Source organism: Dactylosporangium sp. NPDC049742 (genome assembly GCF_040674675.1).
In the GTDB taxonomy this organism is placed as follows: domain Bacteria; phylum Actinomycetota; class Actinomycetes; order Mycobacteriales; family Micromonosporaceae; genus Dactylosporangium; species Dactylosporangium maewongense.
Genome location: NZ_JBFANF010000021.1, coordinates 115,343 through 173,013, shown reverse-complemented (window position 1 = coordinate 173,013; position 57,671 = coordinate 115,343). Strand labels below are relative to the sequence as shown.

General features: G+C 71.0%; 43 protein-coding genes and 3 CRISPR repeat arrays (1 of these 46 cut by a window edge). Of the genes, 22 read left to right on the top strand and 21 right to left on the bottom strand.

What is annotated here, in order from left to right:
- Positions 1 to 156: 156 nt before the first annotated feature.
- Complete coding sequence (locus tag AB0J72_RS25545) at positions 157 to 1,788, bottom strand: prenyltransferase/squalene oxidase repeat-containing protein (protein WP_363402747.1); 1,632 nt, start codon at positions 1,786 to 1,788, stop codon at positions 157 to 159.
- The gene (locus AB0J72_RS25540) at positions 1,785 to 3,164 is read right to left on the bottom strand and encodes a cytochrome P450 (protein WP_363402745.1); all 1,380 of its coding nucleotides are present in this window, start codon (positions 3,162 to 3,164) and stop codon (positions 1,785 to 1,787) included. Before AB0J72_RS25540 ends, AB0J72_RS25545 begins: the two co-directional genes overlap by 4 nt.
- Before the next feature lie 266 nt (positions 3,165 to 3,430).
- Between AB0J72_RS25540 and AB0J72_RS25535 the strand changes: the two genes are divergently transcribed.
- Positions 3,431 to 4,624 carry a hypothetical protein gene (locus tag AB0J72_RS25535; protein WP_363402743.1) on the top strand — a complete coding sequence of 398 codons (1,194 nt, stop codon included), beginning with the start codon at positions 3,431 to 3,433 and terminating at the stop codon, positions 4,622 to 4,624.
- A gap of 67 nt (positions 4,625 to 4,691) precedes the next feature.
- Here the strand turns inward: AB0J72_RS25535 and AB0J72_RS25530 are convergent, their stop codons facing one another.
- The 6 genes from AB0J72_RS25530 to AB0J72_RS25505 form a co-directional block, all read right to left on the bottom strand.
- Positions 4,692 to 6,344 carry a lectin gene (locus AB0J72_RS25530; protein WP_363402741.1) on the bottom strand — a complete coding sequence of 551 codons (1,653 nt, stop codon included), beginning with the start codon at positions 6,342 to 6,344 and terminating at the stop codon, positions 4,692 to 4,694.
- Positions 6,345 to 6,554: 210 nt separating this feature from the next.
- Positions 6,555 to 9,083, bottom strand: a complete 2,529-nt coding sequence (locus AB0J72_RS25525; RefSeq protein ID WP_363402739.1) for a glycoside hydrolase family 2 TIM barrel-domain containing protein — start codon at positions 9,081 to 9,083, stop codon at positions 6,555 to 6,557.
- Positions 9,080 to 9,916 (bottom strand): carbohydrate ABC transporter permease, encoded by an 837-nt coding sequence (locus AB0J72_RS25520; RefSeq protein WP_363402737.1) that lies wholly within the window; start codon positions 9,914 to 9,916, stop codon positions 9,080 to 9,082. Before AB0J72_RS25520 ends, AB0J72_RS25525 begins: the two co-directional genes overlap by 4 nt.
- Complete coding sequence (locus tag AB0J72_RS25515; RefSeq protein ID WP_363402735.1) at positions 9,913 to 10,863, bottom strand: sugar ABC transporter permease; 951 nt, start codon at positions 10,861 to 10,863, stop codon at positions 9,913 to 9,915. The genes AB0J72_RS25520 and AB0J72_RS25515 overlap by 4 nt, the downstream gene beginning before the upstream one ends.
- 105 nt (positions 10,864 to 10,968) lie before the next feature.
- The gene (locus AB0J72_RS25510) at positions 10,969 to 12,255 is read right to left on the bottom strand and encodes an extracellular solute-binding protein (RefSeq protein ID WP_363402733.1); all 1,287 of its coding nucleotides are present in this window, start codon (positions 12,253 to 12,255) and stop codon (positions 10,969 to 10,971) included.
- A 211-nt stretch (positions 12,256 to 12,466) separates the two neighbouring features.
- Entirely contained in the window at positions 12,467 to 13,330 is an 864-nt protein-coding gene (locus AB0J72_RS25505) for a LacI family DNA-binding transcriptional regulator (protein ID WP_363402731.1), read from the bottom strand.
- A gap of 139 nt (positions 13,331 to 13,469) precedes the next feature.
- Between AB0J72_RS25505 and AB0J72_RS25500 the strand changes: the two genes are divergently transcribed.
- The 4 genes from AB0J72_RS25500 to AB0J72_RS25485 all read left to right on the top strand — a co-directional run bounded on the left by AB0J72_RS25500 (position 13,470) and on the right by AB0J72_RS25485 (position 21,023).
- Positions 13,470 to 14,645, top strand: coding sequence for an ROK family transcriptional regulator (locus AB0J72_RS25500; protein ID WP_363402729.1), 1,176 nt, complete (start codon positions 13,470 to 13,472; stop codon positions 14,643 to 14,645).
- Positions 14,646 to 14,911: 266 nt separating this feature from the next.
- Positions 14,912 to 17,395 carry a discoidin domain-containing protein gene (locus tag AB0J72_RS25495; protein ID WP_363402727.1) on the top strand — a complete coding sequence of 828 codons (2,484 nt, stop codon included), beginning with the start codon at positions 14,912 to 14,914 and terminating at the stop codon, positions 17,393 to 17,395.
- Positions 17,392 to 17,751 (top strand): hypothetical protein, encoded by a 360-nt coding sequence (locus AB0J72_RS25490; protein WP_363402725.1) that lies wholly within the window; start codon positions 17,392 to 17,394, stop codon positions 17,749 to 17,751. The genes AB0J72_RS25495 and AB0J72_RS25490 overlap by 4 nt, the downstream gene beginning before the upstream one ends.
- Positions 17,748 to 21,023, top strand: coding sequence for a discoidin domain-containing protein (locus AB0J72_RS25485; RefSeq protein WP_363402723.1), 3,276 nt, complete (start codon positions 17,748 to 17,750; stop codon positions 21,021 to 21,023). Before AB0J72_RS25490 ends, AB0J72_RS25485 begins: the two co-directional genes overlap by 4 nt.
- A 115-nt stretch (positions 21,024 to 21,138) precedes the next feature.
- Here AB0J72_RS25485 and AB0J72_RS25480 read toward each other — a convergent pair whose 3' ends face one another.
- The gene (locus tag AB0J72_RS25480; RefSeq protein WP_363402721.1) at positions 21,139 to 21,504 is read right to left on the bottom strand and encodes an ester cyclase; all 366 of its coding nucleotides are present in this window, start codon (positions 21,502 to 21,504) and stop codon (positions 21,139 to 21,141) included.
- A gap of 87 nt (positions 21,505 to 21,591) precedes the next feature.
- On the opposite strand from AB0J72_RS25480, the gene AB0J72_RS25475 reads away from it, so the two are divergent.
- Positions 21,592 to 22,212: a TetR family transcriptional regulator gene (locus AB0J72_RS25475; RefSeq protein WP_363402719.1), complete on the top strand. Its 621-nt coding sequence runs from the start codon at positions 21,592 to 21,594 to the stop codon at positions 22,210 to 22,212.
- Here AB0J72_RS25475 and AB0J72_RS25470 read toward each other — a convergent pair.
- Positions 22,195 to 23,154, bottom strand: a complete 960-nt coding sequence (locus tag AB0J72_RS25470) for a LysR family transcriptional regulator (protein ID WP_363402717.1) — start codon at positions 23,152 to 23,154, stop codon at positions 22,195 to 22,197. The genes AB0J72_RS25475 and AB0J72_RS25470 overlap by 18 nt on opposite strands.
- Before the next feature lie 139 nt (positions 23,155 to 23,293).
- Here AB0J72_RS25470 and AB0J72_RS25465 point away from each other — a divergent pair, with 139 nt between their 5' ends.
- Entirely contained in the window at positions 23,294 to 24,571 is a 1,278-nt protein-coding gene (locus AB0J72_RS25465; protein WP_363402757.1) for an MFS transporter, read from the top strand.
- Here the strand turns inward: AB0J72_RS25465 and AB0J72_RS25460 are convergent.
- The 7 genes from AB0J72_RS25460 to AB0J72_RS25430 all read right to left on the bottom strand — a co-directional run bounded on the left by AB0J72_RS25460 (position 24,543) and on the right by AB0J72_RS25430 (position 29,949).
- The gene (locus tag AB0J72_RS25460) at positions 24,543 to 24,917 is read right to left on the bottom strand and encodes a hypothetical protein (protein ID WP_363402715.1); all 375 of its coding nucleotides are present in this window, start codon (positions 24,915 to 24,917) and stop codon (positions 24,543 to 24,545) included. The genes AB0J72_RS25465 and AB0J72_RS25460 overlap by 29 nt on opposite strands.
- A 115-nt stretch (positions 24,918 to 25,032) precedes the next feature.
- Positions 25,033 to 25,680, bottom strand: a complete 648-nt coding sequence (locus AB0J72_RS25455) for a hypothetical protein (RefSeq protein WP_363402713.1) — start codon at positions 25,678 to 25,680, stop codon at positions 25,033 to 25,035.
- A 7-nt stretch (positions 25,681 to 25,687) separates the two neighbouring features.
- The gene (locus tag AB0J72_RS25450) at positions 25,688 to 26,887 is read right to left on the bottom strand and encodes an NUDIX domain-containing protein (protein WP_363402711.1); all 1,200 of its coding nucleotides are present in this window, start codon (positions 26,885 to 26,887) and stop codon (positions 25,688 to 25,690) included.
- Entirely contained in the window at positions 26,884 to 27,435 is a 552-nt protein-coding gene (locus AB0J72_RS25445) for a hypothetical protein (protein ID WP_363402709.1), read from the bottom strand. Before AB0J72_RS25445 ends, AB0J72_RS25450 begins: the two co-directional genes overlap by 4 nt.
- Positions 27,432 to 28,364, bottom strand: coding sequence for a hypothetical protein (locus tag AB0J72_RS25440; RefSeq protein ID WP_363402707.1), 933 nt, complete (start codon positions 28,362 to 28,364; stop codon positions 27,432 to 27,434). The genes AB0J72_RS25445 and AB0J72_RS25440 overlap by 4 nt, the downstream gene beginning before the upstream one ends.
- Positions 28,361 to 29,158: a class I SAM-dependent methyltransferase gene (locus AB0J72_RS25435; protein ID WP_363402705.1), complete on the bottom strand. Its 798-nt coding sequence runs from the start codon at positions 29,156 to 29,158 to the stop codon at positions 28,361 to 28,363. The genes AB0J72_RS25440 and AB0J72_RS25435 overlap by 4 nt, the downstream gene beginning before the upstream one ends.
- 371 nt (positions 29,159 to 29,529) lie before the next feature.
- On the bottom strand, positions 29,530 to 29,949 hold the full coding sequence (locus AB0J72_RS25430) for a hypothetical protein (protein WP_363402703.1): 420 nt from the start codon (positions 29,947 to 29,949) through the stop codon (positions 29,530 to 29,532).
- A 182-nt stretch (positions 29,950 to 30,131) separates the two neighbouring features.
- Between AB0J72_RS25430 and AB0J72_RS25425 the strand changes: the two genes are divergently transcribed.
- Entirely contained in the window at positions 30,132 to 31,286 is a 1,155-nt protein-coding gene (locus AB0J72_RS25425; RefSeq protein WP_363402701.1) for a helix-turn-helix transcriptional regulator, read from the top strand.
- A 7-nt stretch (positions 31,287 to 31,293) separates the two neighbouring features.
- On the top strand, positions 31,294 to 31,860 hold the full coding sequence (locus tag AB0J72_RS25420) for an HD domain-containing protein (RefSeq protein WP_363402755.1): 567 nt from the start codon (positions 31,294 to 31,296) through the stop codon (positions 31,858 to 31,860).
- Positions 31,861 to 32,322: 462 nt separating this feature from the next.
- A CRISPR array of direct repeats spans positions 32,323 to 35,639; the repeat unit is 28 nt; unit sequence GGACCACCCCCGCGTGCGCGGGGAGCAC.
- A gap of 272 nt (positions 35,640 to 35,911) precedes the next feature.
- Here AB0J72_RS25420 and AB0J72_RS25415 read toward each other — a convergent pair.
- Entirely contained in the window at positions 35,912 to 37,975 is a 2,064-nt protein-coding gene (locus tag AB0J72_RS25415) for an N-6 DNA methylase (protein ID WP_363402699.1), read from the bottom strand.
- Positions 37,976 to 38,068: 93 nt separating this feature from the next.
- Between AB0J72_RS25415 and AB0J72_RS25410 the strand changes: the two genes are divergently transcribed.
- Together AB0J72_RS25410 and AB0J72_RS25405 are read left to right on the top strand one after the other, a co-directional pair.
- Complete coding sequence (locus AB0J72_RS25410; RefSeq protein WP_363402697.1) at positions 38,069 to 38,251, top strand: hypothetical protein; 183 nt, start codon at positions 38,069 to 38,071, stop codon at positions 38,249 to 38,251.
- 79 nt (positions 38,252 to 38,330) lie between these two features.
- Positions 38,331 to 38,957, top strand: coding sequence for a hypothetical protein (locus AB0J72_RS25405; protein ID WP_363402695.1), 627 nt, complete (start codon positions 38,331 to 38,333; stop codon positions 38,955 to 38,957).
- On the opposite strand, the gene AB0J72_RS25400 is transcribed toward AB0J72_RS25405, so the two are convergent.
- On the bottom strand, positions 38,939 to 40,153 hold the full coding sequence (locus AB0J72_RS25400; RefSeq protein ID WP_363402753.1) for a serine/threonine-protein kinase: 1,215 nt from the start codon (positions 40,151 to 40,153) through the stop codon (positions 38,939 to 38,941). The genes AB0J72_RS25405 and AB0J72_RS25400 overlap by 19 nt on opposite strands.
- Before the next feature lie 241 nt (positions 40,154 to 40,394).
- On the opposite strand from AB0J72_RS25400, the gene AB0J72_RS25395 reads away from it, so the two are divergent.
- From AB0J72_RS25395 to ribD, 11 genes are all read left to right on the top strand, one after another.
- On the top strand, positions 40,395 to 42,545 hold the full coding sequence (locus tag AB0J72_RS25395; RefSeq protein WP_363402693.1) for a UvrD-helicase domain-containing protein: 2,151 nt from the start codon (positions 40,395 to 40,397) through the stop codon (positions 42,543 to 42,545).
- Positions 42,542 to 45,379 (top strand): CRISPR-associated helicase Cas3', encoded by a 2,838-nt coding sequence (gene cas3, locus AB0J72_RS25390; protein ID WP_363402691.1) that lies wholly within the window; start codon positions 42,542 to 42,544, stop codon positions 45,377 to 45,379. The genes AB0J72_RS25395 and cas3 overlap by 4 nt, the downstream gene beginning before the upstream one ends.
- A gap of 29 nt (positions 45,380 to 45,408) precedes the next feature.
- The gene (gene casA, locus AB0J72_RS25385; protein WP_363402689.1) at positions 45,409 to 47,067 is read left to right on the top strand and encodes a type I-E CRISPR-associated protein Cse1/CasA; all 1,659 of its coding nucleotides are present in this window, start codon (positions 45,409 to 45,411) and stop codon (positions 47,065 to 47,067) included.
- The gene (gene casB, locus AB0J72_RS25380; RefSeq protein ID WP_363402687.1) at positions 47,064 to 47,738 is read left to right on the top strand and encodes a type I-E CRISPR-associated protein Cse2/CasB; all 675 of its coding nucleotides are present in this window, start codon (positions 47,064 to 47,066) and stop codon (positions 47,736 to 47,738) included. Before casA ends, casB begins: the two co-directional genes overlap by 4 nt.
- Positions 47,735 to 48,859, top strand: a complete 1,125-nt coding sequence (gene cas7e / locus AB0J72_RS25375) for a type I-E CRISPR-associated protein Cas7/Cse4/CasC (protein ID WP_363402685.1) — start codon at positions 47,735 to 47,737, stop codon at positions 48,857 to 48,859. Before casB ends, cas7e begins: the two co-directional genes overlap by 4 nt.
- Complete coding sequence (gene cas5e, locus AB0J72_RS25370; protein ID WP_363402683.1) at positions 48,856 to 49,551, top strand: type I-E CRISPR-associated protein Cas5/CasD; 696 nt, start codon at positions 48,856 to 48,858, stop codon at positions 49,549 to 49,551. Before cas7e ends, cas5e begins: the two co-directional genes overlap by 4 nt.
- A 2-nt stretch (positions 49,552 to 49,553) precedes the next feature.
- Complete coding sequence (gene cas6e / locus AB0J72_RS25365; protein ID WP_363402681.1) at positions 49,554 to 50,219, top strand: type I-E CRISPR-associated protein Cas6/Cse3/CasE; 666 nt, start codon at positions 49,554 to 49,556, stop codon at positions 50,217 to 50,219.
- Between the two features lie 4 nt (positions 50,220 to 50,223).
- Positions 50,224 to 51,177 carry a type I-E CRISPR-associated endonuclease Cas1e gene (gene cas1e / locus AB0J72_RS25360; protein ID WP_363402679.1) on the top strand — a complete coding sequence of 318 codons (954 nt, stop codon included), beginning with the start codon at positions 50,224 to 50,226 and terminating at the stop codon, positions 51,175 to 51,177.
- Positions 51,177 to 51,587: a type I-E CRISPR-associated endoribonuclease Cas2e gene (cas2e, locus tag AB0J72_RS25355; protein WP_363402677.1), complete on the top strand. Its 411-nt coding sequence runs from the start codon at positions 51,177 to 51,179 to the stop codon at positions 51,585 to 51,587. The genes cas1e and cas2e overlap by 1 nt, the downstream gene beginning before the upstream one ends.
- Before the next feature lie 9 nt (positions 51,588 to 51,596).
- A CRISPR array of direct repeats spans positions 51,597 to 53,536; the repeat unit is 28 nt; unit sequence GTGCTCCCCGCGCACGCGGGGATGGTCC.
- Positions 53,537 to 53,779: 243 nt separating this feature from the next.
- Entirely contained in the window at positions 53,780 to 54,934 is a 1,155-nt protein-coding gene (locus tag AB0J72_RS25350) for a hypothetical protein (RefSeq protein ID WP_363402675.1), read from the top strand.
- Positions 54,934 to 55,803, top strand: coding sequence for a bifunctional diaminohydroxyphosphoribosylaminopyrimidine deaminase/5-amino-6-(5-phosphoribosylamino)uracil reductase RibD (gene ribD / locus AB0J72_RS25345; RefSeq protein ID WP_363402673.1), 870 nt, complete (start codon positions 54,934 to 54,936; stop codon positions 55,801 to 55,803). The genes AB0J72_RS25350 and ribD overlap by 1 nt, the downstream gene beginning before the upstream one ends.
- Here the strand turns inward: ribD and AB0J72_RS25340 are convergent.
- Both AB0J72_RS25340 and AB0J72_RS25335 read right to left on the bottom strand, forming a co-directional pair.
- Positions 55,739 to 56,215, bottom strand: a complete 477-nt coding sequence (locus tag AB0J72_RS25340; protein WP_363402671.1) for a hypothetical protein — start codon at positions 56,213 to 56,215, stop codon at positions 55,739 to 55,741. The genes ribD and AB0J72_RS25340 overlap by 65 nt on opposite strands.
- On the bottom strand, positions 56,212 to 56,565 hold the full coding sequence (locus tag AB0J72_RS25335) for a hypothetical protein (RefSeq protein WP_363402669.1): 354 nt from the start codon (positions 56,563 to 56,565) through the stop codon (positions 56,212 to 56,214). Before AB0J72_RS25335 ends, AB0J72_RS25340 begins: the two co-directional genes overlap by 4 nt.
- Positions 56,566 to 56,897: 332 nt before the next feature.
- A CRISPR array of direct repeats spans positions 56,898 to 57,671; the repeat unit is 28 nt; unit sequence GTGCTCCCCGCGTACGCGGGGATGGTCC (it continues 1,879 nt past the right edge of the window).

Sequence of the window (57,671 nt, the reverse complement as noted above, 5' to 3'; positions counted from 1 at the left end):
CGGATTGACCTGGGATAAACCCTGATCACGCGATGCGCTGTTGATGTTGGACATGCAGTGGTGTGGTCACCGTCATTCGACAACGGGCACCGTAGCAGCCGTGCGATCGGCCGCTCAAGTTGCCTGGTGACAGGTGTGCGGACTTCGGCGCCGGCGCTAATCCGTGGCGGCGGGCGACGAAATTCCGTAACGCATTGCATTGTCCGATCCGGCCAGCCGGAATGCCGCGAGAACGGCGGCCCGCACAATGCGCGGCGGCACGTAGAGATCCTTGTCGTGCCACAGCGGCGGGTCCGGCTGCCCGGATGTCGCGGCGAGGTGGGCCAGCCCGTCGGCCGCGGCGGCGTGCGCACCGGGCTCGTCCAGCGCGGCGGTGAGCAGCAGGGTCTGCACCGCGTACGCCGTCTCCTCCGCGGTGCCTTGCCAGCGCCCCCAGGACCGGTCGGCCGCCTGGGTCGCGACGATCCAGCGCACCGCCCTGCGGATCGTGGCGGCCGGCTCGCCGCCGCCCAGGCGGCCGTGGCGGTGCAGGGCCGTCACGACGCAGAACGTCGCGTAGTACGGCGACGCGTGCCACTTGTCCATCCAACTGCCGTCGGGCAGTTGCTGCGCGCACAGCCACGCGGTGAGCTTGGCGACGACCGCACGGTCCCGCGCGCCCGCCCAGGCGTGCGCGGCGACGTGGTGGCCGAACAGCTCCAGCACGTGCGCGTTCGTGGTCGTCGACGGGGTCCGCTCGCCGAGCCAGGTGCTGAAGTGGGTGTCGACCTCGAACGGCCACAGGCAGTCGACCGGCTGCGCCGCGCCGAGCTGCGCCAGCGTCAGCAGGGTGACCGAGGTGGTGTCGGCGTCCAGCGGCAGGCCCTCACCGCCGGCGAGCCCGCCCGGGCCGAGCGGCGCGGCCAGGGCGGCGGCGACCCGGTCGGGGTGCCCGACCGGGAACCCGGCGCCGATCAGCAGGCTGAGCACCCAGGCCCGCTCGAACGGCGCGATCGGGACGACGCTGGGCACCGGCCCGCCGTGCCGGCGGGTGACCGCCTCCAGGTAGCGCAACGTCGGCGAGGTCGGGCCGGCCGGATGCCCGGCCAGCCACGCGGCGGTGGCGGCGGGCGACGCGCCGACCCCGCCGATCGGCGCGGGCCGCACCGGCTGGTTCGCGGTGAGCGGGCCGACGACCTCGAGGGAGTGCAGGAGCTTGTCCGGCACCGGCGCGCCCGCGTCCAGCATCGCGCGGATGCCCCGCAGCGGCCGGTCGTCCATGCCGGCCGGTGCCGCCAGCCGGACGCCGGCGAACCTGTCCAGGCCCGGCACCGGCCGGTCGGCGAGGGCGTCGAGGTGCGCGTTCACGAGGTCGACCAGGGCCGGCACGATCAGCTCGACCGCGGGCGTGTCCGGCACGTCCGCGACGCGCAGCGGCGCCGGGCCGGCCAGCCAGTCGACGAGCCGGTCGAGGCCCTGCCCGGCGGGCTCCGCGGCCGACGGGTCGCCGTCGCGGGCGGTGGCCAGCAGCGCCTCGGTCGCGCTGAGGGTCGGCGCGAGGGCGTACCCGCCCGGCTGCCCCCAGCCGCCGTCGGGGCGCTGGGTGGCGCGCAGGAACGCGACCCGGGCGGCGTGGTCGACCAGCCACGGCGCGATCGACACCAGCCGGCCGGTCTCGTACACGGACGGGGAGATGCGCCCCCACCGCGTGGCGGCGACCTCGTCCACGAGCGCGGCCGCGGCGGCCTCGACCGCGGGTCCGGCCGGCGTCGAGCCGGGGGCCGGCGCGGCGCCGGCCACGCCGCTCACCGCTCCCGCCGGGTGATCGTCATCGCCAGCCGCCGGCTGGGCCGCAGGGTCACCGCGGCCCTCGGATGGACCGGTCCGTCGTCGCGCAGCCGCGGCCGGAACCGGCTGAGCATCGCCGCCACCACCAGCTGCGCCTCGACCATGAACAGCTGGCTGCCGAGGCACTGGTGCGGGCCGCCCGCGAACGGCAGGTACGCGAACCGGTGCCGGCCGGGCCGCTCCGGACCGAACCGTTCGGGATCGAACACGTCCGGCCGCTCCCACAGCGACGGCATGCGGTGGGTCAGGTACGGGCTCATCACCACGGTGCTGCCGGCCGGGATCCGCACCCCGCCGACCACGTCGGAGGACAGCGCGGTGCGCGGCAGGAACCAGCCCGACGGGTACAGCCGCAGCACCTCCTGCACGACCATGCGGGTGTACCGCAGCCGCGGCAGGTGCTCGGCACCCGGACGCTCGTCGCCGACCACGTCCTCGACCTCGGCGCGCAGCCGCTCCGCGACGGCGGGGTTGGCGTCCAGCGCCACCCACAGCCAGGTGAGGGCCATCGCGGTCGTCTCGGTGCCGGCGACGTACATGCCGACGACGTCGTCGCGGATGCGCCGGTCGTCCAGCGGCTGCCCGTCGCCGTCCCGGGTCTGGCAGAGCAGCGCCACGACGTCGTCGGCGTCGGGTTGCCGGCGCCGCTGCGCCACCAGCGGGTACATGACCTCGTCGACGGCGCGCACCGCCCGCCGGAACGCGCGGTCGCCGGGCAGCGGCAGCCACCGCGGCGCGAACGGCAGCAGGATCCGGGCGGTCAGGGAGGTGAACGCCGTGGCGACGGCCTGACCGAGCCGGTCACCGTCGGCCGCCGCGATGCCGCCGCCGAAGAAGGCCCGGCCCAGCGCGAGGTCGGCGACGCGGGTCATCGCCTCGGCCACGTCGAACGGCCGGCCGGTCGCCACGTGCTCGTCGAGGGCGTCGACGGCCTCGTTGACGGTGGCGGCGAGCACGTCGGTCAGCGCGGCGACGTGCCGGGCGGCGAACATCGGGCGCAGCATCTCGCGGCTGGCCTTCCACCGCGGGCCGTCGCCGGAGATGCCGTTGCCGGTCAGCCGGCGCACCGGCTGCCACATCATGCCCTCTCGCACGTACCGGTCGGCGTGACCGCTCAGGACGTGCTGCACGTCGTCGGGCCGGGTGATCAGGTAGGGCCGCAGGAACCCGAGGTTGAGCCGCACGATCGCGCCCTCGGCCCGGCCGGAGATCGCCTCGAGCTCGGCGAGCGGGTCGCGGGCGAACCTGACCGGTGCCCGGTAGGCGGCGACGGTGGCCGCGTCCCGCGGCAGCTCATGCTGCGGCGCCAGCCGCTTGGGAGGGGTGCCTGCCTGCAACTCTTTCGCCCCTTTGTGCCCGGGCATCCATCATTTTCCACCGATGCCACCTCACGAAGCTACGTGATCACGATCGGTAAGGGAATGCCGGAAGGTGAGAGCGTTTCCACATCGGCCGCTCACACCCGCCCGGACTGCCCGGATACGGGTGCGAAGATCGACGATGTCGTTTGTGGCAGAACGACCCCGGCCGCGCGGTCCTGAGCGTCTTGCCGGGCGTCGTACACTCGCGGCGGTCACGCACCTGACCAGACGGGGGATCGACGATGACAGTGCGCGTGCCGGACCTGCCGCCGCCGCACGACCTGTGGGCCGAGCCGGCCCTGCTGTCCGCCCTGGCCGCCGGCCGGCCGTCCAGCATCATGCCGGGCTACGACCTCACCGCCGACGGGCTGCGGATGCGCGACATCGGCAACGGCTGGTGGGCGCTGCTGCCCGTGGCCGGCGGCCGGGCGGTGCTCTACGGGCTCGACCTGGACAACAGCGAGATCGAGATGTGTCGGGAGCCCGTCGACCTGCTTGCGGGCGGTCCGGCGTGGCTGCCGTGGTCCTTCCTCCAGGCGTTGCTCGCGGGTGGCGAGGTGGTCGGCTTCGTGTACTGGTGGGACGGCACCGCGTGGAGCCGGGCCCGGTACCCGGCGGACCTGCGCGAGGACGGCTGCCGGATCCTGCTCGAGGAGGCGGCCACGGCGCTCGCGGAGGCGGTCGAGGTGCTCACCGGCGCCGCCGCCGACCGGCAGTTGCTGGACCGCCTGCGCGCCGCGGCCCGGGACCGCACCGCCGACCTGGCCCTGTTCGCCGCGGTGGAGCACGCCCGCACCGAGGCGCGCGAGCCGGCGATCGACCCCGGCACCGCCCTCGCGGCGGCGACCCGGGCCGGGCTGACACCGGGCAGCAGCTGGCCCGAGCACCCCGCCGGCGCCGGCGAACCGGCCGGGCGCACGGTGCCGTTCAACGGCCCCGACCAGCAGGCCGCCCTCGTCGAGCGGGTCATGCGCGCCGCGCCGGAGCAGCCGCGGCCGGCGATCGCCGACGGCGGCGCGCTGCGGGACCTCGCGGCACACCTGCGCGCCGAGGGCACCGCCGTCCTGACCGTGCAGTGGGGCCCGCGGCACCGCACGGCATTCAGCGCCGAGTCCGGCCAGCAGGTCACCGGCGCGCTCACCGACCTCGTGACGGCACTCCGCGAGGCCGACGCCGACGCCGACCCTGACTCCGGCTCGGGGCGCTGGCTCTACCTGCGCGTCGACGTCACCGGACCCGACGCGACGGTGCAACGGGCCTACGACCACGTCCCCGGCTGGTGGCGGGCACCGCACCCCATCGCCGGCCTGCCGCTGCTCCGCGAGGAGATGGCCGCCCGCACCGAGCGGTGGCGCCCGCAGTGGACCGCGCTGCTCGACGCGTCCCTGGCCAAGACGGGCGTGCCGCCGCACCTCTGCCAGCCCGGCCTGCACTGAGCCGGCGCGCGCCGGTGGCCGGTGCCCTGCGATCGGGCACCGGCCACCAGACGCGCGACCCGGTCCGCTACGCGGGGACCTGGTCGAACTGCTCCCAGGCGCCGATCGCGGTGCGGTTGGCGATCAGCGCCGCGGCGCCGGCGTTCTCCGCGCAGACATAGCGGTTGTTCACCGTCGCGAGCAGGCTCACCGTGCCGTTGCTGTTGCGGATCAGCCGGAACGTCTCCCACGGGCCGGCCGCCGTACGGTTCGCGATCAGCGCCGCGGCACCCGCGTTCTCGGCGCAGACGAGCCTGCCGTTGACCTGGGCGCGCAGCGCGACGTTCCCGCCGCCGAGGTCGACGAGCTCGAACCGCTCCGCGGTGCCGACGGCGGTGGCGGCGGCGAGCAGGGGCGAGGCGCCGTTGTTCTGCGCGGAGACGTACCGGTTGTTCGCCCGGGAGCGCAGCGCGACCGCGGTCGACGGTGGCGGCGTCGACGGGCCGCCGGCGATCGGCTGGGTGGGGCGGGTGGCGGTCAGCGGCGTCTGCCGCTTGAACATCCGGCCGCCGTCGGCGGTGATGCGCAGGTAGTAGTCGGAGGAGCAGGCCACCCCGTCGGCGTCCAGCGCGGGACGGCCGAAGTTCGTCGGCTGCATCGAGGCGTTCTCCGCCGTCTTCGCGATCTGGTTGCCCTCGTTGAACTCGTCGAACATCGACACGTACAGGCCCTGCGCGCCGAGCCGGGTCATGTTGTAGATGTGCCGCCAGTAGAAGTCGCCGTGGGCGCGGGCGCCGGCGGACAGGTCGCCGGGCATGACGCAGGGCTGGTAGTCGATGCCCCGGGCGTTGCAGTCGGCCTGGTCGCCGACGTTGACGTTGTTGTAGTACGAGTCGAGCCCGGCGATGTCGCCGGTGCGGCCGACCATCCACGGCGAGATCATGTTGAAGGCGTGGTACACGTCGAGGAAGCCGGGGCGGGAGTCGTTGACGCCGGTCCGCCACCAGGTCGGCACGCCGCCGATGACGTAGCAGCCCTGGGCCTTGAACCAGTTGACGACGTCCAGGCACGGGCCCGGCGCGAACGGGCGGCCGGAGTCGTTGAAGCCGAAGCCCCAGATGCACACGACCGGCTTGCCGTTCTGCCGCGCGTACGCCGGTGACGCGGTGTACGCCGACATCTTCGTCGTCCAGTCGGTCTTGATCTGCGACTGCATGTCGGTCCAGCTGGTGACGTCGTACATGATGTAGAACTTGCGGCCGTACGCCTCGGCGGCGCTGCGGACCTTGACGGTCATGGCGTCACGGCTGGGTCCTTCGCCACCGAACGGGTTGAAGCGCTGCAACGCGGCCGTGTCGCAGCCGTAGTCGCGCATCCACTTGAAGTGGGTGTCGACCGTCTGCTGGTCGTAGGACGAGAACAGCGTGGCGGGCTGCCCGTTGCCGAGGTTCGCGTACGCCGTCGCGTACGTCTTCGTGTACTCACGCATGTCGGGCCACGACACGAGGGTGGTGTTGCTCGGCGACGGCGGCTGGCTGTTGTTCGCGCTGTAGTGCCACCAGGCGTTGATCGGTGACCCGTCGCCGCGGCAGGCGAACCAGCCCTGGTAGCCGACGGAGATCTTGCCGACGACGTCGCCGGGGGCGCTGGCCGCGTCGGCGGTGCCGGCGACGTAGGCGGTCGCGCCGAGTCCGGCGACGGCCAGCCCGGTGGACAGGACCTGGCGGCGGGACAGGCTCATGGGAGGTTCCTTCCAGAGGGAACGCGGGGAGGAGCGCGCCGACGCACCTGCTGGGACGGGACCTCCCGTGAGGGAGGGGAGGGATCACCGCCGTTGACGACTGTGTCAAGTGCATGGCGAGCTGTCAATGTGTACATCGGATGAATGCCTGCCCAAGACAGTTTTGAACCGCAGCAAAGGCAAACGTAAACCGTGCAGACATCGGTGGTGTCAACCGGCGACCTCACCGAACGACCGCACCACTAGGTCGGGCAGCCGCCCGCCGAACGCGACGGCGCCGCCATCGCGGCGGGCGACACGGAACGTGTGGTGCTCGCCCGGCAGGAGGGTGACCAGGGCGTCGTCGACGACCAGCTCGGGCGCCTCGACGCCGAGCGCCGCGGCGAGCCGGTCGGCGAACACGCACACGTCCCGCAGCAGCGTCACGGCGGTGACCGTGACGTGCAGCGCGCCGTCCACGACGCGCGCGTCGGCGCGGTGCTCGGGGCGGGGCGCGGTCAGCTCCCGCTCGGGCCGGTAGCTCCACGTGGTCCGTACACCGTCGGCGTCCACGACGAGCAGCTCGGCGTGCGGGTCCGCGGGACGGCCGACGCCGGCGTCGACGGGCAGGTGGACGAGCCCACCGGCGGGGCAGCCGGCCCGCAGCCGGGCGCGGGCGTGTTCCGTGCCGTCCAGCCCGACCCGGCGGACGAGGACGTCGGCGTGCCAGTCGGTGCCGGTGTCGTTGACGAGCGCGAGCAGGAGCCCCGCGTCGCCGGTCGGGTCGTGGGTCGGCCCAGGATGCACGGGCTGGACGGTGACCAGCCGCGGCGCGAACGAGCGGCGCAGCGCGTGCCACAGCGGCTTCTCGATGCCCGCGTGGTCGACCGCGGACCAGCTGACGGCCGGCCAGCAGTCGTTGAGCTGCCACACGACGACACCGCCGCAGCGGTCGCGGGACCGCAGCCACTCGACGCCGGTGGCGACGGCGCGGGCCTGCACGACCTGGGTCGCGAAGTGCCAGTCGGCGCCGTCGGCGGGCACCGGCACGTGCGGCTGGAGGCCGCGGGTGAGCTTGTGCATGCCGTCGATCGCGCGCAGGTGGTGGCGGGTCAGCGTCGAGCCGGGTCCGGGTGTCTGGCCGTCCACGACGCGTTCGAGGGTGGTCCAGGCGGCCGGCCCGCACCAGCCCATCTCCGCGACGAACGCCGGGTCGTGGTCGCGGTAGTGCGCGTAGTCGGCCTCGTTCCACGGGTGCCACAGGTGGCTCGGGCCGTGCGTGTCGGCGGCCGGGTCGCGGTCGACCGTGCCCGACCACGGGGAGTTCGGCAGGTACGGCCGGGTCGGGTCGAGGCGGGCGAGCACCCGGGGCAGCACGTCGAGGTAGTAGGCGGCGCCCCAGCCGCGGGTGCCGAGCTGGTCGGCCCAGCCCCAGTGGTGCCAGCCGACGACGTTCTCGTTGCCGCCGCACCACAGCACGAGACTGGGGTGCGCCGACATGCGGGCGACGGCCTGCTCGGCTTCGGCGGTGACGAGGCCGAGCATGTCGTCGTCCTCGCAGTAGGCGGCGCACGCGAACAGGAAGTCGTGCCAGACGAGCAGGCCACGTTCGTCGCAGGCGTCCAGGAACTCCTCGGTTGCGAAGTGGCCGCCGCCCCAGACCCGCAGGAGGTTGGCGCTGCCGGCGACGGCCTGCTCGATGCGGGCGGTCACGCGCTGCGGCGTGGCGCGCCCGGCGAACGTGTCGTCGGGGATCCAGTTGTACCCGCGGACGCGGACCCGGCGGCCGTTGACGACGAGCGCCCAGCGGGTGCCGAGCGCGTCCGGGGACTCGTCGACGGTCACGGTGCGCAGGCCGACCCGGGTGGCCGCGGTGTCCAGCACGGCGCCGGCGTGTTCGAGCCGCACCTGCACGCCGTACAGCGGCTGCGCGCCGAGCCCGATCGGCCACCACAGCTCGGGGTCCTCGACGGGCACGGTGAGCGCCACCTCGTCCCCGGTCAAGGTGCCGGTCGCGGATCCGGCGGGGCGTCCGGCGGGATCCGTCAGCTCGACCCGCACCAGCGCACCTTCCGGCGCGTCACAACGGACGTGGGCGGTGACGTGCGCCGGCTCCAGCGTCACGAGCGGCCTGACGTGTTCGATCCGGCCGGTGTACGTCTCCAGGCGGATCCCGCGCCAGATGCCGGCGGTGACGTGGTGCGGACCCCAGTCCCAGCCGAAGTTCGCCGCGGCCTTGCGCACGTGCGCGTACGGCTCGTCGTACGGGCTGGGCAGCGGCCCGTGCGCGCGTTCGTGCGCGAGTGCGGCGTCCCACACGGAGGTGAAGTGCACCTCGACGAGGTTGTCGCCGGGCCGCAGCGCGTCGTCGACGGGCCACCGGTAGGCCAGGTGCTGGTCGCGGGCCGCGCCGACGTGCCGGCCGTTGACGTAGACCTCGGCGACCGTGTCCAGGCCGTCGGCGACGAGGTCGGTGCGGGCGCCGGGGGTGGGTGCCCACTGGACGCGGCGGCGGTACTTCCAGTGGGAGCGGCCGACCCACTCCTGCGCGTGCTCGCCCCAACCGGCGTCCGGGTCGGGGATCAGCCCGGCGGCGAGCAGCGCGGTGTGCACCTCGCCGGGCACCTGCGCGGGGATCCGCGCCGCGCGCACGGGGTCCGGGACGGTGGCGGGGCCGCCCTCCCAGGTCAGCTCCCAGGTGCCGCCGAGGTCGAGCCGGGTGATGGTGGCGGCGGTCGTCGCCGGCGTGGTGAGTGTCATCCCTTGACCGCCCCTGCGGTGAGTGCTTCCTGCATACGACGGCTTGCGAGCGCGTAGGTGACGTACACCGGCAACAGGGTGAGCACGGTGCCCGCGGTGAGCACCCCGACGTTGGTGGCGTCGGAGATGAGCGTGGGCAGTGCCACCTGGACCGTCCGCACGTTCGGGGCGGTGCCGGTGACGGTGAGCGAGAACAGGTATTCGTTCCAGAACGTGAGCAGTTGCAGGATCGTCACGCTGACGATGCCCGGCATCGCGATGGGGATGAACACGCTGGTCAGCAGCCGCCGGTGACCGGCGCCGTCGAGCGCGGCGGACTCCACGAGGGCCGGCGGCACGGTCCGCATGAACTGGGTCAGCAGCAGCACCGACAGCGGCAGGGCGCTGGCCGGCAGGAACAGCATCTGGAACTCGCGGGTGTAGAACAGCCCCAGCTTGATGGCCAGGATGACGGTGGGGATCAGCGCGGCGAACGGCGGGATGAGGAAGCCCGCGGAGAACGCGCCGGTGATGAACCGGGAGAGCCTGTTGTCCTGGCGGGCCAGGGCGTACGCCGCGGGCACCGCCAGCGCCAGGGTCAGCGCGATCGCGACGACGGAGATGAGCAGCGAGTTGAACAGCGCCTGCCCCAGGCCGGCGGTGCGCCAGGCGGTGGCGAAGTTGCCCCACAGCCACCGCGACGGCAACGCGAACGGCCGCGTGAAGATCTCGACGTTCGTCTTCAGTGCGCTCACCGCGAGGTAGTACAGCGGCGCGGCGAGCAGCAGCGCGTACAGCCAGGACAGCACGGTCGCGGTGCGGCCCGCCGTGCGCCGGGTCTTGCGGGGGTTCATCGAGGGTTCTCCCGTGGGCTGCGCAGCAGGACGTGGATCAGGGCCATCCCGGCGATGCCGAGGAGCAGGAGCACGACCCCGACCACCTGGCTGTAGCCGAGGTCCCGTTGCGCGAACGCCTTCGCGTAGACCAGGTACGACAGGGTGGTGGAGGAGGTGCCCGGCCCGCCCTTGGTGAGCAGGAGGATCAGGGCGGCGGAGGTGAACAGCGTCCAGAGGTACTGCAGCATCGTGAGGGTGCGGACGTAGTCCTTGACCATCGGGAACGCGATCTGCCACATCGTGCGGAACCGTCCCGCGCCGTCGATGCGCGCCGCCTCCAGGACGTCGGCCGGCAGGCTCGCCAGCCGGGCGGCGAACAGCACGGCGGTCCAGCCGATGCCGCGCCACAGGTCGATGACGATGAGGCTGGCCAGGGCGGTGTCCGGGTCGGCGAGCCACGCGGTGGCCCACGTGTCCAGACCCACGCCGCGCAGCAGGCCGTTGACGCCGCCGTCGGGGGACAGCACGCCGTAGAAGACCATGCCGGTGATGGAGATGGAGATGAGGCCGGGGGAGAAGTACAGCACCGAGAGCACCCGGTAGCCGCGCGGTTTGGTGTTGAGGTGGTAGCCGAGCATGAACGCCAGCGGGATCATCAGCGGGATCACGACGGCGACCTGGACGGCGCTGTTGCGCACCGCGGCGTAGAACGCCGGGTCGGCGAAGACCTTGCCGATGTTCTCCGTGCCGGCGTAGGTGGGCTCGTACAGCAGCCCCTTCCACCGCAGCGTCGCGATGACGAACATCGCGGCGAGCGGGCCCACGGCGAAGACGGCGAACCAGAGCAGGGACGGGACCGTCAGCCAGAGGATGCGGGGCGAGTGCAGGCCGCCGCCGCGTCGCCGGCCGGCCGGGGCGGCCGGTGGCCGCGCGCGGGTGCGGACCAGGGTGCTGGTGGATGACATGATGCGTTCCTTCGTCGCTGCGGGCGGGGGCGGCGGTGCGCGCCGTCCCCGCCCGGCTTGCGGGGGTCAGCCGTTGGTGGCGGTGCCGGGCCCGGTTTCCGGGGGTCAGCCCTTGGTGGCCGTGTCGAGTCCGGCGCAGATCTGCTGCGGCGTCGACTTGCCGTAGGCGCCGGTCAGGACCTGGATGATGCGGTCGGACGCGGAGCCGATCCAGACGTCGGGCAGCACCGCGTAGTCCACCGTGGCGTCCAGGCCGAGCGACTGCGTCAGCAGCGGGTTGGTGGCGTAGGCGGCGAAGTCGCCGGTGGTCGGGGGCAGGATGCCGGAGTCCTTGACGAAGTCGCCCACGGACGCGTCGGCGTAGAACTTGGTGATGAACTTGCGCAGGTTGTCGATCCGGCCGGGCTCGGCGCCCCGCTTCGTGATCATGAATCCGACGCCGGTGAAGCCGCGGTACGCCGTCGGCTTCTTGAACGTGGCACCGCTGGGCACCGGGAAACCGCCGAGGGTCGTGCGCTTGTCGATGCCGGTGCCCGAGGCCGTCGACTCGGTGTAGGCCCACGAGCCGGCCGGCATGATCGCGGCCTTGCCGGAGTAGTACGCCGCGTACATGCCGTCGGCGATGAGCCCGGCGGCGTTGTCGACGAACACGCCGGCGTCGCGCAGCTGCGTGAACAGCTTGATGCCGTCCAGGACCGACGGCGTGGCGCAGTAGCCGCCCTGCTGCATGACCTTCTGCATCGTCGCGGCGTCGGTGTAGGACTGCGCGACCTGGTAGAAGAACTTCTGGCCGGTCCAGTCGTTGCCGCCGACGGCGAGCGGTGCGACACCGGCGGCACGCAGCTTCGCGGCCGCGGCGATGAGCTCGTCCGTGGTGGCCGGGATCTTGTCGACGCCGGCCTGCTTCAGCAGCTCGGTGTTGTACCACAGCGGCCAGCTGAACCCGGAGAACGGCAGGCCCTGCAGCTTCCCGCCGGCGCGCCACTCGTCCAGCGCCGCGGGCTTGATCTTGTCGGCGAGGCCCCAGTCCTTGACGTACTGGTCGACCGGCACGGTGACGCCGGCGTCGAGCCAGCCGAGCGTCTTGTCGAACAGGTTGACGATGACCACGTCGGGCGACTTGCCCGCGGCCACCGCGTTCTCGACCTGGTCGTCGATGGTTTCGAGGCCTTCGGTGACGTTCACCTTGATGCCGGTCTCGGCGGTGAACGCCTGGAACACGCGGTTCTGCGCGGCGGCGGCGGAGTTGCCGGCCGACCAGCGGGTGACGACGTCGATGGAGTCCGGGGCGGCGGCGTCGTCGCCGCCGCAGGCCGCGAGGGTGGGGCTGAGGGCGAGGGCGACGAGCGCGGCCACGGCGCGCACGGCCCGCGGCCTGGTGCGGTGGTCCATGAGGGCTTCCTTTTCGCGTCTTTGGGCAGGGGAAGACGGCAGCGCGTCGACGTGACGACCGGCGCTGCTCGCCGCGTGGGAAGGGGTGTCCCGGGGTGTGCTCGACACAGCGTCGCCGACACCCAAGGCGAAGTCAATAACAAAGATTTTTAATCTATGAACTTAGAGCGCCGGAGTTTCCGGGTGCCGGGACCAGTGAAGTGGTGCCGGGTCAGCGGCTGGACTGGCGGACGGTCAGGCGCGCCGGTGCCGCCGTGACGGTGCGCGGCTCCGCTCCCGACAGGGCGTCGGCCAGGACCGATCCGACGAGCTCACCCAGCTCCTGCACGTCGTGACTGACCGCGCTCAGCGGCGGCACCGCCAGCTGGCACAGCGCCGAGTCGTCCCACGCGACGAGGGACAGCTCGGCCGGCACCGCCAGGCCGAGGCGGGCCGCCTCGTGCAGGGCGCCGAGCGCCATCACGTCGTTGTCGAAGACCAGCGCGGTCGGCCGCTCGTCGAGCGCCGCGAGGGCGGCGACGGCGCGGACGCCCGCCGCCTCGGAGTAGTCGCCGTCGAACGACGTCGTGCGGACGCCGTGCTCCGCCGCGACGGTCTCGAACGTGCGGCGCCGGATGATCGTGTGCGCCATCTGCGCCGGGCCGCCGACGTGGCCGAGATGCGTGTGGCCGGCCGCGACCAGCTCGCCGACGACGTCGCGCATGGCCACCTCGTCCTGCGTCCACACCGTCGGCAGCCCGTCGGCCGTGACCGGGTCGCCGATGACGACGCACGGCAGCCCCAGCCCCTTGACCAGCGTCACCCGCTCGTCACCGGGCAACAGGTCGATCAGGATGACGCCCTGCACCTGCCCGTACCGGGCCCAGGCCCGCATCCGCTCCACCGCCTGCGGCACCGTGGCCACGACCTGCAGCAGCACCGGCACGCCCTGCAGGACCAGCACGCGCTCGATGCCGGCGATGAACTCGTGGAAGAACGGCTCGGCGCCCAGCACCTCCGCGTCGCGCACGAGCGCGAGGCCGACCGGCGTGTCCAGCCGTGGCCCGGACGCGGATGCGGTGGGTACCGCGGGCATGCGCTCCTCCTCGCCGACGCAGTGGTCTAGCCTCGTCCCCGTAATGTAGTCGTGCGACAGCGTACGGCGAGACGAGAGGCGGTTCAGCGTGGCGCGACGGGAGTCTGCGGCCGCGGGCCCCGGTAGCCGTGCGCTCATCGTGGACCTGATCCGCTCCTCCGGGCCGATCAGCCGGGTCGAGCTGGTCAACGCGACCGGCCTGACCCAGCCGACGATCTCCAACATCGTGCGCCGCCTCATCGACGACGGGGTCGTGCGGGAGACCGGCGACACCGTCGCGACCCGCGGCAAGCCGCGCGCCATGCTGGTCATCAACTCGCGCGCCGCCTACGGGGTGGGCATCCACGTCGGCGCGGACACGCTGACGTGCGTGGTGACCGACACCCGCGGCGGCACCGTCGGCCGGCAGCTCGTCGCCGCCCCCGCCGACGGCCGGCCCGAGAGTGTCGCGGCCCGGCTCGCCACCCTGTACCACGAGGTCACCCACGGTCTGGGCCTGCCACCGCAGAGCGTGGCCGGGATGGCCGTCGTCGGGCCGGGACCGGTCGACGTGACGCGGGGCCGGTTCCTCGCCCTGCCGGGCCGGCAGGGGTCGGCCGGGCTCGACCTGACCCACGCCCTCACCGGCCGGCTCGGCGTGCCGGTCCTCGTCGACAGCGACGCCGCGGCCGCAACCGTCGGGGAGTTCTGGGGGCGGCAGGTGTCGCGGGAGCGCACCTTCGGCTGCCTGTACATGAACTCCGGCATCGGCTCCGGCGTGGTGCTGGACGGCGCCCTGCACCGCGGCGCGAGCTCCAACGCCGGCAAGCTCGGCCACGTCCCGATCGTCCGCGACGGCGAGCGGTGCCACTGCGGCAGCCGCGGGTGCCTGGAGCAGTACGCCGCGCCGCGCGTGCTCGTCGCCCGGGCCCGCGCCGTCCGGGGGCTGACCCGCCGCCTGCGCATCCGCGGCGAGGACGACGACGCGCGGGCCTTCGACGTGCTCGCCCGCGCCGCCATCTACGGCGACGAGCAGGCGCGCGCGCTGCTGGACGAGTCCGCGGCGATGCTCGCCGAGGGCGCCGTGCTGCTGGCGAACATGTGGGACATCGACACGCTCGTGCTCGCCGGGCCCGGCTTCGCCGTCGCCGGGTCGATCTACGTCACCGAGATCCGCCGCCGCCTGGCGGAGCGGGCCTTCGCCCGCGACGTGCACGACGTGCGGGTCGACCTGTCGAGCAACCCGCGCGACTCCGCCGCGATCGGCGGCGCGGCCCTGGTCCTGCAGGGTTCGGTCGCGCCCGGCCACGGCCCCGAGCTCGCCGCTCGGGTCTAGCGCCGCCCGCCGGGCCCGGGTACGGTGCACGGATCAACGACCGCCAGGTTGACGTCCCGCATCAGCACGCATAGATTATTAATCTAACTTAGTAGGGCGCTCTGGGTCATCGGCGGCCCGAGACGCCTCGCTGCCCGGCCGCATCCGCCACGGCCGGGCGCCCGTTCGCAACCGCCAACCGCCTGAGTCCTCGCCAGGCGGCACCGCCACGCGCCCTGCGAACGGCGATCACGTCGCACGAATCCGCCTTCGTGAAGGACCCCCACATGAAGTACCTCAAGGCGCTCGGCGCCGCCGGCGCCGCCCTCGCGCTCGTCTGGATCGCGGTGCCCTCGATCGCGGCACAGACCGCGGACCCTGCTGCAGTCCTGGCGGCGCGCGCCATCCACGTCGCCAAGAACGGCAACGACGCCAACGCCGGCACAGCCGCCGCGCCCTACCTGACCATCAACCGCGCCGCGCAGGACGCGCAGCCCGGCGACACCGTCTACGTGCACGCCGGGCTGTACCGCGAGACGGTCAAGCCGGCCCGCGGCGGCACCGGCGACACGACCCGCATCACCTACACCAGGGCCGGCGACGGCGACGTGGTGATCAAGGGCTCCGAGGAGGTCAACACCTGGACCCGCGGCACCGGCAACGTCTGGAGCGTCACGCTGCCCAACACGTTCTTCGGCGCCTACAACCCCTACGCGACCGGGCACCCGCAGGGCGGGGGAGGCGGCGTCTTCCCCGGCTACAACGCCGGCGACGTCTACCTCGACGAGCAGGCGTACCTGGAGAAGCCGGCGCTGAGCGACGTCCAGGCCGCGGCCGGCACCTGGTACTCGCAGGTGGGCGCGTCGAGCACGACGATCTCGGCGAACTTCGGCGGCGCCGACCCCAACGCCAGGCTGGGCGAGATCAACGTCCGCCGGCAGATCTTCGCCCCGGACGCGTGGGGCCTCGGCTACATCACCGTCGACGGATTCACGGTGAAACACGCGGCCAACACGTACTCCGACTTCCCGGACAGCCCGACGCGGCGCCAGGCCGGCGCCATCAGCGTCAACGGCGGCCTGCGGTGGATCATCCAGAACAACGTCGTGCTCAACGCCCGCACCATCGGCATCGACATCGGCCTCGGCAACGACGAATGGGCGGGCAACCGGCCCGGCACGACCCGCACCAGCTTCCGCGACACGAGCAGGTACGGCTCGCACGTCGTGCGCAACAACTACATCGGCAGGTCCGGGCAGTCCGGCATCGCCGGCGTCTTCTCCTGGAACTCCGACATCCTCTACAACATGATCGAGGACACCAACTACCGCAACGAGTTCAGCGGCGCGGAAACGGCCCCGATCAAGGTGCACTACATGAACGAGGGGCTCATCAAGGGCAACTACATCAAGAACTCCCGCGGCGGCAACTCCGCCGGCATCTGGACCGACTGGGGCAACCAGAACGTCCGCGTCACCGGCAACGTCGTCATGAACAGCCCGTGGGGCTACTACGCCGAGGCCGTGCACGGCCCGATCCTGGTGGACAACAACGTCTTCATCGGCAACAGCGACATCCGTACGCTGGACGCCACCGGCATCGTCTTCGCCAACAACCTGTTCATCGACAACGGGCGCTTCGCCATCGACGGCGGTGGCCGCGACGCCTACTACTTCCAGCCCGGCACGATGAACGAGTCGACGGCGCTCACCTCGCCGCAGAAGGACTTCTGGTTCAACAACCTCGTCCAGGGCTCGACACTGCCGGACAACGCGACCGGCAAGACACACGTGAAGGAAGGCAACTTCACCGGCGTCGTGTCCAACGTGCAGTACACCGCCACCAACACGGCGATGCAGCTGAGCTTCACCCTCAACGCCACCGGCATCAGCGGGCTGACCCCGGTCACGAAGGCCCGCGTCGGCACCATCCCGCGCGCCGACGAGAGCATCGCCGCCGACGTGACCACCGACTTCTTCGGCGGCGCGGTCAACGCCGGCAACGTGATGGCCGGCCCGTTCGCCGCCGCGAAGAACGGCGCGAACACCTTCACGCTGTGGCCGCCGGCTGGGCAGAGCGTGCCGAAGCCGCCGGCGTACCCGGCCGGGCCGGTCAACCTCGCCCGCAACTCCGGCGCCCGCGCCACGGCGTCCTATCAGGACGGTGCGTTGACGGCGGCGAACGCGATCGACGGCAACGGTGCGACGCGGTGGTCCAGTGACCACAGCAACGACAACAGCGCCTGGATCACGGTGGACCTGGGTGCGGCGTACCCGGTGACGACGGCGGTGCTGTCGTGGGAGGCGGCGTACGCCAAGGCGTACAAGGTGCAGACCTCCGACAACGGGACACAGTGGACGGACGTGTACTCCACGACCACCGGCGACGGCGGTTCGGACACGGTGACGATCGGCCGCACCACCAGGTACGTGCGGATGCAGGGGGTCACGCCGAACACGCAGTGGGGCTACTCGCTGTGGGAGTTCGAGGTGTACGGCGGAGCCGGCGGCCCGTCCTTCTACGCCGCCGCCGACTACAGCGGCGCGTCCGCGACCCTCGGCGTGGGCAGCTACGACCTGCCGCAGCTGCAGGCGGCCGGCATCGCCAACGACACGATCTCCTCGATCCGGGTGCCGGCCGGCTACTCGGTCACCGCCTACGCCGACGCGGGCTTCGCCGGCACCGCGTGGACGTTCACCGCCGACACCCCGAACCTCGTGCCGACCGGCAACAACGACGCCATCTCCTCGCTGCGCGTCACCACCCGATGAACCGGCGGCACGGCACCGCCCTCGCCGTCACGGTCGTCGCCGCGGCCGCCGTCTGGCTGTGGCCGGACGGCGACCCCGCCGGCGGCCCGACGTTCTACACCGCCCCCGGCTACGGCGGCACCGCGGCCACCCGCGGCCCCGGCAGCCACGACCTGCCGCGGCTGCCCGCGGCCGGCATCGGCAACGACGCCGTCTCCTCGATCCGGGTGCCGGCCGGCTACACGGTCACCGCCTACGCCGAAGCCGGCTTCACCGGCGCCACCTGGACCTTCACCGCCGACACCCCCGACCTCGCCCGCACGGGCAGCAACGACACCATCTCCTCGCTGCGCATCGCCCGGAAAGGAACCCCGTGAGACCGATCTCGAAACGCGGCAGACTGCTCGGCGGCGCCCTCGCCGCACTCATCGTCGTCACGGCCGCCGTACGGCTGCCGTCGGCCGCGGCCGACACCCCCGTCAACCTCGCCCGCGACCCCGGCGCCCGCGCCACCGCGTCCTACCAGGACGGTGCGTTGACGGCGGCGAACGCGATCGACGGCAACGGTGCGACGCGGTGGTCCAGTGACCACAGCAACGACAACAACGCCTGGATCACCGTGGATCTCGGTGCGGCGTACCCGGTGACGACAGCGGTGCTGTCGTGGGAGGCGGCGTACGCGAAGGCGTACAAGGTGCAGGTCTCCGACAACGGGACACAGTGGACGGACGTGTACTCCACGACCACCGGCGACGGCGGCTCCGACACCGTGACGATCGGCCGGACTACCAGGTACGTGCGGATGCAGGGGGTCACCCCGAACACGCAGTGGGGCTACTCGCTGTGGGAGTTCGAGGTGTACGGCACCGGCACGACCGGCGGCGGCACCGGCACGGCGACCGTCGCGCCCTCGAACTCCTACCCGCAGACCTACGGTGACTGGGCCAACGGGTTGCTCGCCGGCAACGGCAAGCAGGGCATCATCGTCTTCGGCAACCCGCGCAACGAGACCGTCGTGTTCAACGACAAACGGTTCTTCATGGCCCGCTCCGAGGCCCGGCCGCACCGCACCTTCAACACCGTCAGCGCGGACAACATCAACCGGATCCGCGACATGTCCATCGCCGGGCAGTACCAGCAGGCGAACCAGCTCGCCGCCGACGTCCAGGGGTACCAGGGCGGCGGCGAGGGCAGCAAACACCCCGGCTTCAAGATGACCATGCAGATGCCCGACGCCGGCGCCGTGCGCAACTACGTCCGCTCGACCGACTACGCCTCGGGTGTCGTGTCGGTGAAGTGGACCGACGACAAGGGCAGCTGGCAACGCGACTCGTTCGTGTCCAGGACCGACGGCGTCACGGTGCAGCAGCTGCCGGCACCGAGCGGGCAGCGGCTGAACGTGACGCTCGGCCTGTCGATCGACCCGGGCATGAACCTGACCAACAAGGGCGTCACCGCCACCAACGCCTCCAACACGAACTTCCTCAACCTGCGCGTGAAGTACCCCAGCGGCACCTACAACGCCGGATACGAGGGCGTCACCCGCATCGTCACCGACGGCACGAAGACCATGTCCGGCACCAACGTGACCGTCACCAACGCCACCTACGTGACGCTGCTGTCGCTCACCCAGCGGTACAACGGCACCTACAACGGCGGCGTCACCGCCGAGACGGAATGGAACCGGCAGCTGCTGCAGTCGAGGCTGTCGGCGATCACCGACTCCTACCAGGCGCTGCTGAACCGGCACACGAGCAAGCACCGGGAGATCTTCGGCCGGGTGTCGCTCGACCTCGGCGCGAGCGCGACCGACCGGGCCAAGCCCACCGAGCAGCTGCTCGCCGAGCAGAAGACCGCCGGCAACCCGGTCCCGGCACTGTACGAGCGGATGTTCTACGCCGGCCGCTACCACCTGCTGGCCTCCAGCAACGAGACGGCGGCACCGGACCTGCTGGGCAACTGGACCGGCGACAGCAACGTCGGCTGGGACGGCTACTACCACCTCGACGCGAACCTCAACCTGCAGATCTCCGGCGGCAACGTCGGCAACATGCCCGAGGCCATGGCCGGGTACTTCTACCTCAACCAGCAGTGGCAGAACGACTTCCGCACCAACGCCCGCAAACTCCTGGGCACCCGGGGCATGCTCACCGGCGGCAACACGCCCAACGAGGAAGGGCTCATCTCCAACATCAACTTCGACTACCCGTACCAGTACGTCACCGGCGGCGAATCCTGGCTCCTGCAACCGTTCTGGGAGTACTACCAGGTCACCGGCGACACGACGTTCCTCGCCGACAAGTACTACCCGCTGATCCGCGACATGGGCGACTTCTACGAGGACTTCCTCGTCAAGAAGGACGCCAACGGCCGGTACATTCTCGCCGGATCGATCTCACCGGAGAACCGGCCCGCCGGCGGCGTGCCCCTGACGAACAACTCGGTGTACGACATCTCCGGCGCCCGCTTCGCCCTGTCGACGCTCATCCAGACGAGCCGGACCCTCGGCCGTGACGCCGACAAGATCCCGGTCTGGCAGGAGAAGCTCGACCACCTGCCGCCGTACCTCGTCAACAACGACGGCGCGCTGGCCGAATGGGCGTGGCCCGGCCTGGCCAACCAGAACCAGTACCAGCACCGGCACTCCAGCGGCCTGATGCCCGTCTGGCCGTACCGCGAGATCACCCCGGAGACGAACCTCGCCCAGTACAACGCGGCCAAGGTGTTCCTGCAGAAGAAGGACGCCGGCAGCTACGAGAACGCCGGACACGGCCTGCTGCACGGCGCGCTGATCGCCGCCGACCTCAACAACGCCGACTCCGTCAACGCCAAGCTGCTGCGGTTCGCCAAGGACGACTACTACTACAGCAGCATGGCCACGTCGCACTACAACAACCACAGCGTGTTCGCCACCGACGTCGTCAACTCGGTGCCCACCATCATGATGGAGATGCTCGCCGCGACCCGGCCGGGCACCCTGGAGCTGCTGCCGGCCCTGCCCAAGAGCCTGAAGAAGGGCGCCGTCGCCGGCATGCTCGGCAAGGGCCAGTTCAAAATCGACAATCTCGTCTGGGACACCGACGCCCGCAAGGTTCAGGTCACCCTGACCTCGAGCATCGACCAGAACCTGACCCTGATCCAGCGCTCCGGCATCACGGCCGTCACCGGCGGCACCGTCCAGAGCTCACCGCTCGGCGGCATCGCCCGCGTCGTGCCGCTGCAGAAGGGCCGGACCGTCACGCTCGACCTGACGCTCGGCGCGACGGCCACCAACCTCGCCGAGGGCAAGCCCGCCACGGCGTCGTCGGAGTCCAACGCGCAACAGACCGCCGCGAAGGCCTTCGACGGCGACCAGTCCTCCCGCTGGGCCGCCAGCGAGGCCGTGGACAACTGGCTGCGGGTCGACCTCGGCACCACGTACAACCTGCGCGAGGTCGTCCTGCGCTGGGAGGCCTCCTACGCGAAGTCGTACCGGCTGCAGGCCTCCACCGACGGCACCACCTGGCGCGACGCCTACGTCCAGGCCAACTCACCCGGCGGCACGGAACGGCTGGCGGTGACCGGCCCGGCCAGATACGTCCGCATGCTGGGCACCGCCAAGTCCGGGCAGTGGGGCTACTCGCTGTACGAGATGGAGGTGTACGCCTGACCTCCCGGCCCGCACGGGAGGGGTGTCGGCGCCCCTCCCGCGCGGCCGCGGTGATGAACGCGGGCGCAACCGCGTCGATGTGGCTGCTGTCATGCTCGCGCAAGATCGCTCATGGTCAGCGCGCACGCGGGTCCGGGCCTTCGGTGATTCCCCAGGTCTCCGCGAGCCGGCCGTCTTCGATACGGAAGATCTCGATCAGCGTCGGCTGCGCGGCGCCGTCCGGGGTCGTGATCCCCTGGACGGACGAGCGGATGGCGACCTTGTCGCCGTCCACCAGCACGTCCTCGGCGACGACGCGCATGTCAGGGAACTGTGTCACGACCTGACGCCAGACCTCCTTGCCCGCCTCGAATCCGATGGTGCCGAGCGCATGGCTGTAGTAGTCCGGGGTGAACAGGCCCTCTGCCTCGTCGAACTGCCGTGTGTTGAAGCACTCCTGCATCCGCAGGACCAGTGCGCTGGCCTCGTCGCGCGTGTTCATCGCATGGTCTCCCTCGTGATAAGCGGTGCGCCGCCCCGGTTATGCCGCCAGCATACGGTGCGCCGCCCCGGTTAAGCTAGGTGTGCCATGAACAGCCAACCGCCCAAACGGGTCTTAGCGGAGTCGCCGACAGCTCCCGGCAGCGACCGGACGCTGCGAGCCGACGCGCGCCGCAATCGCGAGCGGGTCCTGCGCACGGCGCAGCGGCTGTTCGCGACGGAAGGCCTCGGCGTCTCGCTCGACGAGATCGCCCGCCGCGCCGGCGTCGGCCCCGGCACCGTCCACCGGCACTTCCCCAGCAAGGAGGCGTTGTACCTCGCCGTCGCGACCGACGAGTTCGAACAGCTCGTGGCGGAGGCGGAGGAACTCGCAACCACCGACGACCCCGCGGCCCTGTTCACGCAACTGTCCCGGATGATCGCCACGGGCGCCGAGAACGTCACCGTCAAGAGCGCCCTCGAAGCCGCCGAGCTCGACCTGCGCACCGCCGCCCCGAGGGTCGCGGCAGACCTCACCCGCCATGTCGCAGACCTGCTCGCCCGCGCGCACGCCGCCGGTGCCGTACGCCCGGACGTCACGGTCGACGACGTGATGGCGCTCGTCGCCGGCGCCTTCAGCGCGATCCGTCACGCCAACGCTGAGACCAGCCCCGAACGCTCGGCACGCATCGCCCAGATCATCCTCGACGGTCTACGCCCGCAATCGTGACGTCACGGTGCTCGACCCCGACTCCGGTTCGGGGAGCCAGGTGTCGCGCGGGTCGTCAGGCCAATCCGGAGCCAGCTCGTCCACCGCGGCGTGCAGGGCGCGCAGGCCCGGATGGTCCGCGTCGGCGCGCCAGGTCATCGCCCAGGGGAACAGCGGGACCGGCTGGACGATCGGGCGCAGCACGCCGCCCGGTACCGCCGGCTGGGTGCTCATCACGAGGATCGGACCGTTGCGGTCGACGAAGTGTTGGGCCAGTTCGTCGACGCCGTGAACGTGCGGGTGCGCGCCGGCCACGTCGATGCCGAACGGCGCGAGCAGCTGCAGCATCGCGTGCTCCCAGCCCGGGGTGGCGTGGCTGCCGGCACGGATGCACACGCCGGCACCGCGCAGCGCGTGCAGCGGGACAGCGTCAAGCTCGGCGAGCGGGTGATGCTCGGGCAGCAGCACTGCGACCGGCTCGTTGCGGACCGGACGGTGCCGTAGCCCGTCGACGTGCTGCAGGACCCGCCCGAACGTTACGTCGAGGCGCTCGGCCAACACCAAGGGCACGGCGTCGTCGGTACCGGTGTGGAACCGCGCGAAGAACTCCACCTGCGGCGCGATGCGGCGGGCGGCGGCCAGCACGAGCGCCGGGGTGAGGCCGGCACCGACGACGTCGACGGTCAGCGAGCGCGGTTCGCCGTGCAGCTCGCGCAGCGTGGTGTCGTGCAGCGCGAGCAGCTCCCGCGCCCGGACCAGCAGCGTCTGCCCCGCCGGGGTGAGCACGACCCGCCGCGTGGTCCGGTCGAGCAGGCGCACCCCGGCCCGCTCCTCCAGCCGCCGAACGTCACGGCTGAGCGCCTGCTGCGCCAGGAACAGTCGCCGCGCGGCGCGGCTGAAGTGCAACTCCTCGGCCACCACCACGAAGTGGCGCAGCAACCGGATGTCGAGATCCTCGGGCACCCGTCCGTTGTACCCGATTCACACGCGAACTGCGTCAATGCCCGCTGAACAGGTGTTGGAGTCCGGCACGCCGGCCGGGCCACGATCGGATCACCGACGACGGAGGTGGTTCGCGGTGGGCGCACGAGGCGCTGTGACGATGCAGTACGCGGCAGCGGGTGCGCTGACCGCCATGTGGGGCGCGTCGCTGCCGACGACCGACGCCCGGCTCGACCTCGGCGCGGGCCGGCTCGGCGCGGTCCTCATGGCGGTCGCGGTCGGCGCGCTCGGGGGGATGCCGGTCGCCGGCCGGCTGGCCGACCGGTGGACCGGCCGGCGGCTGCTGCGGCTGACCGCGCCGGGTGCGGCGCTCGCACTGGCCGGACCGGCGCTGGCCGGCTCGGTCGAGCTGCTCCTGGTCGCCGCCGCTGGCCTCGGCGTGCTGCTCGGCGTGCTCAACGTGGCGTTAAGCGTGCAGGCGGTGGCGGTCGAACGCGCCGCCGGCCGCCCGGTGATGGCAACGATGCACGGTGTTTGGACGCTGGGCGCGGTCGCCGCGGGCGGGGCCGTCACCGCGGGGCTGCGCGCAGGCGTGGACGGGCGGGTGTTGCTGCTGCTCGGGTCGCTCGCGCTGGCGGCGGCGGTAACCGTGGCAGGCCGCGCACTCGTCTCGCCGATGCCCCCGGTTGTGCACACGGGGCCGGACGCTGCGCCGTTGTTGGACGCCGTGCCGCCGCCGGATGCTGTACCGTCGCCGGACGCTGCGACGTCGCCCGCGGTTGTTGTCGCGCTCGGGTTGCTCGGCGCCGCCGCGTTCGTGGCCGAGGCGGCCGCGACCGACTGGGCAGGGGTCCACGCGACCCGGGTGCTCGGCGCCGACGCTGCGACGGGTTCGCTCGCGTACACCCTGTTCCTCGCCGCGATGACCGCCGTCCGCTTCATCGGCGACGCGGCCCGGTCCCGGCTCGGCGCCGCCCGCACCCTGCGGCTCGCCGGCTGCACCGCCACCGCGGGGTTCGCCCTGGTACTCCTCGCTGGTCTACTTCCGGCCACCGCGCCGTCGCGCGTCGGGTGCGCGCTGACCGGCTGGGCCCTCGCCGGCGCCGGGATCGCCATGGTCTGGCCGGTGGTGACGAGCACGCTCGGCGCCGCCGGCGGACCTGCACGGCAGCTGTCCACCGTCACCACCGTCAGCTACGGCGGCGGGCTGGTCGCACCGGCACTCATCGGCTTCGTCGCCTCCCACGCGTCACTTCCGGTCGCGCTGCTCATCCCGGCCGCACTCACAGCGGTGATCGCCGTCGGCTCACCCGCCGCCCTCGCCGCCACCACACCGTCTGACGACCGCGGCCGGGCGGGCCGTCGAACCCTGTGGTCCCGAGCTCGACGCCCCACCCGCCAGGACCCGGTCACATGCCAGGCACGGTCTTGTGGTTGACGTAGGCGACAACGGACACCGACGTGCCGTCTTCACGCAGCAGGTACGACGAGGAGAGCTCGGCCGCCTCCCCACCGGCGAGGCTGGGCGCGGACCAGTCGGTGCGGACCAGCAGGTAGTGCTCGTCGAGCCGCTGCTGTTGGGTGCTGGTGAGCTGAGCGGCCCCGTAGCCGGCGGCGGCGAACATCTGGGCTCTGCGGGGGAGTGTCGCGAGGAAGTCCGCCCGCGAGACCGGCCGGGCGCCACCCGCATCGGCGAACAGGAACGGGTCCGCGAACATCTCCACACTGCCCGCACCGCCAAGCGCGGCAAGGAACGCGCGGACGTTCGGCTCTACATCTGCCATGTGTGTCCTTTCGAAGGTGTGCACCCACGGTAGACACAAGCTCGACCTATCGTATCATAGTCGGACATAAATCTCCAGTACCGCTCGGCCCGACTTCAGGTCACCGTTTCGTTCATTAGCGCGCCGAGCCGCGCTGCACCGCAGCTCGAATTGCTTGCCGGGCAGCGGCGGTGTTACGGGTGAGTGACGCAGTCGCGGCAAGGCGGACCCGCGCAGGCCCGTCGGCGACCGCGCAGTTCTGGAACTCGCGGAGAAACGTACGGAGATACCGCAGGTAGCGGGCATTGCCGCGGTCGGGGTCAGTCAGCCGCTCAATGATCTCGTCGTAGGAATCTGCCGCCAGTTCGATGGACAAGCATGGATGAGCCTGAGCAAGGTGCCGAACGGCCGTATGAAGTGCGGCCGTGAGATGAGTGATCGCAGGTGATTGCGCGGATGGCGGTTCGGCGGTGGCGAGGTGCGCTCGGGCGGAGGCTTCCACCGTTCTCGGGCCTCTGTCAACGAGGACGATCGCGTGCCGGGTCGTGAGCGCAGGCAGGTCGCTAACGCGCATGTGCTGTGCGGACAGCAGACTCACGGCAACGGTAGTGGCCGGCGTCGTGGTGACCCAGGCCGCAAACGCCTCCGGGACCGAGACGGCGGGAAGGTATCTCCACAAAGGACTGGCTGCGATGGCGACGCCGGCCGGATGGCAATGGATGAGGTGGTTGATCAGAGTGGTTTTCCCGGTACCGTCGACACCTTCGACGAAGACGACCACCATCGCAGGCTCATCGGGGTGCTGTGGGTGTGGGAAGCCGGCGGACGAGGTCGTCGATGGCGTTGGCGGCGTAGCCGGCGAGGTGCTCGGCGGTTTCGAGGTCCGTAGCGCCGGCCCGCCGGAACGTGTCGTAGTCGCGCAACAGCTGTTGGATGGGCGCGCCTTGATGGCGCTGGCCGAGAACTTCGACGAGGGCCGGCAGGCGTAGGTCAGCCTGACTGTCGAGGGTGAGAGCAACGAGACGGGCGGCACTGCAGGCTACGGACAGGAGGCGCCGAGCGCGGTCACGGCGGTCCGAGGTGTCGTTGGCCGGTTGAGCGGTCCGGTGAGCCGCGAACGACTGCAGCACGGCCATCGCGGCGATGGTGTCGTCGCGCTGGACGGGCCGCGGCTGCGGGGCGGGTCCGGTCCCGGCGATGACGGCGACGTCGGCGCCGACGCGACGCAACGCGGTCTGCAGTTTCATGTCGTACAGCGGTCCGGCGCCGGGCACGCGTCGCCAGTCCGAGCCGGCGATGTGCAGTGAGACAGGCACCCTGAGGTGGACGGCGGCTTCGCGGACCAACGCAGCCAACGTGCCGGTGGTGTCGTCAAACCGGGGCAGCCCGTAGGCGATGAGGTCGAGATCGCTCCACCCGTCGACGAAGTCGCCGCGGGCGGCGGACCCGCAGACGGCCAGACCGGCTGCAGGATGCGGGGCCAGCAGCGGCGCGGCAGCAGTGGCGATCTCGCGGACCGCGCGGTCGAGAGCGATGCTGAACGGCAGCGGGCCGTCGCCGCGCCACGCGGCGATGCTGGCTGCGCGGTCGAGGAAGACGACGAATCCGGGGTGGCTTGCCGCTGCGGCAGCGTCGGTGGGGGTGAGCCAGCGCGCCTGGGTGAACCCTTCTCCGGCTTGAGCCGCCGTGGTGGCGTCGTCCGTGGTGAGCAGGAACCAGTCGACGGTCTTGGCGGCGGGCGTGGAGTCTCGGTCGATGAACTGGTATTGCTCACGGCCGAGGTACCCGGCGTAGCGGAGACCGGTCAGGCCGGCTTCTTCGGTGACCTCCCGTAGGGCAGCGGCCAAGGGTGCCTCGCCGGGTTCGAGCCGGCCCTTCGGGGCCACGGTCTGTCGCTCACCATTGACGCGGATCTGGTCGAGCAACAGCAGCCGCGCGTCAGTGGCACAGTTGACAACGACGGCCCCGGCAGAGGCGTACAGGCGGGTCATGCGGCTCCTTCGTGATGAGTCAGCTGGTCGAGGATCAGGTCGAGCTGGACGAGGAAGTCGTGAAGGCTGGCGTCGTTGTCGATCCAGCGATCAGCGACGGCGCGCCAGTGGTCGAGTTGCTCGGCGACCCGTTTTCGGCTGTCTTTGGCGTCCAGGACCGCCGAGGCCTGGTCGGTGCTCAGCCGACGGTCGGCAGCGAGCCGCAGCAACCTGGTCCTGCGCGGAGCGTCGACGAAGACGATCCAGCAACGTGCCGGCCAGGCGCGCCGGGTCGCCTCAGCGAGGTCGGTGTCGATGAAGCTCTCGACCAGCACCGCACGCTGGCCGGAAGGTATGGACAATGCCATTAGCCGGTCGACGAACTCCTGATGGTCGAACCCCTCTCGCACCAGTACACCTTCGTGCACGGCGGGTACGCCGGAAATGAGCGGTGCCAGGACCGTTCGAATCTTCACCCGGTACGCGCCGTAGGAAGCGAGGTGCGCGCCGGCAGTCGACTTGCCGGATTCGCTGGTACCGGCCAGCAGTAACAGCGGTGGCCGGCTCATCCCGTTACCGTCTCGACGGCGAGGCCGGCGGCGGCCGTGCTAGCTGCAAGGTCGGCGGGAGCTCCGATCCCAACTCGGAAAGCGGGCACGGAAGCGACGTGTCGCAACAAGTCGACTTGGGCGATCAATGGTGTTGTCTGTTCGGCGAGCGGACGTCTCGCCTGATCAACCACCTGGTTGACGTTCGTGAAGATCGATACGTGGTCAAGTCTCGGATCGGCCAGTTTGGAGAGATGGTCTGTGACCGCCCTGCGTAGCAGTGATCGTGCCCGGACCCCGTCGACCGGTGCGATCTGCCCTGCTCGCAACCGCTGGTCCGGGATCAGGATCAGCCCTAGCGGTGAATCGCGCGGAGCGGTCGCGACTGTCGCTTGCAACTCGCACGGGTACCGCAGCGGGGCCGAACCTGGCAAGGGGGCAAGGTATGGGGCCATGTCGGGCCGAATGTGCCAGGGCAGCGTCGGTGCCGCCGAGAGCACCACACCATCGGGCGTGGTGCGCGCGAAGGCGAACTCGTCCACCAGCAGCTGACCGCGCTCGCGGGCCATCGCGAGCGCCAGCGAGGTCTTGCCCTGCCCGAGGCCACCGTCCAGGACAGCGACTCCCGCACCACTCGCCAATGTGAACGCACTGCCGTGCAACAGCATCCGCGTGCCGGCCGACCGGTTCAGGTAAGCGATGCTGCGGGTGACGGCCTGCAGCACCCCGATCTGAACGGTAGGTCCCACCGTATCTCTCGACAGCGTCAAGCTGATCACTCCGCATGTCTCGTCGATGACAAGGCATGTCTCACCCGTACGTCGAATGACCAGCTGATGCGTCGGCTGGGCAACCGTGCTCGGACCGGCGATGCGGTCAATGAAGTCGGCGACCGCGCCGTCATCGGTGTCCACGTCGACCACGAACTCGCCGAACCGGAGCCGCCTCATGGGCGCATCACCTCCGGCTTGGTGAGCGCGAGCCACATTGAGTACGCCCCGTGCCGTGAACGCACGGGTGCGCGGCCACCAGCAAGGAGTTCCCGCTCGCTGGTGACGGTCGCGAACGTGCCCAACCCGCAGGCGCCGGCGAGCTCCTCGAGCTCGCGTGCGGTGGTCAAGTGCGCATAGCCGGGTGCGGCACCGGTTGCCTTGTTCGCCAGGTACAGGATGTCGCGGGCCGGAAGCGGCAGGGAACGGCTGCCGCCCCAACGCCGGGCCGAGCGGGCAAGCTGTTCCAGTAGATTGGCGGCGCGGACCAGGCCGAAGCGTCCTCGGTAGTACCAATTGAATGCCTCGACGAGGACGGCGCCGCCAGGCGCACACACCCGCCACAGTTCCCGCAGTGTCGCAAGGCGTTCCTGCGGCGTCGGCAGTGCGTTGAACGAGAACCGCAGACACCAGACCTGGTCGAAGCTGTCGTCCGGGAACGGCAGGTCGGTCATGCTCGCGTGGACGAACCCGACCGACGGTGCCGACGCCCGGGCGACCGAGAGGGCGGACGGGTTCACGTCGACACCGATGATGTTGCCGGCCCGAGCGGCGATCGCCCGAGTAACTCGACCGGCACCACAACCCACATCAAGAATCCGGCAGTCAGTACCGAGGAGAGTGAAAAGCTGTTCCTCGCAGGGGCGTAACGGCGCGTCCCGGTAGAAGCCGGTCTCTCCGGCGTAGTGAATCTCGTTCAACGCGCGGATCATCGATCCGTATCCGATCGCCGCGAACTGCGGTTCCAACATCATGAGTGTCGTCCTCCTAGGATTACCGCGCTCCAAATTGCTTGTGCCTGGCAGTTGAGGAGCGCGTTAAGCGGCGAAGGCTTCTCTCCGTATGCATCCAGTAACTGTGGGATGCTAGTCGATGCGAAGATCGAAGCCCAGCGGCGTAGTCGGTGAGCAGTTCGCCGGGCAGGTTGGCGATTGCAGTTGAGAGGTGTGGGGCTGGCAGCCCACCGAACATGCCTTCGTCGTGAGGTGACCGCGGTGGGAACGCTTCGCTCCGCCGCGCCCACGCGAATCCGAACAGCGCGATTCCGGCACGCCTCACTCCGGCTGCGATGTCGGCACGTCGGGTATCGACGAGGATCTCCGCACCAAGAGTGCCCAGGAATGGCTCAGACTTTGGTGTTCCAGCCATCGCCAGTGAAGTCCGTCGGTTCGGTGAGCTTGCGCAGGAACTGCTCGTCCGGGCCGCGGCGCGCTGTGATCCGTTCGCGGATGTGCCGTTCGTGACGGCGCCATGCGTTCCGGTGCAGCCGGTCTGCGGTGTCAGCGTCGACGGTGTACGGGTCGGTGCCTTCCGGGATCCAGGATTCGTCAATTGCGTCGACGTAGTCACCCGTGAAGCGGCTCAACGCATGCACCGGTGCATGGCCGGCGAAGTCCGGCGCGGTGGGCAGCCGTTTGGTCGCGTACCTCGCGCGAACGGCGATTGGTAGCCCGAGCCAGCAGTCGACAATGTCGCGGGCGATGACGGCCCTGCCGTTGTGGTCCTCGACCACGGTCGAGATGAGAGGGACCAGGTCGATGGCCACCTCGAAACACAGCAGCGCCAGTTCGAGGTCATGTGGCCTGAGGATTGCTGTGAGGCTTGAACTCATCACAATTCCCGTCGTTCGTGATTGTCGCAACGTCCGTAGTCGATGGTTGAGCGGCTCGCTGGTGACACAAGGCTACGATTGGGTGACAGAGCGCGGAACTGACCGCCGGTACGGGTATGTCGCGCAGCAAGCGGACGATCCTGGAGATGGTTGTGACACGCAAGCGGACAACACTGACTGGGAGTCCGGGTACGCGAGCGATCGGGCTGCTGTCGGGCTTTGTCCTGAAGCTCGCCCGACAGTCAACCGGTCTGACACAGGAGCGCCTGGCCGAGGAAGTCGGCGTGGACGTCACCACCGTGCAGGGCTGGGAGTCCGGCCGCCGTCCACTGGCGGCCATCAGCGCAGGAGACTTCCTGCAGCTGTGCGTCCGGTTGTCCCGGTTGGGCGCACCTGCGTCGACAGGACGCCACCTGCGGGAGGCGATTGAAGCGGATCAAGTGCTGTCGACCGGCATCACTGCCGGAGCGGCGTGGGTGAATCCGGAGATGCACCCTCTGGCCGCGAGCGTGCACCGGTGGACTTTCACCAACTTGATCACCTGGCCGATCCTCGGCAAGCTGCCGGATCACCTCCATGAGTTTGGTCGCCCGTCCACCCGGCGTGGCCCGGTGCCGACCCAGCCGACTCTGACCGTCGAGGAACGGACCCGATTCTTCGATCATCTGCTGACGGTGGCGCAGCGGGCCGCAAGCGCTGACGAGGCCCTACTGCGCCGGCAGGCGGTGTACCTGCTCGGCTTCGACGGCCGACCTGACGTCGTTGACTGGCTGCGCGCCGAGTGGCGTCGCGCCGGACGCGGCACGGTCGGCACGGTGCACATCGCGGGCATGTTGGAGGCCCGCTCAGCATCCGTGGCACTTGCCGCGGCGGGGGACAGCACGCACTTGAACGACTTCGTCAGCCACATGACCGACGGCCCCGGCGAACTGGCCAACCTGAACTACTGGGCGTACTGGATCGGCGAGCTGAGCGACGAGCAGACCAGCGACGCGTTCATGCTCGACCCCGACACGCGGTCGTGGACCGGCATCCGGCTGCTCCATCACCTGATGCGTCGCGTGCAGCCGCAATCGCCCCAACTCCCGCTGCACATCTGCACGCTGCACACGCTGGTCGCCTCGAGGCCGGCGCTGCTGAACGGGGACCCTGCCGTCCGGACTGCGCTGCGGGGCGTGGTCGATAAGCTCATGACTACCCCGACCGTGGGTCGTGCCGAACGCGATCAGTTGGTTGGCTTGCAGTACGCGGTCCGCATCGCCGACCGGTAGAGAGGACATCGACGTGCCAGGTGACGCTGAAGCGATCGCCGCGTTCGGGTATGAGCTCGGATTGTTGAAGCGCATCCGGCGATCCGGCTGGTGGCATGCGGGCGTACGCGATCCCGAGTCGGTCGCCGAGCACACGGCACGAGCCGCGCAGCTTGCCGCGATCCTCGCTGCCGAGGAAGGCGGGGATCCCGCCCGCGCGGCGTTTCTCGCGTTGTGGCACGACAGCCAGGAGACCCGCACCGGCGACCTACCACACACCGCCGTCGCGTACCTGGACAAGCCGGACCCGTCCCGGATCACCGCCGACCAGACCCGTCAGCTCCCCGAACGCAGCCGCGACGCGGTCCAGCAAGCGGTGGCCGAGTACGAGGCGCGGCAATCGCTGGAAGCGGTGTGCGCCAAAGACGCCGACAAGCTCGAGATGCTGCTGCAGGCCGTCGAGTACCGCGACACAGGCATCCATCGGGTCGACGGCTGGATCGACTCGGCCCGCACTAGCCTCCAGACCGAAACCGCCCGCCGAGTCGCCGAGGCAGCGATGACGCTGTCTCCGTTGACCTGGCGCGACCGATAGGGACTGCCGAATCCCTCAGGCTCGTTGAACGCAAGGACAATGGAGGGCCTGCTCAGGTCTTCGGCAACGATCCTGAGGCAAACTCCCCGCGTACGAGTGCGAGCGCAGCAATCCCGACGTCCGGCAACGCCAACAACAACCGACATCCCTGGCGCGTGTGCGGGAAGCGCCGTACGCCGGGTCGTGGCGTCGACAGCTGGTGGCGCGCCCCCCGCCTGCCGGTATAGCGCGGTACCCGGACCCCGCGTACGCGGGGAACACGCGGTGGCGGTGGCGGTGCTGTCGTTCCTCGGCGGACCACCCCCGCGTGCGTGGGGAACACCACCACCCCCTGTGCGGTTCGGCGACCAGCCGGGACCACCCGTGTGCATAGGGACAACTGCATCCTGGAGCTTCATGGCCAGCGCCAGGTCGCACCTTGCGCGTGCGCGGAATACCCGGAGAGCAGCGGCAGGACGCAGGACGGACCACCCCGCGTAACCGGGAGCAGGAGATCCCCAACGCCAGCCACGTGGTCGGCAGCGGACCCCCCGCGTGCGCGGGGAGCAGCGAGATGTCCAGGACGATGAGGACGTTGGGGGACCACCCCCGCGTGCGCGGGGAGCACGGCCAGATGGTCATGGGCGCGCCCTCCCGGGTGGGACCACCCCCGCGTGCGCGGGGAGCACGTCATCCGCGCGGAGACGCAGGACGGCTACCAGGGACCACCCCCGCGTGCGCGGGGAGCACGCCTCCGGGGGCCTACCCTACCCCGCAGGCCGGGACCACCCCCGCGTGCGCGGGGAGCACCGGGCGGCGCCGCCGGCAAACTCGAGGATCGCCGGACCACCCCCGCGTGCGCGGGGAGCACGCGGGGGAGCGCACGGACGGCACCCGGTTCACGGGACCACCCCCGCGTGCGCGGGGAGCACGGAAAGGTCGGATGGCTGACCGGTACGGACAGGGGACCACCCCCGCGTGCGCGGGGAGCACGTGGGATCGCCCCGGTATCCGGTCGCTCCGGTCTGGACCACCCCCGCGTGCGCGGGGAGCACGTGGAAGCCGGGGGTGCTGGCGCTGTGAGCAACGGACCACCCCCGCGTGCGCGGGGAGCACTGGCCGATGGAGGACAGTCGCGAGGCCACTCAGGGACCACCCCCGCGTGCGCGGGGAGCACCAGCCCTTGCCGTCGCCGATCGTCGGCGAGAGCGGACCACCCCCGCGTGCGCGGGGAGCACGTGCACCGGACCAGCCTCTACCGTGCGTCGGACGGACCACCCCCGCGTGCGAGGGGAGCACCTCATCCACACCGCGGACAGCGCCGCCGGCATGGGACCACCCCCGCGTGCGCGGGGAGCACGAGGACGGCCGGATGTCGTGGTCGACCCGCCGGGGACCACCCCCGCGTGCGCGGGGAGCACGGTGCGCCCGGACTTGAGCGCCCAGTCGCGCAGGGACCACCCCCGCGTGCGCGGGGAGCACGAGACGGTGAGGCCGTCCTGCCGTCGGCGCGCCGGACCACCCCCGCGTGCGCGGGGAGCACGGCTGGGTGTGCCCCAGGCTCAGCTGCACCGTCGGACCACCCCCGCGTGCGCGGGGAGCACAGGAAAAACGCGTTGGACCCCGTTTCCATCAACGGACCACCCCCGCGTGCGCGGGGAGCACACCCGCGCAATTCCCAACACATCGGAGGAATGCGGACCACCCCCGCGTGCGCGGGGAGCACTTCGGGGGTCCGATGGACAGTCCGCCGGACTCCGGACCACCCCCGCGTGCGCGGGGAGCACATCGCGCCGAGGCAGCTGCGCGAGGAGCTGGACGGACCACCCCCGCGTGCGCGGGGAGCACGGCGACGACCCCGACACCAGCGTGCCGTGGGTGGGACCACCCCCGCGTGCGCGGGGAGCACGGCGACGACCCCGACACCAGCGTGCCGTGGGTGGGACCACCCCCGCGTGCGCGGGGAGCACGTCACCGATCCTCCGGAGCTGGACGTCGACGCGGGACCACCCCCGCGTGCGCGGGGAGCACGGCAGCTGCGAGGCGTGCGGCCTCCGCCTGACCGGACCACCCCCGCGTGCGCGGGGAGCACGGGGACGGAACCGCAGGAACGACATGGGGTTTCGGACCACCCCCGCGTGCGCGGGGAGCACGCACCCGCAGCACCGCCGACCTCCGGTGCTGACGGACCACCCCCGCGTGCGCGGGGAGCACGATGTGGCGGACCTGACGACCGCCGGGGGCGCGGGACCACCCCCGCGTGCGCGGGGAGCACGCCGTGCCCACGTTGCCGCGCCCCAGGGTGCCCGGACCACCCCCGCGTGCGCGGGGAGCACAAGGCTCAGTGCAACCATGCTTTCGCGTAGTTGGGACCACCCCCGCGTGCGCGGGGAGCACTCGTCCTCGTCGGCGATCCGCCGGCGGATCCCGGGACCACCCCCGCGTGCGCGGGGAGCACACCCAATATCCGGGTAGTGCATCTGGCCACGGGGGACCACCCCCGCGTGCGCGGGGAGCACATCCCCATCACGCGACACCTGCCATCCGGTCAAGGACCACCCCCGCGTGCGCGGGGAGCACGCCACCGAGTCCCAGGCCCGGGAGCGGCAGTCGGGACCACCCCCGCGTGCGCGGGGAGCACGGCCAGATGTTCGCCCCGACCAAGGTGTTCAACGGACCACCCCCGCGTGCGCGGGGAGCACGAAAACTTTGGCATGCCAACTGACTGCGCAAGCGGACCACCCCCGCGTGCGCGGGGAGCACTTCGTGGCGACCCTCGCCGGCGGGGAGCGGGACGGACCACCCCCGCGTGCGCGGGGAGCACGCGAGCGCGTCCGTGCCGCCCTCCAGCGCCCCGGGACCACCCCCGCGTGCGCGGGGAGCACAGCAGTTGCGCTCCGGCGTAAATGGACGCGGTAGGACCACCCCCGCGTGCGCGGGGAGCACTGGTTCGCCAATGACCCTCGTCAGTCGCGTGTGGGACCACCCCCGCGTGCGCGGGGAGCACTACGGGTCATCGACAAACCGCCGAACAACGTGAGGACCACCCCCGCGTGCGCGGGGAGCACTCGTCGTCCCAGTCCGGGCGCCGGGTCTTGACCGGACCACCCCCGCGTGCGCGGGGAGCACGCCGCGATGGTCGCCTGGATCGCCGCGGTCAGCGGACCACCCCCGCGTGCGCGGGGAGCACGCCCCGCCGCGAGGTCGACGACCTGGAGTACCGGGACCACCCCCGCGTGCGCGGGGAGCACCTGTTAACAACCTTGCCAGTACCGTTAGGACTCGGACCACCCCCGCGTGCGCGGGGAGCACACCTACTACGCCGACGGCGGCATCAGTGCCGGAGGACCACCCCCGCGTGCGCGGGGAGCACTCGCCCTGGCGGTTGCGCTTGGGCAGCCGTCCGGGACCACCCCCGCGTGCGCGGGGAGCACGGCAACGTGCTCGGCGGCATGCTCATCGTCGGCGGACCACCCCCGCGTGCGCGGGGAGCACTTCGCCGGGCCGTCCTTCGGGTCCGGACCGTCCGGACCACCCCCGCGTGCGCGGGGAGCACGTACGGTAGCGCCGGAGAGGTACGCTCCGAGGGGGACCACCCCCGCGTGCGCGGGGAGCACGGCTCCTGCGGCGGCTCCTGCGGCTCCGTCCACGGACCACCCCCGCGTGCGCGGGGAGCACAACGACCCTGCATTTGCTGTGACGCGTCAGGCAGGACCACCCCCGCGTGCGCGGGGAGCACTTCATCAGATTCCCCCAGAAACTTCTCACACGCGGACCACCCCCGCGTGCGCGGGGAGCACACTTCATGACCTGTGGGTTTAGAGATCAACTATCGGGATTTCGTTCACTTTGTTCGCGGTGTGCCGAGATGTTGATCGCGCGGTCGATGGCGTTCGGCGGCCATGCGCTGTCATTGTCGCATCTTGGGCTCAGATTGAGGGTTGCGACTGGCGTTGATTTGGTGGCAGCGGGTTCGCACCTTCGATTAGACCGTCGTCGTGACCGTGGTGCTGGCAGGATCGCGGTGGCGGTTCTTGGGTGCGGTGCGGCGGCGGGAGCGGTGACTCGGTGCTCAGGTCGGTTCGCTGTCGTTGAAGTGGACGGTGAGGGTGCCTGAGGTGAGGCCGTCGCTGATGTCTTGGGTGAGGGTGGCGGCGGTTGCTGCGGCCTGATCGAGTTGGGTGCGGAGCTCGGCCAGCTTGCGGAAGGCTCGGCCGTACTCCTGCTGGTCGTGCAGGGTCAGGACCGGGATGGTGAGGCGTTTCAGGTCGATGCGGAGAGTGCCGCTGCTGGCGCTGGTTGCGCGGCCGGCGACGCGGAGGTTGTCGGTGCGGGAGAGGACGCCGGCGACGAACCAGGGGTCGAACTGGTCGGGGTCGATGCGTAGGAGTTGCATGCCTGGTTCGAGGTCGGTGCCGGCCTGGTCGGGGGTGGCGACGTGGACGCTGATCTGTCGGCCGATGACGGGGATGAGGAGGTCGTCGGCTTGTACGCGGGGCGGTTCGTCGTCCTCAGTGGTGCGAGTGATCGCGCTGGGGGATGACGGTTCGGGTATGTCGGCTTGTCGGGTGCGGGCGGCGCGCAGGATCGACATGCTGCCTGAGCGGATCAGGTCGGCGAGGCTGGCTTGTGGTGCAGAGTGCAGCGCCGTCGCCGTTGCGGGCCGGACCCTGGGGAGCCGGTCCCGGACTTCGGCGAGTAATCGGTCGAGTTCGTCGATGGCGGCGATGGTTGCGGCTGGATCGGTGGCCTGCTGGTTCGCAGGCGGTAAGTAGCGCTGCGGGGTCAGGTCCACCTGGTCGTCGAGGACGTCGATGGCGGGGACCGTGCGGCGTACGCCGGGGATGTCGGTGTGCTGGCCGTGTTGGAAGTCGTGCCAGGCGGTGCCGGCGAGCTCGGCGAGTGGGCGGTTGCCCGCAGTGGCGTCGACGAACAGGAGGCGGTCTCTGGGTGGTTGGTGCTCGTCGGGTTGGGTGAGGACCCAGATGTGCAGGCCGATGCCGATCGGTGGCATGAGGCCGGCCGGCAGGGCGATGACCGCGCGGAGTGCGCCTCGCCGGACCAGTTCGGCGCGGATGCGGCGGCCGGCTGGGCGGAGTGCCGCTGCCGGTGGCATGAGGACGACGCTGATGCCGCCGGGGGAGAGGTGGGCGAGGGCGTGCTGGACCCAGGCGAGTTCCGGTTCTGTGCGCGGGGGCATGCCGTACACCCAGCGCGGGTCGTACGTGAGGCGGTCGTGTCCCCAGTCGTGGATGCCGAACGGGAAGTTGGCCACGACGATGCCGGCCTGCAGATCGGGGAACGCGTCGGCGAGCATGCTGTCGCCGATGTGCAGCTTCGGCGGCGGGTTGGGGTGGCCGGCGGCTTGGGCGCGTAGCTGGACGAACCACAGGCGCAGCAGGGCGATGAGCACGTACTGCGGCTTGATTTCCTGGGCGAAGCACTCGATTGTCGTGCCGGCCTGTGTCGCCCGGTCGGTGGCCATGCGGACGATCGATCCGGTGCCGCAGGTGAAGTCGAGCAGTCGTTCGCTGGGGCCGGCGATGGTCAGCATGGCTGCTGCGACCGGGTCGGGTGTGCTCGCCAGACCCGACATGGACTGCGCCGAGGTGGTGTACCGATGGTGCAGGTATTCGAAGGCGGTCTCCGGATCCTGTTCCTGGCTCAGCTGGTGCACGGTGCGCACCACTGTGGTCAGCTGGGCGTCCCATCGGTCGGGCAGGACGGTGGCGACGAGGTCGGCCAGTTCGCGGTCGATCCTGCGCAGTTGGGTGAGCAGCTGCTTCGGGGTCGGTGGGGCGGTGGCTTCGTCGGGTTGGGCGGCTCGGGTGAGCAGGTACGCCCCGGCGATGCCCAGCACGTCGCCGATCCGCGCCGCCGGCTGGAAGCTTTCGATGTGGCGCCAGACCCACTGTTCGGTGCCGGCCTGGTGCAGCTTGCCCTGGCGGCGCAGCCAGTCCTCGACCTCTCGCGCGTTGAACGACGGGCTGGTGGGGGTGCCGCCGACGGGGGCGGGGAAGTCCGCGTGCCGGCGTCGCCAGTTGCTCACCGCGGCCCGCCCGACGTTCGCCAGTTGGGCGATGCCGCTGGCGGTGAGGGTGGCATCGCCGATGGCCGTGTTCCGCTCGCCTGTCACCCGTGAACAGTAGCATGCCACGAATTCTTGTTACTGGAGTTCACAGACGAGGCGTGCTACGGTCGGATCGTTCACGACTTTACGGGAGGCGTCATGGCGCGGCGAGGGCGTAGTACGACGATCGGCAAGTTCGCGAAGCTCTACCAGGACCGTCGGGTCTCGGAGATCCGGATGTTCGGCGAGCTGCTGCGTCACGAGCAGTCGGTGGCGACCGGCCGGATCTCGGGCCTCGACGCGCCGGCCGGCCGTGTTGACGCTGCCCACCCCAACGACTGAAGGAGGACCATGAACACGATTGTTCACACCCACCCCGTCAACGGCCGCATCGCCGACGTTCGCGCCGGTCGAGTACCTCATGCATGGAGCGCGGCGCTTCGATAGCTCGGCTCGGGTCGCGCCCGACTACGCGAGGGTCCGCATCGACCCGGACCTGGGCAGCGCGATCGCGGACGCCTACATGGCGGCGCCGATCCGCGACGAGCGGGCCTTCGCGGCGTACGCGGCGTTCTCCGAGCAGACGGTGCGCCAGTACCACTTCCTGGTCGGCCGGGTTGAGTTCGGGGGCCTCGGCGTGACGGTTCGTGTCGTCGACGACGACCCGTACCCGGACGCGCTCGCGATGGTCGAGGACGTGCGCCGGAGGCGGCTGCGCGTGTTCGCCAGCGCCGCGAGCAACAACCCGCACCCGTACCTGAGCGACGGCGAGAACGACATGTTCCGCGCCGTGCACGACGCGTTCGGTCATGCGGCGAGCGGCCGCGGCTTCGACGTACACGGTGAGGAGGCCGCCTGGTTGAAGCACGGCGCGATGTACACACCGCTCGCGCGTCGTGCCCTGACGACGGAGATCCGCGGGCAGACCTGTGCGCAGGTCTTCCACTTCGGTGGTAGCCGGTTCCCGGAGCAGAAGGCGGTGCTGCTCGCGAGGCGGTTCAGCGATCCTCGTCCGGCGTTGGCCGGCGTCTACCCGGTGGTCGGATAGTCGGCGCGGAGCCGGGCGATCTCCTGCCGCAGGTCCGTCACCGCCCGGTGTTCGGCGCCGTCCAGCCGGATCCGCTGCTGCAGCAGGGTGTCGAGCAGGCGTAGCGCCCGGTCGTGCTCGCCGAGCGGGACGTGGGCGCGGGCGGCGCGGACCCGGCAGTCGAACACCATCGGGTGGCGCTCGCCATGCTGCGCCGCCAGCTGGTCGGCGAGTTGCCGCCAGAGCCGTGCGGCGGGCCGGAACTGTCCTGCCGCGTGCAGGCGTTCGGCCTCGGCGTCGGCCTGGTCGGGGTCGAGGCCGGGGCGCTTGGTCCGGGCTGCCGGCGTGCTCGTGTGCTGCGCCGGCAGCCGCCCGACGATGGCGGCGTAGGACCGTACGGCGTCGATGTCGTCGTTGATGAATCCCGGCATCGGGGGTAGCGGTGAGCTGAGCGGGGCCAGCAGGTTGTAGACGTCGGCTGCGCTGTCGGGCCGGTCCTGCGGGTGCTCGGCGAGCAGCGCGTGCACGAGTTCGTCGAGCACCTTCGGCGTGTCGGGGCGAAGCCCGCCCGGGCGCGGCGGCGGGTCGTACAACTGGCGTCGAGCGATGGTCGTGGTCGTTTCGTCGTCGAACGGCGGCTGCCCCGTGAGCAGGTGGAACAGCGTCGCTCCCAGCCCGTACAGGTCGGTGCGGTGATCGGTGGACTCGTTGCGGATCTGTTCCGGGGCCATGTAGCCGACCGTGCCGACGCTCTCGCCGGTCCGCGTGATCCGGGAGTAGCGACCGTCGTCGTGCACCAGAGCCAACCCGAAGTCGAGGACCTTCACCGCGCCGCTCGGCTCCAGCATGACGTTGCTCGGTTTGAGGTCGCGGTGGACGAGGTCGATCTGCTGCGCGGCGATCAACACGCTGCTGATCTGCGCGCCGATCGCGCAGATCCAGGCGATCGGCACCGAGTCCTGCTCGGCGGTCAGGTCCGCCAGCGTGATCCCGTTGACGCGTTGCAGCACCAGGTACGGGCGGCCTTCATGGTCGCCGAGATCGAAGACGGCGGGTACCCCTGGATGGTCCAGCCGGGCGGTCAACTGCGCTTCCCTGCGGAACCGGCGGACCAGGTCGATGCTCATCTTCGCTGGATTGATCACCTTGATGATCACCCTGCGGTTCAGGAGCCGGTCCCGCGCTCCCCAGATCTCGCCGAGCCCGCTGTGCGGCACGGGCAAGCGGTCCACCTCATAGCGGTCTTTCAGGCACGCGTCCGCCATCACGTCCGTCAGCTTATCGAGGGATGTCGCGCTTCCGGCGGGTGAACCGATCGGCTGACCACCCTTCGGTCACATGGTCGTGAATGGCAACCATAATGAATTTGCTTGTAGCTACTGTTCACAATACCATCATGCCGACCGATGGGCGCCGCGCGGCAGCGTGTGCGCCGGACCGACGATGCGGAGGAACGGCGTGGCCGAGCTGGCGATCGATCGGGAGTTCCTGCTGCGCTTCGGCACCCTGCCGCGGCCGACCCAGCGAGCCGTGCACAGCGCGATCCAGAAGTTCGCCCAGCACGTCCACGCCGGGCTGCACCTGGAGAAGCTGACCGGCGCCCGGGACCCGAACGTGCGGACCATCAGGATCGACAACTTCTGGCGAGGGATCGTGGTGGCGCTCGGCGGCGCCAGGTTCCTGCTGAAGGACGTCATGCCGCACGACGACGCCAACGCCTACGCCGTGCGGCACGTCTTCTCGGTCAACCAGGTGCTCGGCATCCTCGAGGTCCGGGACCAGGGCGGCATCGAGGACTTCGAACGCACCCTGCCGGCCGAGCCTGCCGCCGCCGGGCTGTTCGAGCAGGCGTCCAACGCCGACCTGGAGCGTTTCGGGTTGAGCCCGGACCTCATCCCGCTGCTACGCCGGATCAACTCCGACCGCCAGCTGGACAGCCTGTGCGGCTTGCTGCCGGAGATCCAAGGCACCGTCCTGAGTGGACTGGCATCGGGAATGTCCGTCGCCGACGTCTGGAGCGAGCTGTCCGAACAGATCCTCGCCGGACAGGAGCCCGGTGAGGTGGACACCCGGAACTTGGAGGCGGCCGCCCGCCGGATGCCCGACCGGATCACGTTCGTGTCGGGGCCGGTGGAGCTCGCGGCGATCCTGGAGCACCCGTTCGACCTGTGGCGGACGTTCCTGCACCCGACCCAGCGGGATGTCGCCTACCGCGAGGAGTACAGCGGTCCGGCGCTGGTCGCCGGCAGCGCCGGCACCGGCAAGACGGTCACCGGCCTGCACCGTGCCGTGTTCCTGGCCGGCCGGCTCCCTGACGACGGTTCGAAGGTGCTGCTCACGACGTTCACCCGCGCGCTCGCCGAAGCGCTCGCCCGGCAGCTGCACCGGCTCGCCGGCGACCCGGCGGTCCGCGCCCGCATCGACGTGGTCAGCATCGACAAGCTCGCCCACGAGATTGTCTCCCGCCACCGGAAGGTCACCGTCGCCGACGACACCGTCCTCGGCGCGTTGTGGGACGAGGCCGCCGCGGCCGGACCGGCGTACCACAACCGGGCCGGCCGGATGACGAGGTTCTCCGCCGCGTTCCTGCGGCGCGAGTGGGAGCAGGTCGTCCTGGCCCAGCAGCTGACCAGCGTCGAGGCGTACCGCGAAGCCGTCCGTGCAGGCCGCGGAGAGGGACTGCGTGCCGCGCAGCGCGACGACGTCTGGGCCGCGATGCAGCACGTCGTGCAGCAGCTGGCGAAGCGGCGGTCGCACACCCATACCCAGCTCGCTGACGAGGCCACCGCGCTCATCCAACAACGACCGGCACGGTACCGCCACGTGGTGGTGGATGAAGGGCAGGACCTGCACCCGGCGCAGTGGCGGCTCCTGCGGGCCCTCGTCGCGCCGGGCCCCAACGACCTGTTCCTGCTGGCCGACCCGTACCAGCGCATCTACGACAACCAAGCGTCCCTGGCCAAGCTCGGCATCCAGGTCCGCGGGCGCACCCGGCGGCTGACCGTCAACTACCGCACCACCCACGAGATCCTGAACCTGTCGGTGCGGGTGCTCAGCGGCGATCCCGTCGTCGGGCTCGACGGCGACGGCGACACCCTGCGCGGATACCGGTCCGTCACGCACGGCGCGGAGCCGGTCTTGACCGCCCACACCGACCGCGACGGCGAGCTGGACGCGCTGATCGAGCGGGTCGGCACCTGGCTCGAGCAGGGCGTCGAACCGCACGCGATCGGTGTCGCCGCCCGCACCGGCAGCCTCGTCAAGGCCATCACCCGCACCCTGACCGAGGCACACATCGACGTCGCCGACGACCGGCGCGGCGTCGACGGTGTCCGGGTCGCCACCATGCACGGCCTGAAGGGTCTCGAGTTCCGGTGCCTCGCCGTCGTCGGACTCGACTCGGGTCTGCTGCCGGCGCGCAACGCGGTGACGCCCGAGGCCGACGACCCGCACGCCCACCGCCAGGACCTGCAACGCGAGCGATGCCTGCTGTTCGTCGCGCTGACCCGGGCCCGCGACGTGCTCTACCTGTCGCACACCGGAACCCCGACAACCCTGCTACCGGCAGCAGGTGCGGTACCCGCTGTGACGGCGGCGGTCACCGGATGAGCACTGTGACGGCCGCCCACGGGCCGCGGCTGGGCAAAGGCGCCCGCGCCGCCTGGGGCAAGACCGACCGCACCGGCACCTCACCGGTCGGCTGGCTGCCGCTGTGGCGGCACCTCGCCGACTCCGCCGACGTCGCCGGACAGCTCTGGGACCACTGGCTCAGCCCCGCCGTCCGCGACCTGATCGCCGACCAGCTGCCCGCCGGCGCCGCCGACGGACGGACGCTCGCGGTGTGGCTCGCCGGAACGCACGACATCGGCAAGGCCACACCCGCGTTCGCGATCCAGGCGCCGGCACTCGCCGAACGGATGCGCGACCGGGGCCTCGGCTTCCAGCCCGCGCAGATCAAGGCGGACCGGCACCTCGCACCACACGCCGTCGCCGGTCACGTCATCCTCGCCGACTGGCTGAATGGGCAGGGCTGGGACGACCCGCACCCGTACGCCGTCGTCGTCGGCGGCCACCACGGCGTCCCACCCACCGACGAGCTCATCGCCGGTGTGCACGCGCGCCGGCACCTGCTCGGCGACCAGGCATGGCAGGAGATCCAGCAGGAGCTGCTGACCTGGATGACGGAACGCTCCGGCGCCGGTGACCGGCTCGCCGAATGGTGCGGCGCGCCCCTGACCCAGCCGGCTCAGGCCGCGCTCACCGGTCTCGTCATCGTCGCGGACTGGGTCGCCAGCAACGAGACGTACTTCCCGTACATCCTCGACAGCCCCGACAGCGTTCGGCTGAACACCGGCTGGGAACGCCTCGACCTCCCGGAACCCTGGACGCCGGCCCCGGCGCCGGCCGACATCGACGCGCTGTTCACCACCCGGTTCGAACTGCCCGCCGGCGCCACGCCCCGGCCCGTCCAGCGCACCGTCGCGGACCTCGCCACCACCATGCCGGCACCCGGAATGATCATCGTCGAGGCGGCGATGGGCGAAGGCAAGACCGAGGCGGCGCTAGCCGCCGTCGAGATCCTCGCCGGCCGGACCGGCGCATCCGGGTGCTACCTGGCGCTGCCCACCCGCGCCACCAGCGACGCCATGTTCGGCCGGATGCTGTCGTGGCTGCGCCGGCTCCCCGACGCCGAACCCGGCCGCGGCGCCCGCGATGTGCGGCTCGCGCACGGCAAGGCAGCGCTCAACCCCGAATACGACCGACTGCGGTCCACGCCGCTCCCCAGCGGCATCGCCATGGACGCCGGCGGCGCCGACATCGGCGTCCACACCTGGCTCGCCGGTCCGAAGCGGACGCTGTTGTCCAGCTTCGTCGTCGGTACCGTCGACCAACTGCTCTTCGCCGCACTGCGCAGCAAACATCTCGTGCTGCGCCACCTCGGGCTGGCCGGCAAGGTCGTGGTCGTCGACGAGGCACACGCCTACGACGTCTTCATGAGCCAGTTCCTGGACCGTGCGCTGGAATGGCTCGGCGGCTACGGCGTCCCCGTCGTCGTGCTGTCCGCGACGCTGCCCGCGCGGCGCCGGGCCGAGCTGATGGCCGCCTACGACAACGGCCGCCTCGGCCCACCGCCGAAACCCACCTGGCGCGACCGCGGCAAACCGGTCGTCGACCCGTACGCGGACATCCGCACCGACCTGCGGTACCCGCTCGTCACCGTCTCCGGCGAGACGCGCGGCGCCACCGCGGTCAGCTGCGCCGACTCGGGCCGCGGTGTCACGGTCACCCTGCAGCGCCTCGACGACGACCTGCCCGCCCTCGCCGAACTGCTCCGCGACCGGCTCGCCGAGGGCGGCTGCGCGCTCATCGTCCGCAACACCGTGCGGCGCGTCCAGGAAACTGCGGCCGCGCTCCGGGCGTCGCTCGGCCCGGACACGCCGGTGTCCGTGGCGCACTCACGGTTCATGGCCGTCGACCGGGCAGCGAAGGACCGCTGGCTGCGCGACACGTTCGGACCGTCCGGCGCCAACCGCCCAGCCAGGCACGTCGTCGTGGCCAGCCAGGTCGCCGAGCAGTCCCTCGACATCGACTTCGACCTGCTCGTTACGGACCTGGCCCCGGTCGACCTCGTGCTGCAGCGCATCGGCCGGCTGCACCGGCACCCGCGTACCGACCGGCCTGCCCGGGTCGCATCACCCGCCTGCTGGATCAGCGGCGCCGACTGGGACGAGGAACCGCCACAGCCCGTGTCGGGGTCCCGGCGGGTGTACCAGACGTCCACTCTGCTGCGGGCCGCCGCGGTGCTCCTGCCGCACCTGGACGGCCAGCCGCTGCGACTGCCGGCTGACATCGCACCGCTCACCCAGACCGCCTACTGCGATGCGCCCGTCGGCCCGCCGCAGTGGCAACCAGCGATGGCGGAAGCCGAGGCCCGGCACAAGGACGAGACCGCCGACAAGGAACAGAAGGCGAACGGGTTCCGGCTCGCCGGCATGGGCGAGCCAGGGACATCGCTCATCAACTGGCTGTCGGGCGGCGTCGGCAACGCCGACGACCGCACCGCACAGGGCTACGTGCGCGACACCGACGGCGAGTCCCTGGAGGTCCTGCTGCTGGTCCGGACACCGGAAGGGCTCGTGATCCCGCCCTGGATCGATGGGGGAGGAGCGGCGGTGCCGACCGCGAGTGAGCCGCGTTGGCCGCTGCCTCGGCAGATCGCCCGGTGCACGCTGCCCCTGCCCCGGACGATGACCGATCCCGACGTCATCGATGAGGTCATCGCCGCCCTGGAGCACCGGATCGACGTGAGCGCCTGGCAGGCGAACCACTGGCTGGCAGGCGAGCTCGTCCTCGACATCGACAGCGACGGCAACGCGACGGTGGCCGGTTTCGACCTGCACTACGACCAGCGCGAGGGACTGCAGGTCACCCGCACCGCATGAACGCCAACGAGCACGAAGGAGGTAGACCCGTGACCACCCCAACCCCGACGGCGGGATTCTCGTTGCTGGACGAGCCGTGGATTCCGGTCCTCGACACCACCGGACGGCGGCGCGACGTGTCGCTGCTCGGCCTGTTCGAGCAGGCTGTCGACATCCAGATGATCGCCTGTGAACTGCCGACGCAGAACTTCGCGCTGCTGCGGCTGGCGCTGGCGGTCCTGCACCGCGCCACGGACGGTCCACCGGGAGAATCGGCCTGGCGGGGGCTGTGGCAGGACCCGCAACTGCCGCTGGCCGACATCACCGACTATCTCGAGGCGTTCCGCGACCGGTTCGACCTGCTCCACCCGACGCACCCGTTCTACCAGGTCGCCGACCTGCGCGCCGGGAACGACAGGGCATTCGGGCTGGAACGGCTGATCGCCGACGTCCCCAACGGAGAGCCGTACCTGACGGCCCGCACCGGTCCGGCCTTGCAGTCGACACCTCCGGCCGACGCCGCCAGGTGGCTGGTGCACTGCCAGGCGTTCGACCCCTCAGGAATCAAGACCGGCGCGGTCGGCGACCCACGGGTGAAGGGTGGCAGAGGGTACCCGCTGGGAGTCGCCTCGGTCGGCGCGCTCGGAGGGGTGTACCTCGAGGGCGCCACGCTGCGGGAGACGCTGCTGCTCAACCTGGTCCCGGTCGCACCCGGCTGGCGGTCCGCGAACGAGCAGGACCTGCCGGTGTGGGAGCGGGAGCCACATACCGCTGTCGAGGAACCGACGGCCACCCGCGGCCCGTACGGCGTCCTCGGCCTGTACACGTGGCAGTCGCGCCGCATCCGGCTGTTCGGCGACCGGGACGCCATCACCGGTGCCGTCATCGCGTACGGCGACATCCTGGACTGGCAGGACCGGCACCTGCTGGAGCCGATGAGCGTCTGGGGGCGGAGCGGACCACGCGAGCAGAAACTCAAACGGACCCCGGTCTACCTGCCCCGGCCCCACCCACACGATCGGGCGCTCTGGCGTGGACTGCAGACGCTGCTGCCACCGGCCCCGCCGGGCGGCGAACCTTCGCAGCGGCTGTCGCCGATGGTGCTGCAGTGGCTGGCCCGGTTGCGGGTCTCCGGAGTCGTCGGACCCGACTTCCGGGTGCGTTCGCGGGCCACGAGCATCACGTACGGCAGCAACCAGTCGGTGGTCGACGCGGTCTTCGGCGACGCCCTGACCATGAACGTGCTCCTGCTGGTCGACGGTTCACCGCTGCGGACCACGGCCGTCGACGCCGCCGCAGACGCGGAGGCCGCGGTCAAGGCGCTCCGATCGCTCGCCGTGAACCTGATCCGCGCCGCGGGTGGCTCAGGCAGCGACACCGACGCGGCCGACCGCGCCGCCGAACGCGGGTACGCGCTGCTGGACCGGTACTTCCGGGTCTGGCTCGCGCGGCTCGGACCGGCCACGGACCCAGGTGCGGCGCGCGCCGCGTGGCAGCGGCGGGTGCGGTCCGAGATCGCCGGACTCGGCCGCGAGCTCGTCGCAGCGGCGAGCCCGGCCGCCTGGGCCGGCCGCATCCTCGAGGACCGCAACGGCAAACAGGCGCACTACTGCAGCTCCCAGGCCGAGGCCTGGTTCCGCGGCAGCCTCGCCAAGGCCCTGCCGATGGCGGCCGACGACGCGAACCGACCCCAGGAGGTACTCCAGTGACGACCGCCGCAACCGAACAGCCGGACGCCCTGGCCCGCAAGACGTGGGGGTCCCGCCGCCGTCGTGAGCTCGGCGACCACGTCGCTCAGACGGTCGCGAGCCTGCAGGCGCAGGTGCTGCGGGACCCGCCCAGACCGGAGGCGGTGAGCGCGTTGGCCCGGCTGCGGCGCGGCATCGGCCGGACCCCGGGCTTCGACTACAGCCTCGAGACCTACCTGCTGGTGCCCGATCACCTGCTCGGTGCCCGCCCCGCCGACGACGCCGAGGCCGCCGACACCGAACAGGCGGTCCACGACGCGGTCACCCTGTACGCGCTGCACCAGCAGTCGCGCCGCGAACGCATGCACGTCAACGGGCAGGGCCTCGGCCACGCGATGGCGCGCCTGACCCGCGCGAGCACTGGACCGGACGGCGTGCGGCGCCGATTCGCCGCGCTCGGCACCGCCAGCACCTACGCCGAAACGATCTACCACCTGCGCAGCCTCGTCACCATGCTCCGCGAGCACCAGATCCCGCTGGACTACGGACTGCTCTGCGACGACCTCTGCGCCCTGCGCCGTCCGAGGTTGCGCGCCCAGATCCAGGGTGCATGGGGACGGGAGTACTTCCGTAGCAACCCGGGCGCGACCGGAGAGACCACCACCGACACCACTGAGGAGACCAACGAATGAACCGCATCTTCATCGACGTGCACGTCCTGCAGACCGTGCCGCCGAGCAACCTCAACCGGGACGACACCGGGTCGCCGAAGACCGCCACGTACGGTGGTGTGCGCCGCGCCCGGGTGTCCAGTCAGGCGTGGAAGCGCGCGGTCCGGCTTGCGTTCGCCGATCTGCTGGACAGCTCCCAGCTCGGCGAACGCACCAAGCGGGTCGGGGAGTCCCTCGCCGCGCGGATCAAGGCGCTCGACCCGGCGCTGACCGACGACGAGGCGTCTGCCCTGGCCGCCGGCGCGTTCACCGCGTCGGGCCTTGCCAAGGCCGACAAGAAGAAGGGCGAGGCGAAGGACGTCGAGTCCGGCTACCTGCTGTTCCTCAGCCGCCGGCAACTGGACAACCTCGCCGGCGCCGCGCTGGAGGCGTCGCGCGCCGGCACCACCTTGGACAAGGCGAAGTTCAAGGCCCTGGCGAACAGCGAACACTCGGTGGACATCGCCATGTTCGGCCGGATGGTCGCCGACATGACCGACATCAACGTCGACGCCGCCTGCCAGGTCGCGCACGCCATCAGCGTGCACGCCGTCGACAACGAGTACGACTACTTCACCGCCGTCGACGACCGCAAGCAGGACGTCGCGGAGACCGGCGCCGGCATGATCGGCACCGTCGAGTTCAACTCGTCCACGCTCTACCGGTACGCCACCCTCAACGTCGACGCGCTGCACCGCAACCTCGGCGACGCCGCCGCCACCCGGGCCGCCGTGGAAGCGTTCCTGACCGCGTTCGCCCGCAGCGTCCCGACCGGCAAACAGAACACCTTCGCGCACCGCACCCTGCCCGACGCGATCCTGGTCCAGATCCGCGACACCCAGCCGATCAACCTGATCGGCGCCTTCGAGACCCCGATCCGGGAGACCAACGCCGACGGCCGGGTGCGTCTCGCCGCCGAGGCACTTGCCAAGCACACCCTGGACGTGGAGCGCGCCTACGGCGAACAGCCGATCGCGACGTGGGTCACGCAGGTCGGCGAACGCACCGCAGTGCTGGCCGACCTCGGCAAGGCCGTGTCGTTCCGTGAGCTCGTCACCGGCGTGGGGGAGCAGGTCACCGCAGCGCTCGGCCAGCCGGCATGAGCGTGCTGCTGCTGCGACTGGCCGGGCCGCTGCAGGCGTGGGGCGCCTCGAGCCGGTTCGCGCACCGCGGCACCGAGGTCGCACCCACCAAGAGCGGCGTCATCGGACTGCTCGCCGCGGCGAAAGGCATCCGCCGCACCGAACCCCTCACCGACCTGCTCGGCCTCGAGTTCGGAGTGCGACTGGACCAGCCCGGGCAGATCCTGCGTGACTTCCAGACCGCGCGAAGCCTCGACGGACGCGACAGCTTCCCGCTGACGTACCGGTTCTACCTCGCCGACGCCGCCTTCCTCGCCGCCGTCAGCGGCGAGCACCAGCTGATGCTCGGGCTCGCCGAGGCGTTGAAACGGCCGCACTTCCCGCTGTACCTCGGCCGTCGCTCCTGCCCACCGGTCGGCCTGGTGAGTCTCGGCGTCCACGACGACACCGTCGACGGCGCCCTGCACTCGTGGCCCTGGATCGCCGCCGACTGGCACCGCCGCAAGGCGGCGCGCACCGTCCGGCTCGAAATCATCCGCGACGCCCGGCCGGGCGAACCGTCGTCGGAGACGATCGCGGACGAACCGCTTACCTTCGACCCGGCACACCGCCGGCACACCTGGCGGGCCGTCCACCGCGGACACGTCGACATCGACAACGACCTCGCCGACCACGCCGCCGAACACGACCCGTTCAGTTTGCTGGGAGGCTGAGCATGTACCTCTCCCGCTTCATCATCGACCCGGCGCGTCGCGGAGCCCGGAAGCTGATCGCCTCGCCACAGGCCATGCACGCGGCAATCCGCGGCGCATTCGCAGACCCCGCCGACTACGAGCGGGCCGACGCCCGCACCCTGTGGCGGCTCGACACCGCCACGGTCGGCACCCTGCACCTGTACATCGTCAGCCCCGGGCAGCCCGACCTCACGCACATGGTCGCCCAAGCCGGCCGCGGCACCGCCGAAGCATGGCAGACCCGCGCGTACGGCGGGCTGCTCGCGTCGTTGCAACCGGGCCAGCAGTGGGCGTTCCGGCTCACCGCCAACCCCACCCACAGCGGACGGAAGACCGCCGACTCGAAAGAGACCCAACGCTTCGGCCACCTCCGCCCGGAACAACAGACGCAGTGGCTGATCGACCGGTCGGCCCGCTGCGGCTTCGCCGTCGCCACCCAGCAGAACAACGAACCCAACGTCGGCCTCCACCACCGCCAGACGCAGACGTTCCGCCGCGGCGCCGGCTCGGTCACCCTCACCACGGTCACCTACGATGGCCTCCTGGACATCACCGACGCGGACGCCTTCCGCCAGACCTTGTCCCTCGGCATCGGGCATGGCAAGGCGTACGGCTGCGGCCTGCTGACCATCGCCCCGACCCGCTGATGCCGTGGGAATTCCCGGCGTGCCACCGTCCGAACTGCCGGACCTGACCCGGGCCGAGGACCGGATCAGCTTCCTGTACCTCGAACGCAGCGTCATCCACCGCGACAGCAACGCCATCACCGCCACCGACGACAAAGGCATCGTGCACATCCCCGCCGCGTCCATCGGAGTGCTCCTGCTCGGACCCGGCACCAGCATCACCCACCAAGCCGTCGCCCTGCTCGCCGACCACGGCGCAACCGCCGTCTGGGTCGGCGAGCGGGGCGTGCGCTACTACGCCCACGGTCGCTCACTGGCCGCCTCCAGCAGGCTCCTGACCGCCCAGGCAGCGGCCGTGAGCCACCGCGACCGCCGGCTCACCGTGGCCCGCACCATGTACGCGATGCGATTCCCCGGCGAGGACACCACCAACCTCACCATGCAGCAGCTGCGCGGCAAGGAAGGCGCCCGGGTCCGCCGCACGTACCGCGAGCACGCCACCCGTACCGGCATCACCTGGAACCAACGCCAGTACGACCGGGACGACTTCGCGTCCGGCGACCCCGTCAACCAGGCGCTGTCCGCCGCCCACGCCTGCCTGTACGGCGCCGTGCACGCCGTCATCGTCGCGCTGGGCGCCGCACCCGGCCTCGGCTTCGTCCACACCGGACACGAACGCGCCTTCGTCTACGACATCGCCGACCTGTACAAGGCCGAAATCACCATTCCGGTCGCCTTTGACGTGGCAGCCAGCAACTCCACCGACATCGCCGCCGACACCCGCCGCGCAGTCCGCGACCGCGTCCACGATGGCGCCATCCTCACCCGATGCGTCCGGGACATCCGGACGCTGCTGCTCCAACCACAACCCACCGGCCCGATCGACGACGCCGAGGACTCACTCAGCCTGTGGGACGACAACGACTTCGAAGTGGCCGCCGGCCGCAACTACGGCGACACGGAGGACGTCGACTTCTGATGACGGTCATCATCCTTACTGCCTGCCCGCTGGGCTTGCGCGGCCATCTCACCCAGTGGCTCCTGGAAATCTCCGCCGGCGTGTACGTCGGCCACGTCAGCACCCGCATCCGCCGCCGCCTGTGGTCTCGCGTGATCGACATGGCAGGCCCAGGCCGCGCACTGCTGGTGTTCCAAACCTCCGGAGAACAGCGCCTCTCCTTCGAAGTCCACGACCATCACTGGAAGCCCGTGGACCTGGACGGCATCACTCTGATGCGCCGCCCCAGCGAACCAGTGTTCAACGCGGCCATGCCAGCAGGCTGGAGCAAAGCCGCCCGCCGCCGCCGATTCGGCCGCCGCACTCAGCCCTCCCGACCCCAGCCGAAGGAAAGTGATAAAATCCGCCAAGTGGATCTCCATCGTCCCTGATCAGCAAGTGTGCTCCCCGCGCACGCGGGGATGGTCCGGAGTGCCTGCAGTTGGGGTGCATCAGCCCGGCGTGCTCCCCGCGCACGCGGGGATGGTCCGCGACCCTCCGAGGAGCAGGACCGCAGCGATCTGTGCTCCCCGCGCACGCGGGGATGGTCCCGCCAACCTCGCGATCGCGTCAGCACCCGGGATGTGCTCCCCGCGCACGCGGGGATGGTCCGTTCGGCATGACCCGCCGGTGGCGCCGCGAGACGTGCTCCCCGCGCACGCGGGGATGGTCCGTCGGTGCCGGATCCGCCGGACGGGGTAGCCCAGTGCTCCCCGCGCACGCGGGGATGGTCCGAAGACCGCTGGTGAGGTTCTCACGCCTGGTGGGTGCTCCCCGCGCACGCGGGGATGGTCCGCCCCCCAAGTACCGGGACGAGCCGGTCAAGGAGTGCTCCCCGCGCACGCGGGGATGGTCCCCGGGAGCTGTTGGCGATGAGGTAGGCGGCGATGTGCTCCCCGCGCACGCGGGGATGGTCCCCGGACCGGCTGGGTTGCGAGCTTCGGCGGTGTGTGCTCCCCGCGCACGCGGGGATGGTCCCCGCGCACGCGGGGATGGTCCCCGCGCACGGGCGATGGTGAGCCGACCGGAGTGGTGCTCCCCGCGCACGCGGGGATGGTCCCGTAACGCCTTTCATGCTGCCTTCTCCCGTCCCGTGCTCCCCGCGCACGCGGGGATGGTCCGATGCCGACGGCGGTCAATACCGGCGCAGGCTTGTGCTCCCCGCGCACGCGGGGATGGTCCGGTGTATTCGCCCGGCTTCTCGCCGCGGTCCGTGTGCTCCCCGCGCACGCGGGGATGGTCCGTGGGCCGATAACCTGCAACTGGTGACCCCGCTGTGCTCCCCGCGCACGCGGGGATGGTCCTGCCTCCATGTGGGCTCTCCGGTGACCTGGATGTGCTCCCCGCGCACGCGGGGATGGTCCGGGCCTCGACAGCGGATCGGTGACGATCAAGCGTGCTCCCCGCGCACGCGGGGATGGTCCCGCGGCCCTGAACGGCGCGAAGATCGCGTTGGTGGTGCTCCCCGCGCACGCGGGGATGGTCCCACGACGTCGGGCTCGTCCGGCATCGCGTGCACGTGCTCCCCGCGCACGCGGGGATGGTCCCGCGCGGATCGTACGTCTCGACGGTGCGCACCGGTGCTCCCCGCGCACGCGGGGATGGTCCCGACGCGATCGGGCTCATGGCGAAGCCGGGCGGGTGCTCCCCGCGCACGCGGGGATGGTCCCGTCCCGGTCCAGTCGGAGAGCTTGACCACGCCGTGCTCCCCGCGCACGCGGGGATGGTCCCGGCAACGCGACCGCGACCACGAACGCCCCGCTGTGCTCCCCGCGCACGCGGGGATGGTCCGGGGTCGACATGAACCTGAGCGACAAGAGCCAGGTGCTCCCCGCGCACGCGGGGATGGTCCCGGGAAGTCACCCCGTGCCAGGGACGATACGGAGTGCTCCCCGCGCACGCGGGGATGGTCCGGCGTACGCGTCCGGCGGCTCGGTCTCCGCGACGTGCTCCCCGCGCACGCGGGGATGGTCCCAACCTGTAGTCCTATGTGGACATCAGGCGTGCGTGCTCCCCGCGCACGCGGGGATGGTCCCCTGGCGGCGGTCATCCGCGCCGACGACCGCCCGTGCTCCCCGCGCACGCGGGGATGGTCCCGGGGGTTCATGTCGCCAGCGGTAGGCCCGGTGGGTGCTCCCCGCGCACGCGGGGATGGTCCGCACTACAGCGGCCCGCCTGGCGGTCGCCAGCAGTGCTCCCCGCGCACGCGGGGATGGTCCGGCTAAGAAGCAGGCTTCGGAGCGGGCCAGCACGTGCTTCCCGCGCACGCGGGGATGGTCCCACACCGGGCCGGCCACAAGAGCCGGCGGAAGGGTGCTCCCTGCGGACGCGGGGATGGTTCTCGTGCTTGTCGTCGAATGGGCTGACATTGATCCGGCGTGCGGGTGCTCGGCCGCGGGTGCCGATAGGCTGACGTCGTTGCACGATACGACTCGCCCTGGGGTGGGCGGGACGACGCTGCGCTGGACGACTGGCGGTGAAGGAGTGTGGGTTGCCTCGCCATCCCGATACGCTGATCACACCGAATACGCTGCTTCGTGACGCTCGCCTCCGTGTGGTTTCGCCAGTGCGGAGCGGTCAGCGTATGTCCCGGTCGGAGCTGGCCGACGCGGTCAACGCGGCTCTCGATCGGCTCTACCCGGGCCGCGGTCTCGCCGCTCAGTACGTTGACTTTCGGTGGATCGGCAAGCTCGAACGTGGCGAGCACCGGTGGCCGAGCGACGAACGTCGCGCGGCATTGCGTCACGTCCTCGGCCGTGCCACCGACGTGGAACTCGGGCTGTACGTCCCACGACGAACTGACAGCGGGACGGCCGCCGACGGCGGGGCCAGGGTACAACCGATGCCGGGAAGCTGGGACGAGACGACGTTCCATCTGAGCGCGCAGTGGCGGTTGCTGGTGCAGACCGACAAACTGTTCGGGCCCGCGTACGCGCTCATCGGGGTCTCGGCGCAGCTGACGCTTGTGGAGCAGTTGCTCACCGAGGTGCCTGCGGCGTTCCGGCCGAGCCTGATTCGGCTCGCGGCGCAGTACGCCGAATCGGCGGCGTGGCTGCACCAGTCCCTGGACGAACATGATGCTGCGCGGCGGTGGAGCGGTCAGGCGCTCGCCTGGGCGGTCCAGGCCGGGGATAGTGTGATGACGGCGTGGGCTCGGTACCGCAGCAGCCAACGCTACTTGTTCGCCGGTGAGGTACCGGGAGCAGTGAGCGAGGCGGTGGCCGCGATGCGTCTGGATACAAAGCTTCCTGCTCCTATGCGGGCAGCTTTGCGTGTGCAGTGGGCTCATGCTGTCGCTGCTGGTGGTGGCTACGGTGAGGCCATGCAGCTTCTCGATGATGCGCACCGGTGGGCGGCCGATCGCTTTCTCGGCAAGGCGGATGGTGAGCACGGCACGTACTGCACGAGCGGTTACATCGAGGTTCACCGAGGGGCGTGCCTGCGGCTGGCGGGGCGTCCCGGCGAGGCCCTCGCGGTCCTCGATCAAGCCCTGCCGTCGATTCCGTCGTTGCATCGGCAGGACTACACCACCGCTTTGCTGAGCAAGGCCGCTGCCCATGTCGCCGCACGCCAACCTGATCAGGCCGCGGCTACGGCACGCACCGCTCTGCCGATCGCTCGGCACGCCGGCTCGCTGCGGGTGCTGAACCAACTCGCCGGAATCGGCTCGGCTGTCCGTGAGCACCGGTATCTCACCGATGTCGGCGCGTTCCTCGACGACCTGGCGGAGACCGCCTGATGGCTTCGGAGCTCGAACTCATGGCGATGCGGCGCGCGATCGTCCTGTCGGCGTTGGGGCTGGGCACGACCAGTCCGAACCCGCCGGTGGGATGCGTCATTCTCGGCGTGGACGGTACGACGGTCGGGGCCGGCTTCCATCAACGCAAGGGCGGTCCGCATGCGGAGGTTCACGCACTCACCGCGGCTGGGGAGGTGGCTCGTGGCGGAACGGCCGTCGTCACACTCGAGCCGTGCAACCACGTCGGTGTCACGCCGGCGTGCCGTCAGCAGCTACTCGATGCCGGGATCGCGAGGGTCGTCATCGGGGTCATCGATCCCACTTCACGCGGCGACGGCGGCGCTGCGGTCCTCGCCGCCGCAGGGGTCGAGGTGGAGATCGGCGTCCTCCATGATGAGGTTTTGGCTGTACTTGGCCCTTGGCTGACGGCTACTGTGCGCCGACGGCCGTACGTCACGTGGGTGCACACACGACGTGTAGTAGACGAGCAGCTTGTTGCCACGCTGCGCGGCGGCGTGGACGTGGTCGTCGCAGGAGGAACTGTCAGCGAAGGACTGCCCGGTGGGCATTCCAGCGCGCACTTCCAGGTGCCGGAAGCCGCCGGTCTCGGCAGCGGTATTGCGCACTGGCTCGCAGACGCCTACGCGAGCGGCATCCGGCGGGTGCTGATGGTCAACGACGACGCCGACACCCTGCGATCCGGGCTGGATCACGTCGATGAGCTCATTGTCGAGCTCGACCGGTCCGACCCGACGGAGGCGACCGCTGCCGTCGGGTCGGCGCTGCTGGCGGATGGGTTCGCGCTTACCGAGGTCGCAGCGCACGATCGGACGCTGACGGTCTACCTTCGCCGGACCAGCCTCCTGTAACCGGTCCAGGTCCTTGTGAGGTCGATCTTGCGCTGAGTCGACGGGCGTGCTGGTGCCAGATCAGCGCCATGGCAACTTCGTAGCGCCGATGCTCGTACACCCTCGGGCCCGGCGCGTCCATCTCGACCATGTCGACATAGTCGACGGTGAACGCCGCCACCGCAGCCTGCCAGTCCGGGGCGAAACGAGCGCGAGTCCCGGCGTCCAGTTCGTTCCATTGCCGTGCGATGTCCGCGATCACGATCCGGCGGTCTTCCGCGGTACCGAGCCGGTTGCCGTGCTGCGTGACCGGCTCACCGCCCACCAACTCGACGCAGCGCCCGATCAACGGCAGCAGAGTGACAGCGATCTCGAACAGCAACTCCGCCCGGCCGGGCTCGACGTAGCAATTGCGGTCGGTCACTGCAGTCACGACTGACCACCGTCCTTCTCGGGCCGTGCGGCCTGCAGCGCCATACAGGATCGGAGCTGCGACGCGTACGCCAGCGCCATGTCGCTGAGGTGCTCAGCGGCCCGGATCGCGCAGGCCCACGAGTCGCCCGCTCCGACGTCAATGACGACAGTCGTGTCATCGTCCTTGACCACCAGCACCGGATCACCGTCGTCATCCACCGCCAGCCACGACCTGAGGGTGCGAACATCGAGGTCGGCATCCGGCTGCGGCGCCACCGGTACCGAAGCAACCTGAAACAGCGTCGACCGCACGAGGAGCCTCCTGGCAACGTTGAAGATCGGCCGGACGTGGAGTTCGTTACTGGTCAACGATCACCCGGCGGAACGCCCGCGGGAATGCCGACCCTTGGTCCGACTTCACGTACCGACCTTCGGTCCGACCGGACATGCATCTGGCCGCTCGGGCACAGGTGCGGTTCAAATCCGAGGTATCGGGGACGGAGCACGTTCCGCCGCAAGCGGTATTGCCCTGCCAGAGTCTTCTGGGTGTACCGTCGCTTCAGGAAGCCGGGCCATGTCAGCAGGCTGGAGCAGAGGCCGCCCGCCGTCGATTCGCTCGCCGCACTCAGCCGCCGGACGGCAGCCGGAGGAAAGTGATTAGAATCCGCAAGGTGGATCTTCATCGGCCCTGATCAGAAAGTGTGCTCCCCGCGTACGCGGGGATGGTCCCTCGACGGAGGTGATGAGGAACGGCTTCCCGATGTGCTCCCCGCGTACGCGGGGATGGTCCCAGGTCGAGGTCCTTGCGGATCTCGTTGTAGAAGTGCTCCCCGCGTACGCGGGGATGGTCCTAGCCTTGCGCCGCAATGCACGAACGGGCCGTAGTGCTCCCCGCGTACGCGGGGATGGTCCGCCGCTGAGCAGGCCAGAGAGGCGCATGCTCAGGTGCTCCCCGCGTACGCGGGGATGGTCCGCAGCAGCAGGCGGATTGCCTCGGACTTGCCGGGTGCTCCCCGCGTACGCGGGGATGGTCCCCGGTGCTCGCCGTCGTACGTGCAACCGTTGCAGTGCTCCCCGCGTACGCGGGGATGGTCCTGGACTCGCCGTTCGGCGTGGCCGGCGAGGGCGAGTGCTCCCCGCGTACGCGGGGATGGTCCTAGCAATATTCCGGAGGCGCGCATTCTCGGTGTGTGCTCCCCGCGTACGCGGGGATGGTCCCAACCCGGAAGGGCCGCCGCCGCAGGGCACGTTGTGCTCCCCGCGTACGCGGGGATGGTCCGCTCCTGTACCTGGCCGTGGGCATCGCCCTGGCGTGCTCCCCGCGTACGCGGGGATGGTCCTTCCTCAACAAGGCGCCTGACGGGAGTTGGCTTGTGCTCCCCGCGTACGCGGGGATGGTCCCTCCGCGACGACTCTCATTCTCTGCGGCCCCCGGTGCTCCCCGCGTACGCGGGGATGGTCCGACTGACAATGGG

Bases quoted from the DNA above. Each gene is read 5' to 3' on its own strand.
- AB0J72_RS25535 (WP_363402743.1), top strand. From the start codon at position 3,431: ATGACAGTGCGCGTGCCGGACCTGCCGCCGCCGCACGACCTGTGGGCC.
- AB0J72_RS25530 (WP_363402741.1), bottom strand. From the start codon at position 6,344: ATGAGCCTGTCCCGCCGCCAGGTCCTGTCCACCGGGCTGGCCGTCGCC.
- AB0J72_RS25525 (WP_363402739.1), bottom strand. From the start codon at position 9,083: ATGACACTCACCACGCCGGCGACGACCGCCGCCACCATCACCCGGCTC.
- AB0J72_RS25520 (WP_363402737.1), bottom strand. From the start codon at position 9,916: ATGAACCCCCGCAAGACCCGGCGCACGGCGGGCCGCACCGCGACCGTG.
- AB0J72_RS25515 (WP_363402735.1), bottom strand. From the start codon at position 10,863: ATGTCATCCACCAGCACCCTGGTCCGCACCCGCGCGCGGCCACCGGCC.
- AB0J72_RS25510 (WP_363402733.1), bottom strand. From the start codon at position 12,255: ATGGACCACCGCACCAGGCCGCGGGCCGTGCGCGCCGTGGCCGCGCTC.
- AB0J72_RS25505 (WP_363402731.1), bottom strand. From the start codon at position 13,330: ATGCCCGCGGTACCCACCGCATCCGCGTCCGGGCCACGGCTGGACACG.
- AB0J72_RS25495 (WP_363402727.1), top strand. From the start codon at position 14,912: ATGAAGTACCTCAAGGCGCTCGGCGCCGCCGGCGCCGCCCTCGCGCTC.
- AB0J72_RS25490 (WP_363402725.1), top strand. From the start codon at position 17,392: ATGAACCGGCGGCACGGCACCGCCCTCGCCGTCACGGTCGTCGCCGCG.
- AB0J72_RS25480 (WP_363402721.1), bottom strand. From the start codon at position 21,504: ATGAACACGCGCGACGAGGCCAGCGCACTGGTCCTGCGGATGCAGGAG.
- AB0J72_RS25475 (WP_363402719.1), top strand. From the start codon at position 21,592: ATGAACAGCCAACCGCCCAAACGGGTCTTAGCGGAGTCGCCGACAGCT.
- AB0J72_RS25465 (WP_363402757.1), top strand. From the start codon at position 23,294: ATGCAGTACGCGGCAGCGGGTGCGCTGACCGCCATGTGGGGCGCGTCG.
- AB0J72_RS25460 (WP_363402715.1), bottom strand. From the start codon at position 24,917: ATGGCAGATGTAGAGCCGAACGTCCGCGCGTTCCTTGCCGCGCTTGGC.
- AB0J72_RS25455 (WP_363402713.1), bottom strand. From the start codon at position 25,680: ATGGTGGTCGTCTTCGTCGAAGGTGTCGACGGTACCGGGAAAACCACT.
- AB0J72_RS25450 (WP_363402711.1), bottom strand. From the start codon at position 26,887: ATGACCCGCCTGTACGCCTCTGCCGGGGCCGTCGTTGTCAACTGTGCC.
- AB0J72_RS25445 (WP_363402709.1), bottom strand. From the start codon at position 27,435: ATGAGCCGGCCACCGCTGTTACTGCTGGCCGGTACCAGCGAATCCGGC.
- AB0J72_RS25440 (WP_363402707.1), bottom strand. From the start codon at position 28,364: ATGAGGCGGCTCCGGTTCGGCGAGTTCGTGGTCGACGTGGACACCGAT.
- AB0J72_RS25435 (WP_363402705.1), bottom strand. From the start codon at position 29,158: ATGATGTTGGAACCGCAGTTCGCGGCGATCGGATACGGATCGATGATC.
- AB0J72_RS25425 (WP_363402701.1), top strand. From the start codon at position 30,132: ATGTCGCGCAGCAAGCGGACGATCCTGGAGATGGTTGTGACACGCAAG.
- AB0J72_RS25410 (WP_363402697.1), top strand. From the start codon at position 38,069: ATGGCGCGGCGAGGGCGTAGTACGACGATCGGCAAGTTCGCGAAGCTC.
- AB0J72_RS25405 (WP_363402695.1), top strand. From the start codon at position 38,331: ATGCATGGAGCGCGGCGCTTCGATAGCTCGGCTCGGGTCGCGCCCGAC.
- cas3 (WP_363402691.1), top strand. From the start codon at position 42,542: ATGAGCACTGTGACGGCCGCCCACGGGCCGCGGCTGGGCAAAGGCGCC.
- cas7e (WP_363402685.1), top strand. From the start codon at position 47,735: ATGAACCGCATCTTCATCGACGTGCACGTCCTGCAGACCGTGCCGCCG.
- cas5e (WP_363402683.1), top strand. From the start codon at position 48,856: ATGAGCGTGCTGCTGCTGCGACTGGCCGGGCCGCTGCAGGCGTGGGGC.
- cas6e (WP_363402681.1), top strand. From the start codon at position 49,554: ATGTACCTCTCCCGCTTCATCATCGACCCGGCGCGTCGCGGAGCCCGG.
- cas2e (WP_363402677.1), top strand. From the start codon at position 51,177: ATGACGGTCATCATCCTTACTGCCTGCCCGCTGGGCTTGCGCGGCCAT.
- AB0J72_RS25350 (WP_363402675.1), top strand. From the start codon at position 53,780: ATGTCCCGGTCGGAGCTGGCCGACGCGGTCAACGCGGCTCTCGATCGG.
- ribD (WP_363402673.1), top strand. From the start codon at position 54,934: ATGGCTTCGGAGCTCGAACTCATGGCGATGCGGCGCGCGATCGTCCTG.